This is a genomic window from Duganella sp. SG902, assembly GCF_013376005.1.
GTDB lineage: Bacteria > Pseudomonadota > Gammaproteobacteria > Burkholderiales > Burkholderiaceae_D > Rugamonas.
The window spans coordinates 1-57,519 of the sequence record NZ_JABMJK010000021.1 but is presented as its reverse complement, the minus strand read 5'-3'; the positions used below and the strand labels follow the sequence as shown (position 1 = coordinate 57,519).

The following is a 57,519-nucleotide window of genomic DNA, read 5'->3' as shown; positions in this document are numbered from 1 at the left end:
CGGCGTGCCGCTGACCATCAAGCTGCAGATCGTCAACCCCAACAATAACTGCGCGGCCTTGGCCAATGCCGCCGTCTACCTGTGGCACTGCGACCGTGACGGCAATTACTCGTTGTATTCAAGCGGCGTGACCAACCAGAATTACCTGCGCGGCGTGCAGGAGACCGACAGCGGCGGCAACCTGACTTTCACCACCATCTATCCGGGCTGCTACTCGGGCCGGGTGCCGCATGTGCACTTCGAGGTGTATCCATCGCTGGCCAAGGCGACCAGCGCGTCGAACCGCATCAAAACGTCGCAGTTCACGTTCCCGGTGGCGACCAGCCAGGAAGTCTATGCCACCACCGGCTACAGCGCCAGTGTGAAAAACCTGGCGGCGATCAGCTTCGCCACCGACAACATCTTCAGCGACGGCTACTCGCTGCAGATGGCCACCATCACCGGCAACGCCACCGACGGTTATGTGGCGACGCTGACGGTGGCGGTGTCGGCTTAAGCGAGGTTCATAAAACCCAGGTTGCGGGTGCTGAAGTTGCCGATGTTCGGGAACACATCCGCGATCTGGGTGGCCGACAGCCCGAACCACGTTCCCAACGTGGCTGCGTACTGGTCCACCGAAATGGTCGGCAGCAGGGCGCCGGAACCGACGTCCAGATTGTGGCCCAGGCCGGCTGGGGGCACGGTCCCGTAGATATTCTTGCCCTTGACGGCGCCGCCCATGACGAAGTGGTGGGCTCCCCAGCCGTGGTCGGTGCCATCACCATTGCTGGTGAAGGTGCGGCCGAAATCGGAGGCGGTGAACAGTGTCACCTGTTTTTGCAGGTTGGTGCCGTTCAAGCTGTACAGCATGACGTAGAAGTAATTCAGCGCATGGCTCAGTTGCGCCAGCAGATTGGCCTGGTCCGCCCGCTGGTTGTCGTGGGTGTCGAAGCCGCTGATACCGACATAGAACACCTGGCGCTTCACGCCCAGGGCGTTGCGGCCGCCGATCATGCGCGCCACGGTTTGCAGTTGCACCGCCAGCGGGTTGACGCCGGCCACGCCGGTGGTGGGATTCACGTACCAGCTGGGGTCCGGCACGCCGCCGGTGCCCTTGGGCAGCATGGCCGACGTGGCCGTGCTCTGGGTGCTGATGCCGGCCCGCGCGATGGCCGCATGTTCCTTCTCCAGCAGGTCGCTGCGGTCACTGGAGATGATGTTGCGCAGGGTGCCGGCGGCCGTGGTCGAGCCGAACAGGGTGCCGCTGATGCCGTTGATGGCCGGGATGCTGGTGCCGGCGATCTGGATCTGGCGGATGGTTTTGCCGCCCAACAGGGTGGAGTTGCCGTAGGTGGAGACGGCGGCAAAAGACGAGCTGGAGTTGGCCGAGGCCATCAGCTCCACCATGCGCGCGCCCCAGCCGCTGCCGTTGCTGCCTTCGGGCTTGTTGGTTTGCCACACGGTTTGCTGGTCGTTGTGCGAGAACAACTTCGCCGGCAGCGACACCGAGCGGTTCTGGTATTGCGCCAAGGTGGTCGGCTGGATCAGTGTGCCGACGTTGGCCACTACCGCCAGCACCCCATTGTTGAACAGGTCGCGCATATGCGTCATGCCCGGATTGAGGGCAAAGCTGCGGCCGGCCTGCGCGGTGTTCGGCACGATCGGCAGCAGGGCGGCCGAGGCGCTGCTCTGCGCCAGTGCGATGGACGTGGCGCCGCCCGTGGCGCGCAGGCGCGAATATTCTTTCCACGACTCCGGGTCCGTGGTCAGCAGCGTATTGAAGGAATCGTTACCGCCGGTCAGGTAGACGCACACCAGCGCCTTGTAGTCGCTGGCGTCGGCCGCCGCGGCGGTGCCCATGGCGGCCAGGTTCAGCGAGAAGGGCACGGCGCCGCTGCCAGCCATGGCCAGCAGGTTGCCCAGGAAGCGGCGGCGCGATTGGGTCGGGTTGCTCATCTTCTTTCCTTATTTCTGTACGAGGTATTCAGGCGATGCCATGGTCAGGTAAATTGCCAGGTAAGTGCGGTTCTTCCTTGCAGCGGCGATTTCGGCGCCGTTCCACGGCTTGGGATCGAAGGCGATGGAATTCATGGCGGACAGGATCTGGCTGCGCAAGTCGCTCGACATCGAACCAGCCGTCAGCAGCAGGTCGACGCGGTCCAGCAGTTGTTCCGGCGTGGGCGCCAGTTCCCACTCCTTGCTGTAGTCGGGCTGGATGTCGTCGTCCTTGCCGAAACCGTATTGCATGATGCGCTGCAGATAGTTCAGATAGCCGGCGGTGGATGGGCCGCTGGTGATTTGCAGCTCGGGACCGACCAAGCCGGCGCCGGCCAGCGCCGACCCCGGCGGCGCATAGCCCGGACGGTAGAAGTTGAACACCGACGGCGATTGCAGCACGGTCATGCCCAGGCCATTGTTGATGTCGCTGGTGCCCCAGGCGAAGTACCAGCCGTTTTTCGAGGTGGCGTTAAATGCGCGCAGGAAGTTGGCCATGCGCAGCAGGGGTTCGCGCAGCTTCTTCGGTTTGGCCGCTTCGGTCGCTTCCGGATCGAGCAGGATGGCGCGGATCACCGCCTTCATGTCGCCGCGCACGCCATTGCCATTGTTGTTGAAGGCGGCTGCCACACGGCTGATGTAGGCCGGGCTCGGGTTGCTTGTGACCAGGCGCTGAATCAGCTGGCGCCCCATGAATGGCCCCACGTTCGGGTGGTTGAACAGCGTGTCGAGCGCAATCTTGAGCTCAGTCGCCGCCGGGGTGCCGGCCGGAATGGTCACACCGAGGAAGCTCTTGGACGAGGTCGAGTGATACGCGGTGTAGTTTTGCATCGGCAGCCAGGCGCGGTCCGCGTAGCGGGTGAAGCCCAGGTAGCGCGATTCGCTCTGGTCGGGACCGGCCCAGCTCCAGCCGGTGAATACCTTGGCCAGGCCCATCACGTCCTCGTGCGAGTACGTCAGCGCCGGCTTGCCGTCCACCATCTTGACGGTGCCATCCTGGTTCAGTTGATACAGGCCGATCGACATCAGCTGCATGATTTCGCGGGCGAAGTTTTCGTCCGGCGTGCGGGTGTCGGTTTCCTTGCTGTTGTGCATGTGGCTCAGGTAGATGCCCATCATGGGATCGAGCGCCACGCCTTCCAGCAGATTGCGGAAGTTGCCGAAGCCACGGTTGCCGAGCATATCGTAATAATGCGCCACACCTAGCGGTTCCTCCCACACGTGGTCCTGCTTGGTGGAGATGACGAAGATTTGCGACAGGGCGAACGCCACGCGTTGGCGCAGCTGGTCCTTGCCGGACAGCGCCTGTTGCCAGAACGAGCCCTGGAATTCGTCGGTCGTGGCGGCGCCGTGGCCGGCAAAGCTGCTGTAATAGTTCATGTAGTTGCGATGCATGGACTGCGGCATCCCAAATTGCGCGTCCAGCCAGGCCGAGGTGCCCATGTTCTTCAGCTCGATAATGCTGGCGATGGTCGGACCGAAAGTGGCTTGCGACAGGAAGTGCGCAGCCGCCTGCGAGGTCATGGTAGCGGTAGCAGTGCCCGTCGCGGTGGTGGCTGCCATCACAGTGGCGGTGCGCGCCGGTGCGCTGGTGGCGGTACTCGTGCCGGTGCTGTCGCTTGAGATGGTGTCGGATAAGAGCAGGTTCGGTTGTTGCTTGGCCTGCTGTTGCTCGTCGTTGAAAGAAGAGCCGCCGCACGCGGACAAGATAGACAACGCGGCGATGGCCAGGACCCGTTTGGAGTTGCTCAATGCCATTTGATTTCCTAAAAAAACTAACGGGACCGATTGTAGAAGAGTTTGCCTTCAAATTCTCGCGTGTTTCTTTTTAATAGTGACAACATTACGCTTTTTGGAATACAGTTAACCGAAGTTAGCGTAAAAAGAGCGATCTTGGTCTTATAGTTTTTTGAACACTAACAACAATTTTTTTCTAGAAATGTATATTCCACGCGACGTTTTGTACTGAAAATGTAAATTTTCATGGCGTGCGGGCGAAAAAAAAGGCAGCCAATTGGCTGCCCGATTTTTTTGCTGCGATGCGGTTTACTGTTTGACACAATCCACGAAGTAACCACGCTTGCCATCCACTTCACGCTTGACCAGGCCGTGCACATCGGTCTCGAAGCCCGGGAAGCGCTCGTTGAAGTCGCGCGCGAAGCGCAGGTAGTCAACGATGGTCTTGTTGAAGCGCTCGCCTGGAATCAGCAACGGGATGCCGGGCGGGTAAGGCGTCAGCAGGATGGAGGTGATGCGGCCCTCCAGCTCGTCAATGGCGACGCGCTCGATCTCGCGGTGCGCCATCTTGGCGAACGCGTCCGACGGCTTCATGGCCGGCACCATGTCCGACAGGTACATCTCGGTGGTCAGACGTGCCACATCATATGCCTTGTAGAAATCGTGGATCTGCTGGCACAGATCGCGCAGGCCCATTTTTTCGTAGGTCGGATTGGCGGCCGCGAACTCCGGCAGGATGCGCCACATCGGCTGGTTCTTATCGTAATCGTCCTTGAATTGCTGCAGTGCGGTCAGCAGAGTATTCCAGCGGCCTTTGGTGATGCCGATGGTGAACATGATGAAGAACGAGTACAGGCCGCACTTTTCGATGATCACGCCGTGCTCGGCCAGGTACTTGGTGACGATGGACGCCGGGATGCCGGTCTCGTCAAACTTGCCGTCCAGCGACAGACCTGGGTTGACGATGGTGGCCTTGATCGGGTCCAGCATGTTGAAGCCCGGCGCCAGCTTGCCGAAGCCGTGCCAGTCGTCCTCCGCCTTGATGATCCAGTCTTCGCGCGAGCCGATGCCTTCCTCGGCGAACTCGTCCGGACCCCACACCTTGAACCACCAGTCTTTGCCCCATTCCTGGTCGATCTTCTTCATGGCGCGGCGGAAGTCCAGCGCTTCCAGGATGGATTCCTCCACGAGCGCGGTGCCGCCCGGCGCTTCCATCATGGCCGCGGCCACGTCGCAGGAGGCGATGATCGAGTACTGCGGCGAGGTCGAGGTGTGCATCAGGTAAGCCTCGTTGAAGGCGTCCTGGTCCAGCTTGACGGTTTCCGACTCGCGCACCAGCACCTGCGAGGCCTGCGACAGGCCGGCCAGCAGCTTGTGGGTGGACTGGGTCGAGAAGATCATCGATTCCTTGGCGCGCGGACGGTCCTTGCCGATCGCGTGCATGTTTTTGTAGAAATCGTGGAAGGTGGCGTGCGGCAGCCAGGCTTCGTCGAAGTGCAGGGTGTCGATCTGGCCGTCCAGCAGCTCGCGCAGGGTTTCCACGTTGTATACCACGCCGTCGTAGGTCGACTGGGTGATGGTCAGGATGCGCGGCTTCTTGTTCACGGCGCTGCGTGCGAACGGGTTGGCCTCGATCTTGCGCATGATGCTCTCCATCGAGAACTCTTCCAGCGGGATCGGGCCGATGATGCCAAGGTGGTTGCGGGTCGGCATCAGGAACACCGGGATCGCGCCGCACATGATGATCGAGTGCAGGATGGATTTGTGGCAGTTGCGGTCCACCACCACGATGTCGCCCGGCGCCACGGTCGAGTGCCACACCATCTTGTTGGAGGTCGAGGTGCCGTTGGTGACGAAGTAGCAATGGTCGGCGTTGAAGATGCGCGCGGCGTTACGCTCGGACTTGGCGACCGGGCCGGTGTGGTCCAGCAGCTGGCCCAGCTCCTCCACGGCGTTGCAGACGTCGGCGCGCAGCATGTTCTCGCCGAAGAACTGGTGGAACATCTGGCCGATCGGCGACTTCAGGAAGGCCACGCCGCCCGAGTGGCCCGGGCAGTGCCACGAGTAGGAGCCGTCGTTGGCGTATTCCACCAGCGCGCGGAAGAACGGCGGCGCCAGGCCGTCCAGATAGGACTTGGCTTCGCGGATGATGTGGCGCGCCACGAATTCCGGCGTGTCCTCGAACATGTGGATGAAGCCGTGCAGCTCGCGCAGGATATCGTTCGGGATATGGCGCGAGGTGCGGGTTTCGCCGTACAGGTAGATCGGGATGTCGGCGTTCTTGTAGCGGATTTCCTCGACGAAGGCGCGCAGCGACTTCAGCGCGGTGTCGGTGTCCTCCACCGAGCCGGAGCCGAACTCCTCGTCGTCGATCGACAGCACGAAGGCCGACGCGCGCGATTGCTGCTGCGCGAACTGGGCCAGATCGCCGTAGCTGGTCACGCCCACCACTTCCATGCCTTCTTTTTCCATCGCGTCGGCCAGGGCGCGAATGCCCAGGCCGGACGTGTTCTCGGAACGGAAATCCTCGTCAATGATGACGATGGGGAAACGAAATTTCATGCATGTCTCCAAAAAAGCAAGCCGCCCCTGACCTGTGTGGAGGGGCGGACTAGGGCGCGACCGGTAGGCCGCAAAAAATAAGAACGGGATTCTCGCAGAAATAGCGGCTCTGCGGGAAAAAAATTATCGTACCAGAATGCCTTGTTGACATGACGCCCTGATTACAGCCGCGCCATGCCGTTCATGCAATGTTGTTCAATGACCACCGAACCAGGCCATCGCGCCTAGCACGATGCCGACGCCGGCCACGCCGTAGGCCAGGCCCATCATCCATTTCTTGCGGGTCAGCAGGGTGATGGCGGCCAGCGAGATGGCGATCTGCTCGGCGGTGGTGGCCAGCGCCCATTGGTGGTGCTTGTGCATGGCCTCGTCCGACTTGTGGTTCCACTCCTTGGAGGATTCCTCCCACTTCTCGGCTTCCTTCTTGATGTCTTCCTTCTCTTTCTTGTAGCGGGCCACTTCCGCTTCGTAGCGTTTCGGATCGACGCCAGGCAGGGTCATGGCCAGCTCGGCCAGGTTCTGCTTGGCCGACTTGGCCTGGTAGTAGTTCCAGCTGTTGGCGGCCTGCGTCTTGTCGATGGCGGCGTTGTTCTTGAACAGGGCCGCGTCGTTCTGGGTGGCGCCGCCCAGATAGCCGAACGCCGCGCCCACCGTGGCCAGGATGGCCGTCATCACGGCGATGTTGTTGGAGAAGCCGTCGTTGCCGTGGGCGGCGTGTTCGACTGCGTGATCGTGTGGTCCGTGTACGTGGAAGCCTTGGCCAGACATGGGTATCCTCTAAACTTAAACGCGCGCCTTGCGGCGCAGGGTGACAAAAGCGTATTGCAAGCCGGATGCGGCCGAGACGTGTTCCTCGCGCGCGGTTTCCTGCCACGCGTCGGCGTCGATCTCGGGGAAGAAGGCATCGCAGTCGAAGGTGTGGGCGATTTGCGTAATTATCAACTGGTCGGCCAGTTGCATGGATTGCTTGTAGATCTCGGCGCCGCCGATGACAAAGCCTTCGGCGCCATCCAGCAGGGCGATGGCGGCCTCGATGGAGCCGACGGTGTCCACGCCCTCATGCCGCCAGTCCGCATTGCGCGTGATGACGATGTTGCGGCGGTTCGGCAGCGGCCGGCCGATCGAATCAAACGTCTTGCGGCCCATGATGATGGGGTGGCCGGTGGTCAGGCGCTTGAAATGGGCCAGATCCTCCGGCAGCTTCCACGGCAGCGTGTTGTTAATGCCGATGCCGTTTTTGGCGTCGGTGGCGACGATGATGGTCAGTTTGCTCATGTTCATTTGTGCAATAAAGAGCCGATATTATCGTTGAAATTCATCGGTGCGGGGAGTGGTGTTTGCGCTGCGCGGGAATGACGGCTCATCAGTTTGTGGTCGAAAAAGGCTTAATGACCACGATATTTTCGATTGCGTGTCAGAGCGCTACCGTTATAAATAGAACGCCAACAGGCGCGCCGCCAGTGCTTGCGGGGCTTCCAGTGGGATCATGTGGCCGGTGCCTTCGGTGAGGATATGCAGCTGCGCGGCTGGATTGTAGGTGGTGAATTCACGGACGTCGTCTGCTGGCACCAGTTTATCCTGCTCGGAGGCGACGATCATCACCGGGCAGCGCAGTTCGCCGGTGCGGCTCATCAGGTCCGGACGTTCGATGGTGGTGCGGAATTGGGTCAGCAGCACGTCCTTGCCCAGTTCCACGGCCATGGCTTGAATCACGTCGACGATGGCCGGATCATCCATATGTTCAGGCGCGAGGATTTCGCGTAGGCGCATTTGCGTCATGCCGGTGTAGTGGTTCTTTTCCAGCAGCGGGATGATGCGCAGGCGTGTGGCTTTTTCCTTTTCCTGCAAGCCCTTGGCGGAGCTGGCGATGATCACCAGCGAGTTCACGCGATCCGGATTGGCCAGCGCGAATTCCACCGCCAGGTAGGCGCCCAGCGAGAACGCCACCAGGTTGGCTTTGGGCGCCGCGTGGGCGCCGATCAGTTCCTGCATCTGCGCGCGCGAGCGCGCCTTGTGTAGCGGAACATGGTTGAATTCAAAGCCGTCGCCCAGCAGCGGCAGCAGGCGGCCCCACATGCGCTCATCGCATAGCGTGCCCGGTACAAAATCCAACCGCATCAAACCGCCATTGGTGCGGTGATCGGCGCGTGGTGCTGGTAGCCTTCCAGCGCGAAGTCGGATGGCTCGATTTTTTCCAGCCATTCCGGCTCGTACTTGCCGGTCTGCGCGAACGACGGCACGCGGTCGGAGATGATCAGCTGCGGCAGCGGGAATGGCTCGCGCTTGAGCTGCTCCCGCACCATGTCCATGTGGTTCTCGTAGATGTGCGCATCGCCGATGAAGTAGGTGAACCAGCGCGGCGTGTAGCCGGTCAGGCGGCCGACCAGGTGCATCAGCGCGGCGCCTTCCGCCAGGTTGAACGGCGTGCCGAGGCCAAGGTCGTTCGAGCGCACGTAGAGGCACATCGACAGTTCCCTGGTGGTCGGATTCGGAATGAACTGGTACAGCAGGTGGCAGGCCGGCAGGGCGACGGCGTCCAGCACGGCCGGATTCCAGCCGTGGAACAGGATGCGGCGGCTGCTCGGGTTATTCACGATAGTGTCCAGGCACTCGCGCAGCTGGTCGATGGCTTTGTGCAGCAGGACTTTCCGCACGCCGTTTTCTTCAATCGGCGCGACGATGGTGAAGCCGTTCTTTTGCGCGTTGGCCAGTTGTGCTTCCTGATCGGCCTCGATCACTTTGTAGCCGGGCCACTGGCGCCACTGCACACCGTAGACCGGGCCCAGGTCATCGGTGCCGAGGCGGTAGGGATTGTCCAGCCATTGCTGGTTTTCGTTGGCGTTCTGGTCCCAGACCTTGCAACCGAGCGCGCGGAAGTCGGCCGCGCTGCGCGAGGCGCGCAGGAAGGCGCACAGTTCCCCCACCACGGATTTGAACGCCAGCTTCTTGGTCGTCACGGCGGGGAAACCTTTGGTCAGGTCGAAGCGCATCATGGCGCCCGGCACGCTGAGCGTACGGATGCCGGTGCGGTTGTCCTGCCAGCTGCCGGTGTCGATGACGGTCTGGATCAATTCCTGGTATTGCTGCATTCAGTTCTCCAACATGGGGTGTCGCTCAAAAGAGGGCTATTTTAGCAGGGCGCCGCCTAGCGCGAACCGGGCTTGGATTTGCGCCCGCCCGGTTGCGCCGCTGCGCGGCCGGCGGAGCGAGCCTGCGACTTGGCGCCGCGTCCACCAGCCACCACCACCGCACCTTTTGGCGCCGAGCCGCCGCCCGCACCGAACGGCCGGCCGCCGGATGGCGCGCCACCGAAGGCGCCGCCGCGCGGACCGGAACCTTTGCCGCCTCCCGCCGCGCGATCGCGGCCGGAGGCTTTGGATGTTTTCTCCGGTGCGATGTAGGTGCCCAGCGACTCGCTGCCGCCAGCCGGACGCGCCTCGACTTTGGTCGGCGTCTTGCCCCCCGCCGGCGCGCCGGCAGGTCGCTTGGCGCCGGCGGCCGGCTTGCCCGCCGCCTTGCCAGCGCCGGGCGCGGACAGCTTCTGCACGGCGGCTGCGCTGCCTTTCGGCGCCGTCTCCGGCACGCGGTGGTCGGCTTCGAAGCCAGCTTCCTCGAAGCGTGGCACGATTTGCTTGATGAGCGTCTCAATCGCCTTGAGCATGTCCACTTCATCCGCACACACCAGCGACACAGCCTCGCCCTGCATGCCGGCGCGGCCGGTGCGGCCGATGCGGTGAATGTAATCCTCCGCCACCGTCGGCAGATCGAAATTGACCACCAGCGGCAGCGCCTCGATATCCAGGCCGCGCGCCGCCACGTCGGTGGCGATCAGCAACTGCACCTCCTTGCGCTTGAAGCGGTCCAGCGCGCGCAGGCGCGCAGGCTGCGTCTTGTCGCCGTGGATGGCGTCGGCGGTGAGGCCGCGCTCCTGCAGCTCCTTCACCAGTGCTTCCGCACCTTTGCGCGTCTTGACGAACACCAGCGCCTGGCCCCAACCCAGCTTGTTCAGCAAATGCAGGAACAACTCCGGCTTGCGGCGCTTGTCGGTCGTGACCAGCCACTGCTTGACGGTTTTCACCGCCGTATTTGCCGCCGCCACCTGAATCTGCACTGGATCGCGCAGCATGCCCTTGGCCAGTTTGCGGATCTCATCGGAGAATGTGGCCGAGAACAGCAAGGTCTGGCGCTGCTTGGGCAAAGCCTCCAGCAAAATATCCAGATCCCGCTCAAAGCCCAGATCCAGCATGCGGTCCGCCTCGTCCAGCACCAGTGTTTGCAGCAGCTCGAAGCTGATCGCGCCCTGATCGTGCAAATCGATCAAACGGCCTGGCGTGGCGACCAGCACGTCCAGGCCCTTGCGCAGTTTGGCGATCTGCGGCGCGATATCGACGCCGCCGTACGCCACGGCGCTGCGCAATGGCAGATTGCCGCCATAGCTGCGGAAGCTCTCGAAAACCTGCTCGGCCAACTCGCGCGTCGGCACCAGCACCAGCGCGCGCACGCACTGCGGGCCGGTGACGCCGTCCAGCGTCAAACGCTGCAGGATGGGCAGCGCGAAGCCGGCCGTCTTGCCGGTGCCGGTCTGCGCGGCCGCCATCACATCGCGGCCCTCCAGGACGGCGGGAATGGCTTGCTTCTGGACGGGCGTCGGCTGCTTGTAGCCCAATTCGCCCAGCGTGCGCAATAAAGGGTCGATCAGACCCAGTGCTTGAAAAGTCATGTGAAATCCAAAGAATTAGTTGGCCAGCGCGTCCGACCACAAGGCCAGAATCTCGCGCACGCGCTGGTCCGGCAGATGCAGCAGATTGTCGCCGATGTAAAGTTCGACCGAGCAGCGCTCCGGCAGCGCCGCGTGATTGGCGCCATTGAACAGCCATACGCTGTGCTGCTCGGCTATGCGTGAGCGGATTTCGAGCGCGCGATCGCGGCTCACCGGCAGATGCAGGTGCAGCATGTTCGCCTGCGGCGTCGCTGGATTCGGCACCAGCAGCGGGTATTCGCGCAGCACGTCGTACAGCCACTGCGTGCGCTTGAAGTAATCTGGCATCGCCGCCAGCCGGGCGTCGAACTGCATGGCCGCGGCCACCACGTAGGGCGTGCGCTGATAGACATTGCCGCCTTGGCGGCGGAACCACTCCTGCGCTTTGGCGACAAACGCCGCGCTACCGGCCAGCATGGCGCCGCCCATGCCGCCGACGCCCTTGTACAGCGAAACGTAGACACTGTCGAAGCCCGCTGCGATCTCGTTCACCGGGCGGCCGTATGCGGCGGCGGTCTCCCACAGGCGCGCGCCATCCATGTGCAGGTGGATGCCTTGCTCGCGTCCATACGCCTTGATGGCTTCCAGCTGGTCCCAGCTCGGGCATTGGCCGCCGATCTCGCGCGCCGGCAACTCGAGCGAGACGGCGCCCAGCTTGTCGGGAATGCCCTGCAGCTCGGCCAGCGTCCAGGGACGATGCGGATCGCCGATCTGCAGCGCATGGAAATGGTCGAACAACTGGTGATTGCCGCGTTCATGCTTGAGGATGTGCGAGGTCGGATGCAGCGCCACCAGCTTGCTGCCGCGCTCCGCGCAGGCGATGCGCAGCGCGGTCGCCTGCGTCATGGTGCCGGTGATGCAGAATACCGCCGCCTCAAAGCCCAGCAGGCGCGCGATCTTCTGTTCGAATTCTTGTATCAGCGTGCCGCTGCCGTAAACATCATGCGCGATGTCGCGCGCCTGGCACCAGTCGCCCATGGCCGCGAACAATTCGGCGGGCGAGAGGGCGCGGTGGCCCGGCAGGTGCTGGCGGCAGCTTTGCTTCAATTCTGCGTCGGTCATGGCGTGCTCCTGAAAGATACGCTCAATGCTCCACGTGCACGTTATGGAACTGCAGCGCCGCCAGGTTGGCGTAGATGCCGCCCAGCGCCACCAACGATGCGTGCGTCCCGGTTTCGACGATTTTACCGTCTTCCATCACGATGATGCGGTCCGCGCGCTGCACGGTCGCCAGGCGGTGCGCGATGATGACGGTGGTGCGGCCGACCATGGCCGCCTCCAGCGCTTTCTGCACCAGCCGTTCCGATTCCGCATCCAGCGCGCTGGTGGCTTCGTCCAGCAGCAGCAGCGGCGGATTCTTCAACAGGGCGCGCGCGATGGCGATGCGTTGGCGTTGGCCGCCGGACAGGCGCACGCCGCGCTCGCCCAGGAACGATTGATAGCCCTGCGGCAGGCGCTCGATGAATTCGTGCGCGGCGGCCAGCCTGGCGGCGGCGATGACTTCCTCGTCGGTGGCGTCGGCGCGGCCGTAGCGGATGTTTTCCATGGCGTTGGCCGAGAAGATCACCGTATCCTGCGGCACGATGCCGATGGCGCCGCGCAGCGTGCGGAGGTCCAGTTGGGTGATGTCGACGCCATCGAGCTTGATGCTGCCGCTTTGCGGATCGTAGAAGCGCAGGAATAGCTGGAACAGCGTGGTCTTGCCGGCGCCGGACGGGCCGACCACGGCCACGGTCTCACCCGGCTTGATGTCCAGCGACAGGTGGCTCAGCGCATGCGTCTCCGGCCGCGATGGGTAGGAGAAGGTGACGTCGTTCAGCGTCAGCGCGGCGCCGTTGGCGGCGCGTGGCGGCAGCGGCAGCGGCGTGGCCGGCGATTGGATCTTCGATTTGACCGACATCAGCTCCAGCAGGCGCTCGGTGGCGCCGGCGGCGCGCTGCGCCTCGCCCATCACCTCGGACAGCGCGCCGATCGCGCCGGCCGTGATCGAGGCGTACAGGATGAACTGACCCAGATCACCACCCGTCATTTCGCCGGACAGCACGGCGTGCGCGCCCAGCCACAGCACGAACACGATGGCGCCGAACACCAGCACGATGGCCAGCATGGTGAGGATGGAGCGCGCGCGGATGCGGTTCATGGCGGTCTGGAACGCGCCTTCCACCGAACCGCCGAAGCGCGAGGCTTCCAGATGTTCATGCGTGAAGGCCTGCACGGTCGGCATGGCGTTGAGGATTTCGCCGGCCATGGCGGAGGCATCCGCCACCCGGTCCTGAGAATCGCGCGACAGCTTGCGCACGCGGCGGCCGAACATCACGATCGGCAGCACGGTCAGGATCAGCAGGCCGATGATGATGGCCGACAGTTTGGGACTGGTCACGAACAGCATCACCAGGCCGCCGATGAACAGCAGCATATTCCGTAGCGCCATCGAGATGCTGGTGCCGACCACCGATTGAATCAACGTGGTGTCGGTGGTGATGCGCGACAGGACTTCGCCGGTCTGCGTGGTTTCGAAGAATTCCGGGCTTTGCGTGATGACGTGCTTGTAGACCGCGCTGCGGATATCGGCCGTCACGCGCTCGCCCAGCCACGAGACGCTGTAGAAGCGGGCCGCCGTCGCCAGCGCCAGGATGGTGGCAAGGCCGAACAACGCCAGGAACACCAGGTCCACGTGCTGGATGCTGCGCGCGCCGCCGCCGAAGCCCAGATCGATCATCTGCTTGAACGCGGCCGGTATCGCCAGCGTGGCGCCGGCGGCCACCAGCAGCGCGATGCCGGCGATGACAAAGCGTTTCGTGTACGGCGCGAGGAAGGGCAGCAGCTCGCGCAAGGTGGCCAGGCTGCCTTTCTTGAGTTCCCGGGACGTGGTCGGTGTGGCGGCGGACATCGTGCTGGCGGTGGTGCTGTTGGTCATTGTCTGGCTGCGGTTGCGTAAAGATGCTTAATCTGACGTTTGGTGCTGCTTTATATTGTTCTTACAGTTTCATCGCCCGGACATAGCCGGTCAGTTCCAGGTAGGCGCGGCCGGCCGGCTTGCCGTCCCGGCTCAGCGTCACCGCGCCTTCCCAGTACACGGCGCCGGTCGAACGGCGCGAATCCAGTTCCTGATCGTCCTGCAAGGGCACGATGTCCCACACGGTATTGCCGGTGGTGAGCTGGGTCGCGACGGGATACTCGGCATTGGTGCGGGGCGAACGCCACCGCCTTTGCGGGGTAAATTTGACCTGGTCCGGGGCAAACTGCGTGATCTTACCGGAAGCATCGCGCCATGTCGCGTGCGCCCATAGTTTAGCACCTGTCTTGCCGCGGATCTGGAAAGCCATCATGGCGCCGCCGTCATCGAGGTTGGCGCCGATCCAGTCCCACCCATTGGCGTTGGGATCGACGTATTCGCTGAACCACTCGTGATCGAGCCAGGCGGACCCGCTGACGGCGGTGGGTTTGCCGCCGCGTGTGATATTTCCGCTAACTTTCAGGTGCGGCTCGCTGTAGTAGTAGCTGGCCTGGCCGGGGCGCGGACCCTTGCGCGAGTAGCCGCGATCATCCTCCGGCAGCACTGCCTGCGACGGCGCCAGTTTGAGATCGAATTTGAACTGGGCGGCTTCGACGTGGACGGCGTAGCTGCCGTCGGCGGTACGCACCATGCGCCAGTCTTCCAGCTTGACGTCGGTGTCGCCGGTTTTGGCGTACGACAGGCCGAAACCTTCCCGTGCGCTGCGCTGGTCGTGCAGCAGCTTGCCGTTGGCCGGATCGGAAATGGCGGCGTGGCCGATGATCAGCTGCTTGGGCGCGAACTGGCTGGGGTTGGCGCGGTCATGGCCTGTGGCGCTGCGGAAGAAGGTGACCTGGAAGCCGAGCGGCTTGCCGTCCGGCGTATTGAGCCAGCCGGTGACGTACCACCATTCGGTTTTGTAGTCCGGATGCGCGCCGTAGTCCTTGGGGAAGGACAGGGCGGCGCCGGGCGGCAACGGCGTGACCGCCTTGAAATCCGGCCCCGCCGCGTGCGCGAAGGCAGACAGCGCGAGGGCGGCGAGGGTGAGCAGGCGACGCGGCATTACCAGTCCTCCCGGACAGCGCGTATCGGTCCACCGGACAGCGACTGGCGGCCTGCCAGCAGCGCGGTCAGCGCGGCGGCGGCCAGCAGCAGGCCGGCCACGCTGCCCAGCAGGGGCCAGGGCAGGTGCAGTTGCATGGACCAGTGGAACGATTGCGGATTGACGACGAACACCAGGATCAGGCTAATCACCCATCCCAGTACAAATCCGGTGGCGATGCCCAGCGCAGTCAAGGAGCCGCCTTCGATGGCGAGTATCGCCAGCACTTGCCCGCGCGTGACGCCGACGTGGCGCAGCATGCCGAATTCCTTGGCGCGCGCCAGCGTTTGCGCCGAGAAGGTCGCGGCCACGCCAAACAGGCCGATGACGATGGCGATGGCCTCCAGCAGGTAGGTGATGGCGAAGCTGCGGTCGAATATCTTCATGCTCATGGCGCGGATCTCGGAAGGTTCGCTGGCTTCCAGCGCGGCGGCGAAGGGCATGCGTTTCAGCGCGGCCAGTGTGTCCTCGGCCTTGGCCTCGGGCTTGAGCGACAAGGCCACGCCGCTGGCGTCGGTGTCGCCGGTAATGGCGCGGTAGTCGCTCAGCAGCATCTGGATGGTGCCGGTCGGCCGGGCGTAATCGCGCCACACGCCGGCCACGACGAACGGATGCATCCCGCCGTTGAGCGGCAGTTGCACACGCTGGCCGACCTGCATGCCGTATAAATCCACCATGGCTTCGGATACCCAGACCGGCCGCGTGCCCGGCGCGGGCGTGCGCGCTTCGCCGACGATGGCGAGCGAGCGCGAAGGATTGGCCGGATCGACGTTGCGCGCCATGAGCGTAACCGGCGGCCGGTCGGGCGCCAGCGACACTGAGCGCGTGCGCAGGAAGTCGGCGTGCGCCACTCCGGGGAGGGCGGCCAGCGTGGCCTGTTGTTCCGGGCGCAGGCCGGCGGTGGCGCCGCCGGTGGCCGCGCCGACGTAGATGTCGGCCGGCAGGATGTGCTGCAACCAATCGTCCAGCGACACGCGGAAACTGGCCACCATGATGGCCATCGCCACCATCAGGCTGAAGCTGGACAGCACGCCGCCCAGCGCGATGCCGGCCTGGCCGGACGCATTGGCCAGCCGCGACAAGGTCAGCGTCATGACGGCGGAGGCGCCCGGTTTGCCGGCGGTGGCTGCGCTCCAGCGCTGGTGCGCCAGACGGAATACGATGGCGGCCAAGCGCGGCATCAGGCCGATGGCACCGATCAGCAGCAGGGCGATCGAGAGATAGCCGAACAGCGGCAGCTCGAACACCGGCGGCGCCTGCGACAGCAGCGCGGCCAACGCCATCAGCAGCAGCGACGGCCAGGCGCGCGACAGGCGCGACATGGCGGCTTCCTCGGTGCCGGATTTGAGCGCGACCGCCGGCTTGGCGCGCGCCGCGTCCAGCGCCGGCGCGGCGCAACCCAGCAGCGCGACCGCCACCCCCAGCGTGAAATAGACGGCGGCGGCCACCGGCGTGAAATGCACCTGCGGGCGCACGCCGGCGAAGAAGCCGGCGCCCAGGTCGGCGCCCATGAAGTGCAGGGCGGCGGCGGCCATGCCGTAGCCGGCGGCGATGCCGATGGCGGAACCGGCCACGCCCAGGCACAGGCCTTCGATCAGGATCTGCCGCAGCAGGCGGTGGCGGTCCATGCCCAGCACGCGCAGCAGCGCGAACTGGCTGCGGCGCCGGATCACGGACAGCGCCTGGGTGGAGAACACCAGGAAGGCGCCGGTGAACAGCGCCACCAGCGCCAGCACGGTGAGGTTGACGCGGTAGGCGCGGCTCATGCCTTCGTTGCGGTTGTTCTGTTCCTCGTCGTTGGGCTGGCTGACGCGGAAGCGGCCGGGGTACCGCTGCTGGAGGTCTTGCTGGAGCTGGGCCTTGAAGGCTTCGCGGTTGACGCCATTGCGCAGTTTGAGATCGACGCGCGAGAGCTGGCCGAGTTTTTCGAATCGCCACTGGGCCGCGCCGATGTCCATGGTGGCGATGCGCTGGCCGGCGCGCGCGCCTGGCAGCGGACCGGCCACGCGCAGCTTGAGCTCATTGGTGGCGACTTGCAGCGTCACCACGCCGGCTGCAGGCTGCAGCCATTGCTGCGCCGCTGGCGAAAGAAACAGGGCGTCGTCCGCCAGGGTGTCTTCAAGCCGGTCTTCGGCCGGCGTGCCAAGCAGGTCGGGCGACACGAAGCTGGCGCGGAAGGCGTCGATGCCGATCACCTTCAACGCGGTGCGCTGGCCGGGGACGGAGGCTTCCAGTTCCAGCACCGGCGAGGCGACGGCCACGCCATCGCGCTGGGCCAGGGCGGGAAATATGGCTTCGTGGAAGAATGGCTCGGCGCCACGTACCTGCACGTCGGCCACGCCGGACAGGCTTTTCACGGCGGCCGAGAATTCGTTGAACGCGGCCGCGTTGATCAGGTGGATGGCGAAGCCGAGCGAGATGCCGACCGCGATGGCGGCAATCGCCACCAAAGCACGCACCGGATGCGCGCGCCACTCGCCCAGCAGCAACCAGCGCGACAGGCGGCGCATCGACGCGGCCGGCATCAGCGCGGGCACTCCAGCGACATTGCTTCGCCGGCGCGCTGGGCACGAAGACGGGCCGCTTCCGTGGCCTGGCCAGTGGCGCGGCGCGCGTCTTCGTCGGCCCAGCGTTTCTTGAGCCGCAACTGGTCGCACTTCTTGCGCTGCGTGGCGGCTGCTTTGGCGTCGCGCGCGGCGTCGCGGTCGTCCTGCTCCTCGCGCTTAAGGCGTGCTTTTTGCAGTGTGTCGGCTTGTTTTTGTTGGCGCCGCAGGGCGGCGCCGGCGGCGGGATCGGCCGCAGGCGCCGCCGGCGATTCCAGCACCACGCCCGTTCCGGCGGCGCAAGGCGTATCGCTATACGTGATCTTGCCATCCACCGTGCATTTGTAGACGGCGCCGGCCAGCGCCGCAACGATCAGGACATTCATCTCAACCTCGCTCAAAGGATTTTACCGGGATTCATAATACCCAGCGGATCCAGTGCCGCTTTGATGGCTCGCATCATGTTGAGTTCCACCGGCGATTTATAGTGCGCCAGTTCGTCGCGCTTCAAGGCCCCGATGCCGTGTTCGGCCGAAATCGAACCGCCAAACGCCACCACGCTGTCGTGCACCACGCGATTGACCTTGTCCTGGTTGACGAGGAAATCTTCGTTGGAAATGCCCTCCGGCGGCGCCACGTTGTAGTGCAGGTTGCCGTCGCCCAGATGGCCGAAGCATACCAACTGGCAGCCAGGAAAGGCAGCCTCCAGTTGCGGCCCGGTCGCGGCGATAAAGTCCGCGATGCGCGACACCGGCAGCGAAATATCGTGCTTGATGTTCTTGCCCGCCTTGGCCTGCGCCAGCGGAATGTGCTCGCGCAGCTGCCACAAGCCCGCCGATTGCGCCACCGAGGACGCCACCACGGCATCCTGAATCACGCCGCGCTCCAGCGCCGCGCCGATGGCGTGCTCCAGCAGCCCGACCGCGTGCGCCTCCGACTCGCTGCTCGACAGCTCAAGCAGCACGTATTGCGCATATGGCGCGGCGAACGGCTTGGGCAAATGCGGGAACTGCCGCGCCACCAGATCGAGGCAGAAGCGCGACATCAGCTCGAAGCCGGTCAGGCTGGAGCCGCAGTGATCCTGCATCAGCACTAGCAACTGCTGCGCGTGCGCGGGCGAGGGCAGTGCGGCCAGCGCCGTGATGCTGGCCTTGGGCTGCGGGTACAGCTTGAGCACCGCGCCGGTGATGATGCCCAGCGTGCCCTCGGCGCCGATGAACAGGTCGCGCAAATCGTAGCCGGTATTATCCTTGCGCAGGCCACGCAGGCCGCTCCAGACCTCGCCCTGCGGCGTCACCACTTCAAGGCCCAGGCACAGTTCGCGGGTGTTCCCGTATCGCAGCACCGCCGTGCCGCCCGCGTTGGTGGACAGGTTGCCGCCGATGGTGCAGCTGCCTTCCGCCGCCAGCGACAGCGGGAACAGGCAGCCCTCGGCCGCCGCTGCTTCCTGAATCCGCTGGAGTATGCAGCCGGCATCCACCGTCATGGCGCGGTTGACCGGGTCGATCTGGCGAATGGTGTTCAGCCGCGCCAGCGACAGCACCACCTGCGCGCCGCTGACATCCGGCACGCTGCCCAGCACCAGACCCGTATTGCCGCCTTGCGGCACCAGGGCCACGCGATGCGCTGCGCAAGCACGCACCAGCGCCGCGACCTGCTCCACCGAGCCGGGACGCAGCACCGCCAAAGCCTTGCCGGTAAACCGCCCGCGCCAGTCGGTGAGGAAGGGCGCCATGTCGGCCGGCGCATCCAGCACATAGGCATCGCCAACGACGGCGCGGCATTGCGAGAGAAAATCCATCATTTAACGGTGTTGACCTTTATCTTGTCGAGCAGCTCCTTGGCCATCTTCCTGGCCGCGCGCTTGTACGGACGCAGATACAGCAGGGCGCACACAAAGTACACGCACACCACGATGGCCTCGCCCCAGCCCAGCCACGCCGACAGGTTGCCGGTATCGCTCCAGCCGCGCACCACGCCTTCGGCGAAGTACAGCAGGATCATCATCGAGGCCCATTGCATGGTGTAGATATCGCGTTTGTAGACGCCGTACAGCGGCAGCAGCAGCGGCGCGGCCTTCAGCACCAGCCACGAGCCACCCGGCTTCAGGGGCGCCAGCACCATCTCCCACAACACACACAAGGCAATCAGCGCAACCAGGCTGCCGATCGCGCCCCAGTGAAAATATTTTTGTGCTGTGGTTTCCATGGCGTTTATCCGTTGAGTTTTACAGCTGTTTCCGCGAGGCGCTTGCCCAATGCGATGGCCAGGCGCTTCTCATCTTCGGTGATGACCTTCTTGCCGTCCAGGCCAGACCAGTGGCTGGCGCCGTACGGCGTGCCGCCGCTGGCGGTGGTCATCAGTTCGGGATGGGTGTACGGCAGGCCGAGCACCATCAGGCCGTGATGGAACAGCGGGATCATCATCGACAGCAGCGTCGATTCCTGCCCGCCGTGCAGACTGCCGGTGGAGGTGAACACGCAGGCCGGCTTGCCGGCCAGCGCGCCGGACAGCCACTGGCTGGAGGTGCCGTCCCAAAAATACTTCATGGCCGAGGCCATGTTGCCGAAGCGCGTAGGCGAGCCGACCGCGATGCCCGCGCACTCGGTCAAATCGTCCAGCTCAACGTAGGGCGCGCCGTCGGCCGGCACGTCCGGCTCGGTGGCCTCGGCCACGCTGGACACCGGCGGCACGGTGCGCAGGCGGGCGTCGCAGCCCGGCACGCTCTCGATGCCCTGGGCGATCAATTCCGCCAGCTTGCGCGTGGCGCCATGGCGGGAGTAAAACAGTACAAGAATGGTCAGGGAGTTCATCGCCGTTATTATAGGGCGGTTTGGCGGGTGGTATCATTGCCACTGTTGTAATACGATACGCCCCATGATTGAAAAATACCTCCAGTGGTTCATCCAGTATGTTTTCCGCAGCTGCAAAAGCGGTTGGGAAACCGCGCGTTCCCTGTCCTGGCCGGAAGTGCGGGACCTGTTCCTGTTTGCCCATCGCCGCCTGCGTGAAGAGAGCTTGCCGCAGGTGGCGGGCAGCCTGACGTTCACCACCGTGTTCGCGCTGGTGCCGCTGCTGACCATCGCGCTGGCGATCTTCACCACCTTCCCGCTGTTTAACACCTTCCGCACGTCGCTGGAAGCCTACTTCGTGCAAAGCGTGATGCCGAAGTCCATCTCCAGCAACATCCTCAATTACCTGACCATGTTCGCCTCCAAGGCCACGCGCCTGTCGGCGGTGGGCGCGGTGACGCTGATCGTGACCTCGATCGCGATGATGAACCTGATCGAGCGCGTGTTCAACCGCATCTGGCGCGTGCGCGGCCAGCGCGCCTGGACCAGGCGGATACTGGTCTACTGGGCCCTGATCACGCTGGGGCCTTTGCTGATCGGCGTGTCGCTGACCTTGTCCTCGCAGGTGTTCATGGCCACCAGCGACCTGGTGGGCCACGTGCCGGTGCTGGGCGCGTTGATCTACACCGTGCTGTCGCTGGCGCTGACCACGGCCACCTTCACGCTGCTGTACGTGATCGTCCCCAACCGCGACGTCGACTGGCACGACGCCGCGTGGGGCGGCCTGGTGGCGGGCCTGGCGTTCGAGCTGGCCAAGCGCGGCTTCGCCATCTTCATCACGCAGTTTCCGACCTATTCCAAGATCTATGGCGCGCTGGCGGCGGTGCCCCTGTTCCTGCTGTGGGTCTACCTGTCCTGGCTGATCACCCTGTTCGGCGCCTTGCTGGTGGCCGCGCTGCCGGTGGTGAAGTACGAGCGCTGGTGGCACGAGGCGCAGCCGGGCGGTGAATTCGTCGATGCCATGGCCATCCTCAAGGTGCTGCACGTGGCCTGCAAATGTGGCGACACGGCGCTGGTCAACGCGGTGCGGATCCGCGAGCGCACACGCCTGGGCTTCGATGAGATGGACAACCTGCTGGAGCGCATGATGGCCGAAGGCTGGGTGGGGCGGGTGCCGGTGGCGGCCCAGCCGCGTGTCCAGTGGGGCAAGCGCGTGAGCGAGGGCGCCGACAACTGGGTCATCCTCGCCAACGTCGACAAGCTGACGCTGGCCGACGTCTACCGCCTGTTCGTCTTCGCCGGCATGCCGGTCAACGCCGGCGTGGTGGCGGACGGCGACGATGAGCGCGACCTGCAGGCCGCGCGCGACGCCGCCGCGCTGGCGCGCGAAGTGGAGACGGCCGTGGAGGCAGGGCTGGGCAAGACCCTGGCCCAGCACTTCGGCCCTATCGACTGCCGATGAAGTTCAGCAGGTTGGCGTTCACCGCGTCGGCCTGTTCGGCCATCAGCGCGTGGCCGCTGGCCAGCGTGATGGTGTGGGCGCCGGCGATGCTGGTGCTCAGGTGCGCGGCGGATTTCGGCGGCGTCATGACATCGCTGGCGCCGAAGATGAGCAAGGTCGGGCAGCTTACCGCCGCCGCGGCGGCATCGCCGTTGTCGTAGGCGTTGCAGGCCGCCAGATCGGTGTGCAGCAGCTGCCGGCCGGCCAGGCGCAGCATCATCTGGCGCAGCGTTTCGGTGTCGGCGTACCCTGGACTGTGCGACCACTTGGTGACCATGCCGATGGCGCGCTGCTCGTCGTCGCGCGCCGTTGCCAGCAGCGCCTCGGCCACCGTCATCGGATAGGTGGAGCCCAGCAGGGCCAGATGCGTGACGCGCGCCGGCTCGCGCGCCGCCGCCTCCAGCGCCACCAGGGATCCCATGCTGTGCCCCACCAGCGCGGCTTGCGATACGCCAGCCGTGGCCAGGGCGGCCAGCAGCCAATCGGCCATCGCGCCCACGCTGTCCAGCGCCGGACCGCCTTCGGGGCCATGGCCGGGCAGGTCGGGGGCCATCACGGCGTAGTCATGTTCAGTGAAATGGCTGGTTTGCGCGCTCCACACGGCATGGTCGTTTAACGCGCCATGGATGAATACCACGGTGGGCTTGTGCATGTGAGGCTCCTTTCGACAACAATGTTATGTTTTGCTTATCCGAAGCGCTGGCTTTTTTGCCGGGCATAGGCTACATTCGCTACAAGGTTAGAACAATTAGAACTCCCATTCACAGAGCATATATCAGCGGACAGGACGGCCCCAAATGAAAGTCTCGGAAATTCTTCAAGTTAAAGGTTCCATCCTTTACACCATCTCCCCCGATCAACCGCTGGCGGAAGCCGCCAACACCATGGCCGAGAAGGACATCGGTTCGCTGGTCGTCATGGAATTTGGCGATCTGGTGGGCATGCTGACCTTCCGCGAGGTGCTGCGCGCGCTGCACGAAAACCAGGGCAACGTGGGCGCCGGCACGGTGCGCAAGCACATGGAAGACCATCCGATCACCGTCACCCCGGACACCGACGTCAATGAAGTGCGCCGCATCATGCTGGAAAAGCACGCGCGCTACCTGCCGGTGATGAACGCCAAGACCATCCTCGGCGTGATCTCGTTCTACGACGTGGCGCGCGCGGTGCTGGAGGCGCAGAGCTTCGAGAACCGCATGCTGAAGGCCTACATCCGCGACTGGCCGGCCGAGGCCGAGCAGGCGGCCGACTGAATTTCTTGATGGAAATAACGAGGCGCTACCGGTAATCGGTAGCGCCTTTTTTTTGCCTCAGATGAACTGATAGTCGGCTGCCGCGGTGGTGGCGGTGCCGGTCAGGGTGACCAACTGGGTCAGTTCATTGGCGCCGACCGCGGCATCCGCCCCGTTCGAGGTGAACAGATAGAGCGTGGTGGTGCTGCCACTGTGCAGCGCGAACAGGGCCTTGTCGCCGACGGCGTAGGCGCTGGCCGCGCTGCCGATGGCGGCGGCGGCCGTGTTGAGGTTGAGCGTGGCCACGTTTTGCGTCAGGATCACCAGTTCCGCCTCATTGCTGAATCCGCCGGGAGCGGCTTGCAGCACGGCGTTGTCGATCACCAGGTCGTCGCCGACGCCGAACACGGACTGGGTCAGCGCCAGCTTGTCGGTGCCGCTGACGAAGTCGGTCACGACGTCGACGCCGGTTTTGGCGGCCAGCACGAAGCTGTCGGCGCCGTTGCCGCCGGTGAGGGTGTCGTTGCCGTCGCCGCCGGCCAGCACATCGTTGCCATCGCCGCCGAGCAGCTTGTCGTTGCCGGCGTTGCCGGTCAGCGTGTCGTTGCCGGCCAAGCCGTTCAACGCATCGTTGCCGCCGCCGCCGGTCAGGCTGTTGGCCAGCGCGTTGCCGTTGCCGGTGAAGGCGGTGGCGCCGCTGAATACCATGTCCTCCACCTCGCCAGCCAGCGTGTAGCTGGAGATCAGCTTGACGGTGACGCTGTCCTGGCCGCCACCGGCGAGCTCGGTGATGGCGTCGCCGCTGTTGTCGACCTGATAGCTGTCGTTGCCGCTGCCGCCCACCAGCTTGTCGGCGCCGGCGCCACCGTCGAGCTGGTCGTTGCCGCTGCCGCCGTCCAGCGTGTCGTTGCCGGCGGCGCCAGCGAGCGCGTCGTCGCCGGCGCCGCCGCCGAGGGCGTTGCTGGCGGCGTTGCCGGTCAGGATGTTATCGAGGGCGTTGCCGCTCAGGTCGACGTTGGTGGCCGCCGCCGCGGTGACGGTGGCGTTCTCAATCGCGTCGCCCAGCGCGTACGCGCCGGCCTTGGCGTAGGCCACGTTGACCAGATCGATGCCCTGGCCGCTGGCTTCGACGATCAGGTCGCCGGCCTGGTCGATCACATAGGTGTCGTCACCCAGGCCGCCGGCCAGCGAGTCGGCGCCGGCGCCGCCGTCGAGGGTGTCGTTGCCGTCGGTGCCGCTCAGATTGTCGTTGCCGATGCTGGCGGAGTTGAGCACCACGTCGGCCAGCGACTTGCTGTCGTCGGCAAAGATGAATTGCTCGACGTTGCGCACGCTGATGCTTTCGTTGGTGAGCGTGTTCACCAGCACCAGCTCGGTGGCGGTGGGGCGGCTGCGCGTGTAGTCGGCAAAGTGGCCCAGCAGGGTCAGGGTGTCGATGCCGGCGCCGCCGTCGACCACGTCCTTGCCGGTGCCGGCGTCCAGCTGATCGGCGCCTTCGCCGCCCAGCAGCGAGTCGTTGCCGCCGCCGCCGTGGAGGATGTCGTCGCCCGCCAGGCCGGTCAGGGTGTCGTTGCCGGTAGCGCCGCCGATGCTGTTGGCCAGCGCGTTGCCAGTGCCGGCGAAGGCCGCGCCGCCGGTGTAGAGCAGGTCGTCCACGTTGGCGCCCAGGGTGTATTTGAGCAGCGAGGTTTCGACGCGGTCCAGTCCCTGGCCCGCCAGTTCGGTGACCACGTCGCCGGCGTTGTCGACCTGGTACAGGTCGTCGCCCAGGCCGCCGATCAGCTTGTCCGCGCCGACGCCGCCGTCCAGGGTGTCGTGGCCGGCGCCGCCGGTCAGCGTGTTGGCCGCGGCGTTGCCGGTGAGCCTGTTGTCCAGAACGTTGCCGGTCACGTTGGCGGCGACGCCGGCCGCCGCGGTCACGATCGCGTTCTCGACGTTGTCGCCCATGACAAAGGTCTCGGCCTTGGCGAGGGCCACCAGCACCAGGTCCTCGCCGCTGTCGGCCGTCTCGAACACCTTGTCGCCGGCCTGGTCGACCGTGTAGGTATCGTCGCCCTTGCCGCCGTACATCTGATCGGCGCCGGCCAGGCCGTTGAGACTGTCGGCACCGTCGCCGCCGAACAGGCTGTCGTTGCCGATGCTGGCGGTGTTGTAGACGAGGTCGGCCAGCACCTTGTCGCCGTCGGCGAACCTGAAGTTCTCGATGTTGCGCACGGTGATACTTTCGTGCGTGGTGGCGTTGCTCAGCACCACGTCGGTGGCGTTGGGGCGGCTGCGCGTGTACTCGCCGAAGTTGCCCAGCAGCGTCAGGGTGTCGCCGCCGGCGCCGCCGTCCACCACATCGGCGCCGGTGCCGGCGTCGAGCTGGTCGGCGCCATCGCCGCCGAGCAGCGTGTCGTTGCCGGCGCCGCCTTGCAGGAGGTCGTCCCCGCCCAGGCCGCTCAGGGTGTCATTGCCGCCGCCGCCCTGGATGCGGTTGGCCAGTTCGTTGCCGCTGCCGGCGAAGGCCGGCGCGCCCCGGTACAGCAAGTCGTCGACGTTGGCGCCCAGCGTGTACTTGGCCAGCGTGGTCTCGACGCGGTCAACCCCTTGCGCGGCCAGTTCGGTGACGGCGTCGCCGGTGTTGTCGATCCTGTACACGTCGTTGCCGGTGCCGCCGGCCAACTGGTCGGCGCCGGCGGCGCCGTCGAGCGTGTCGTCGCCGGCGCCGCCGGTCAGGGTGTTGGCGGCGGCGTTGCCGGTCAGCTGGTTGTCGCCATCGTTGCCAATCAGGTTGACGGCCACGCCGGCCGCCGCCGTCACGGTCGCGTTCTCGACGTTGAGCCCCAGCGTGTAGGCCCCGGCCTTGGCCAGCGCCACCTGCGCCTCGTCGTTGCCGCCGTCGGCGGTTTCGACGATGGTGTCGCCGGCGTCGTCGATCTGGTAGGTATCGTTGCCGGCGCCGCCAGCCATGGTGTCGGCGCCGGCCGCGCCGCCGTCCAGCGTGTCGCCGCCGTCGGTGCCGCGGATGTAGTCGTTGCCGGCGCTGCGGATGCCGAGCTGCACGTCGCGGATGGCCCTCAGCGTGCCGTTGAAGATCACGTACTCGACATTGCGCAGGGTAAGCGCTTCGCCGCTGCTGTTGTGGGTCAGCACGGTGTCGATGGCGTTGGGGCGCTTGACGGTGTAGGCGCTGAAGTCGTCCAGCGCCACGGCCGTGTCGGCGCCGGCGCCGCCGTCCAGGATGTTGGCGCCGATGCCGCCTTCGAGCCGGTCGTCGCCATCTCCCCCCTGCAGCGCATCGTCGCCGACGCCGCCGCGCAGGGTGTCGTTGCCGGCCAGGCCGGACAGGGTGTCATTGCCGAGACCGCCGTCGATCTGGTTGTCCAGCGCGTTGCCGGTGCCGTTCAGCACGCCGTTGCCGGGGCCGGCCAGGTTTTCCACATTGGCCGCCAGCGTGTAGCTGGAGAGGGTGGTGCGCACCGTGTCCACGCCCTCGTTCAGGCCCTCGGTGACCACGTCGCCGGCGTTGTCGACGCGGTAGGTGTCGTCGCCGCTGCCCCCGATCAGCTTGTCCACGCCGGCGCCGCCGTCGAGATAGTCGTTGCCGGCGCCGCCGCTCAGGATGTTGGCGGCGGCGTTGCCGGTGATGCTGTTGTCCAGCTCGTTGCCGTTGACGTTGACCGCCAGCGAGGCGGCCGCCTTGATCTCGACGTTCTCGACATTGGCGTCCAGCGTGTAGGTGGCGGCCGCCTTGAAGGTCAGCTCGGCGGTGTCGGCGCCTTCGCCCGCCAGTTCCTTGATGGTGTCCCTGGCGTTGTCGATCACGTAGCGGTCATCGCCGGCGCCGCCGCTCATGGTGTCGGCGCCGGCCAGGCCGTCGATGCTGTCGTCGCCGCCGGTGCCGGCCAGGTAATCGTCGCCGTCGCTGTACTGGTTGAGCAGCAGCTCGCCGATGGTGCGTGCACCGTCCGTGAACACCAGGGTTTCGATGCCCTTGAGGATGATGCTTTCGCCAAGGATGCTGTTGGTCAGCGTCACCACGCCGTTGGAGCGCGCGAGCGTGTAGTGATCGAACTGGTCGCTCAGCAGCAGGGTGTCGTCGCCATCGCCGCCATCGATCGAGTCCTTGCCGCCGCCGCCGGACAGGGTGTCGTTGCCGGCGCCGCCGAGCAGGGTGTCGTTGCCGAGGCCGCTGCTGATGCGGTTGGCCAGCTCGTTGCCGGTGCCGGTGAAGTTGGCGCTGCCGGTGTAGCGCAGCTGCTCCACGTTGGCGGTCAGCGCATACCTGGTCAGCGCGGTTTCCACCGTGTCCTGACCTTCCGCAGCCAGTTCTGCTACCGCGTCGCCAGCGTTGTCGACGAGGTAAAAGTCGTCGCCTTGGCCGCCCGCCAGCTTGTCGGCGCCGGCGCCGCCGTCCAGCGTATCGTTGCCGGAGCCGCCGTTGAGCGTGTTGGCGCTGGCGTTGCCGCTCAGGTAGTTGTTCAGCTCGTTGCCGGTCAGGCCGCCGGCGCCGGCGGCCGTGGTCAATGTCGCGGCTTCGACGTGGGCGCTCAGAGTGTAGGCCGCGCTGGCATAAGCGACCTGGACCATGTCGTAGCCGCCGTCGGCCGCCTCCGCCACGCGGTCGGTGGCGGTGCGCACGACGTAGGTGTCGTCGCCGTCCAGGCCAGTGAGGATGTCGCCGCCGCCGTTGCCATCGAGCGTGTCGTTGCCGGCGCCGCCGGTGATCAGGTTGCCACTGGCGTTGCCGACACCCTGGAAATCGCCGGCGCCGGTATATTGCAGCGCTTCGAGATTGGCCCCCAGCGTGTAGGCGGCTTGCGCGGTCTTGACCGTGTCCATGCCGCCGTTGGCCAGTTCGGTGGTCACGGCGCTACCGCTGTCGACGAGGTAAAGGTCGTCGCCGGCGCCGCCGATCAGGGTATCGTCGCCGCCGCCGCTGGACAGGGTGTCGTCGCCGTTGCCGCCCTCCAGCCGGTTGTTGAGGGCGTCGCCCTCAAGCAGGTCGTTGCCGAGCGTGCCTTGCAGGTTGCCGCCCCAGCCGAGATACTGCGCGCTGCCGGCGAAGTTGGCGCTGCCGAGCTCGCCAAGCTTGACGTTATCGAGCGTCAGCACGGTGCGTGGCGCATAGGCGGCGCCGGCGCCGTCGGCGTCGAGCTGTATCAACACGTTGGCGCCTTGTTGCACCAGCCTCAGGTAGCCGGCCTTGATCGGGTCGAGCCGCGCCGCGGCGTCGGCGCTGAGCTGTGCCAGCGCGCCGTTCAGCGCCAGCCAGTCGCCGCCGGCGCCGGCGGCAAAGTCGGTGACGTGGACATTCGCGCTGGCCGACAGGCTGTCGATGCGGTAGCTGTCGCGGCCGGCGCCGCCGCTGAGGGTGAGCCGAGCATTGCCGAGGTCGGCGCCCTGGATGCCGATGTCATCGTTGCCGGCGCCGCCGTCGAAGCGCACGTTGCCGCTGAGCGCGCCGTTGGCCAGCACCAGCAGCGCGTCATCCCCCGCGCCGCCTTGCATGCTGACATTGCCCGCGCCGGCGACGATGAAGCCATCCTCGCCGTTGCCGCCGTCCGCGCTATCGTTGCCGCTTTCGAAGGTAAAGCTGTCATTGCCGTCGCCGCCGGACAGCTGGTCATCGCCGGCGCCGCCGTCCAGGTAGTCGTCGCCGTCGGCGCCCGCCAGGGTGTCATTGCCGCTGCCGCCGTGCAGCGCGCTGCCGTTGGCGGCGGCGCCGGCCGGGCCCGCCACCAGCAGGTCGTCGCCTTCCTGACCGTACAGGTAATCACGTCCGCCATTGCCGTGTATGGTGTCGTTGAAATAGCTGCCGCTGAGGGACTCGTCACCGTTGCCGGTGCCTTCCAGCGCCAGGCCCGGCACGATAGGACCTTTGGGATTGGCACCGATCATATTCTGCGTCGTCAGCTCGGACAGGGCGACGTTGCGCAGCAGTGCCACGGTTTGCCAGGCGGTGTTGTTGGCGCCAAACAAATTGAAATCGAGCTTGACGTCGGCGCCGCTTTGCACCAGCCGCAGGTAGCCCAGCCCGGGATTGAGCGGGTTGCCGCCATTGTAGCCGTAGCTGGTTGCCGCGGCCATCAGCTCGATGACGTTGAGCACGTCGCCGCCGTCGCCGGCGCGGAAGTCGCCGATCTCGATGTAGGTGCTACCGCTGTACCAGTAGGGGCCGGTGGCGAAGGTATAAGTGTCGCGGCCGGCGCCGCCGCTGAGTACGTCGGCGCCGGTGTTGCCGTCGATGAGGATGTGGAAGCTGTCATTGCCGTCATCGCCCTGTGCCCGGCTCACGTTGCCATCGCTATGCCAGCTTAGCTCGAAATAGTCATCGCCCGCGCCACCCTGGAGCGTTTCGCCGGATGTGCCATTGCCGCTCCATAATGTATCGTTGCCGGCGCCGCCTTGCAGCAGGTTGCGGCCGGGGCCCCCGGCCAGCACGTCGTTGCCGGCGCCGCCGATCAGGGTGTCGTTGCCCCACCCACCGTCGAGCGTGTCGCCGCCGCCGGCGTCGCCCGCGCCGCCCTGCAGCAAGTCGTCGCCGCCGCCGCCGGACAGCTGGTTGGTGCCGGATAGCGCCACCAGCGTGTCGTTGAAATAGCCGCCCTCCATGGTCACACCGGCCTGGTCGGCATATTGCGGGGCGGTGCTGACGGCGCTGCCGTCGGGCGCGATGCCATGCACGAAGTTGTCGGCCGTCAGGCTGTCAGCCAGCACGTTCTTCAGGATCAGCACGGTCTGGAAGGGGATGGCCGCGTTGCCATGGCCGGCGTAGCTGAGCTGCACCAGCGTATCGGCGCCGCTTTGCGTCAGCCGCGCGTGGCCGTTATCGCCGGCGAAGGGATTGCCTCCGCTGTACTCCGTCATCATGCGCAGGGCCGGCAGCAAGTCGATCTGGTCGCCACCGGCGCCGGCGGTGAAGTCGGTGATGGTCAGCGTGTCCTTTTTGCCAGAGGTGCTGTTCAAGATATAGCCTGGTCCGACCGGCTGGTAAATATCGGCGCCGCCACCGCCGGTGGCGAGTGCCGCCCCCGCCACGCCATAGTTGTAGACGAACAGGTCGTCGCCGTCGCCGCCGTCCAGGGTGTCTGCATCGGCGCCGGCATTGGCGTCAACGTAGAACACGTCGTCGCCGCCGCCGCCTTGCAGCAGGTCGCTGCCGGCGTTGCCGTCCAGGGTGTCGTTGCCAACGCCACCGGCCAACTGGTCGTTGCCGGCCCCGCCGCGCAGGCTGTCGTCGGCTCCACCGCCCAGCAAGGTGTCGTTGCCGCTACCGCCGTCGAGCGTGTCGCCATGGCCTTGGTCGTCGCCGCTGCCACCTTGCAGCACGTCATTGCCGCCGTGCCCGGACAGCGCGTTGGCGCCGTTGATGGCGGTCAGCGTGTCGTCGAAGTTGCCGCCCCCGAGCGTGTGCTGGGTGTCGCTGGTGCTCAGACTGACGCCAACGATGCCGGAACCGTCCGGCTTCAGGCCGCCCACGAAGTTGTCGGCGGTCAGGCTGGCCTTGTCGACGTTGGCGAGCGTGAGCACGGTGTAATAGAAAACCCTGCCGCTGGCGATATTGTTGGCGCTGAGCTGCACCACGGTATCGGCGCCCACTTGTTGCAGGCGCGCGTAGCCCAGCTCGGCGCTGAAGGGATTGCCGCCTTGGTAGCTGGTGCCACTGCTCAACATCTGGGTGAGGTCGATTTGGTCGCCGCCGGCGCCGGCCATGAAGTCGGTGACCTTCATGTTCAGCGTGCCCAGGCCGTAGTAATAATTCTCCATGCTCGGCTGGTAGACATCGCGCCCCCCGCCGCCGGTGGCGATGCTGACCGGCGCACCGCTGCCTTTGTAAACAAAGGTGTCGTCGCCGTCGCCGCCATCGAGGGAGTCGAGGCCGGCGTCGGAGGCGCTCAGGGTGTCGTTGCCGGCGCCGCCTTGCAGGGTATCGTTGCCAGCGCCGCCGTTGAGCCGGTCGTTGCCATCGCCGCCGCCGAGGCTGTCGTTGCCGGCGCCGCCGTCCAGAACGTCGGCCGCCGCGCCACCGTTCAGGGTGTCGTTGCCGCTGCCTCCGTAGAGACCGTCGCCCCCACCTTGCGCATCGCCGGCGCCGGCTTGCAGCAGATCGTCGCCGCCATAGCCATACAGATAGTGGGCGCCGGGCCCGGAACTGAGTTGATCGTTGAAACTGGTGCCGAACAGTTCGCGCGTGGTGGCGCTGGCCACCAGGCCGATCACCGGGGTGCCGTCGGGTTTCAGGCCGCCGACAAAATTATCGGCGGTGAGGGTGCTGGCATCGACGTTCTTCAGTGTCAGCACGGTGCTGAAGCCGCCGTTGGTCGCGGTACCGTCGCGGTCCATCTGGATCTTGGTGTCGGCGCCATCCTGGATCACGCGCACATAGCCGTTGGCGGCGCTGAACGGATTGCCGTCCGCGTACATCGTGCTGCGCGACAGTTGCGGCATCAGGTCGATCAAATCGCCGTTCGGGCCGACCGTGAAGTCCAACACGTTCAGGTTGCTCGGCAGGCCGCTGTCGCCGCTATCGGGGCGATACGTGTCGCGGCCGCTGCCGCCGGTGGCTTGCGCCTCGTATGTGCTGACCACGCTGTACACGAACAAGTCGTCGCCGGCGTCGCCGAACATGGTGTCGGCCTCGTAGGCGCTGTGGTACAGGCGGTCGTTGCCATCGCCGCCATGGAATACATTGGCGCCGCCCTGGTCGCTTAGCACGTCATCGCCATCTCCGCCGTCGATCAGGTCCGCGCCTGAGCCCCCGTCGAGGGTGTCATTGCCAGCCAGCCCCTTCAGGGTGTCGTTGTTGCCACTGCCCACCAGACCATCATTGCCGGTTGTTCCCTGAAAGATACCCACGTTGTATTTCCCTTAACCTTTATGAAACCAGACGGAGGATACCATGCAACAAGCGTGATGATTCTATTAATTTCTCACTTTCTGTTACAAATGTGAGGAAAGACTCTACAAAAGCAAGGCCGCGACGTGCGCGGCCTTTACATTCGGGATGGGTGGGGGCGGTTATGCGGCGCCTTCCAGCGCGTCGTCGCTGAGCCAGCCGTTGAGGGCGCTGGCGGTCATCGGGCGGGCGAACAGGAAACCCTGGGCCAGCGGGCAGCCCAGCGATTGCAGGATTTGCGCCTGGCGCTCGTCCTCCACACCCTCGGCGATCACCGCCAGGCCGAGGTTGCGGCCCAGCTGGATCACCATCTCGGCGATGCTGCTGCCGCGCGCCGAGCCGGTGATTTCGGTGACGAAGGCGCGGTCGATCTTCAGCCGGTCGATCTGCAGGCGCTGCAGGTAGGACAGCGAGGAGAAGCCGGTGCCGAAGTCGTCGATGGCGATGCTGACGCCGGTCTGCTTGATCTGGCCCAGCATCTTGATCAGCAGGTCCGGCTCTTCCATGGCCATCGATTCGGTGATTTCCAGCTCGATGTTCTGCGGCGGCGCGCCGGTGTCCTCCAGCGCCTTGCGCAGCATGTCGAGGAAGTGCGGGTGGCGGAACTGCACCTGCGAAACGTTGATCGACATCATGAAATCATGGTGGCCGGCCGCGCGCAGGTCGACCAGCTCGCGGCAGGCGGTGCGCATCACCCACTCGCCCAGCTCGATGATCAGGCCGGAATACTCGGCGATCGGGATGAAGCGGTCCGGCGAGATGAACTTGCCGTCCGGCGTCTGCCAGCGCAGCAGCGCCTCGGCGCCGACCGGGCGGCGGGTGTTGAGGTCGATCTGCGGCTGGTACACCACGAACAGCTGATTCTGGCCGAACGCGGTGCGCAGCGCGTGCATCATGCGCACCCGTTCGCGGATTTCCACCCCCATCGAGCGCGAGAAGTAGAAGTGGCCGGCGCGCTGCTGCGACTTGGCGCGTTTCAGCGCGATGTCGGCGTCCTTCAGCGCGTCGGCGCCGCTGCCCTCGTGCTCGTTCAGGCGCACCAGGCCCAGCGTGGCGGACAGCTGCACGTCCTGGCCGTCGATGCTGAACGGGCGCTGGAACAGCGCCAGGATGTTGCCCGGGTTGACCTGCGCCGAATCGCCCAGCACGCAGAAAATGTCGCCGCCGATGCGCGCCACGGTCAGTTGCCCGCCCAGCTCGGTTTGCAGGCGGCCGGCCACCGCCACCAGCAGCATGTCGCCGAACTGGTGGCCGAGCGCGTCGTTGGTCTCGGCGAAGTGGTCGAGGTCGACCAGCGACAGGGTGGCGTCCTCGCGCGCCGGACCGGCGAGGGCGGCGTCGAGGATTTCCACCAGCCGCGTGCGGTTGGGTAGCTTGGACAGCTGGTCGTAGAAGGCCGCGTTGTGCAGGTGGGTCACCAGCTCGACGTTGTCCAGCCCGACCGCGACGTTGCTGCAGAACACTTCCAGCAGGCGCTCGTCGATCTCGGTCGGCGCGCGCTTCACCTCCAGGAAGGCGACGAAGTCGCGGCTGGCCTTGCCGGCGAAGTAGAGCGTGACGAAGTCCGGGCCGTAGAGGTTGCGGCGCTGCGCCAGCGCCGCCTCCAGCGCGTCGTGGATGCGCTGGTCCTCGCGCACGGTCAGGGTGATGTTGTCGAGGTGGCGGTAGCTGCCGGCGGTGGCCATCACCATCAGCTCGTGGCAGCCGCTGTCCGGGCATTCCTGCACGCACAGCACGCCGTTGGCGTCCTGGCCCAGCAGGTGGCCGATCTGCGCCAGCACGCCGGCCGCGAAGTTTTGCACGCCGTGCAGGGTCATCAGCTCGGTGCTGGCGTGGACGATCTGGTTCAGGCCGCGGCGGCTGTCGTTGATCTTGCGGATCTGCTCGTAGGAGCGGATCGCCGCCGTCACCGTGGTGAACAGCTTGATGCGGGTCAGCTCGGACTTGGTCTTGTAGTCGTTGATGTCGAAATCGCGGATGGCGTCGATCTCGGGCGCGTAGCCGGGCTGGCCGGTGCGCAGGATGATGCGCACGTCGTGCAGCTTGAGCGTCTCGCGGATGTAGCGCACCAGGTGCAGGCCGGCGTCGTCCTGCTCCATCACCACGTCCAGCAGGATGACGGCGATCTCGCTTTCGTGCTTGAGCAACTCGCGCGCCTGTCCGGCCGAATACGCGTGCACGAATTCGAGCGGGCGATGTTGCATGTCCAGGTTGCCGAGCGCAAAGGTGGTGGTCGAGTGGACGTCCTCGTCGTCGTCGATGATCATGACCCGCCACACATTGCGGGCGCCCGTCGATGCGGGCGCAGCCGGATGCTCTTCTAAGAATACCAAATCGTCTTGATCATCCTTGGACTGCTCAAGGGGTGTGACCGGTGGGGGCATGTGTAGCTTCTCCAGAGTACTCGGTGTTCTTGCGTTCAAGTATATAGCGGATTGTCAAAAAGAATGCAGTTTTCCACGGCTTTGCGCCCAACTTGTGTCCAGTGTGCAAGTCGATGGATAAGTTGCAGCATACTTGTATCAAAAGAATGATATTTTACCAAGCTGAACTTGCTGTGTGGAAATTATTTTGCGGGCGGGACGGCGGGGGGCGCCGGCTGGTAGAATAAGGAACTTTCCACTTTTTCCCGAAGATTCTTTTCCTATGTCCGGTAATACTTTTGGCAAATTGTTTTCTGTAACCACCTTTGGTGAGTCGCACGGTCCCGCGATTGGTTGTGTGATCGATGGCTGCCCACCGGGATTGCCGTTGTCGGAAGCGGACATCCAGCCGGAGCTGGACCGCCGCAAGCCGGGCACGTCGCGCCACGTGACCCAGCGCCAGGAATCGGATACGGTGGAAATCCTGTCGGGCGTGTATCAGGGCGTGACCACCGGCACGCCGATCGCGCTGCTGATCCGCAACGAGGACCAGCGCAGCAAGGACTACGGCAACATCGCTGAAACCTTCCGTCCCGGTCATGCAGACTACACCTATTGGCATAAATACGGCGTCCGCGATCCGCGCGGCGGCGGCCGCTCCTCGGCGCGCCTGACGGCGCCCGTGGTGGGCGCGGCGGCCATCGCCAAGAAGTGGTTGCACCAGCAGTACGGCACCGTGTTCAAGGGCTGCATGAGCCAGCTGGGCGACATCGTGGTGCCGTTCCAGGACTGGAAGCACGTGCCGGACAACCCGTTCTTCGCCGCCACCGGCGACGCCGCCGTGATCGCCGGCATGGAAAGCTATATGGACGAGCTGCGCAAGGCCGGCGACTCGATCGGCGCCCGCATCGACGTGGTGGCGCAGAACATCCCGGTCGGCCTCGGCCAGCCAATCTACGACAAGCTGGACGCCGACATCGCCTACGCCATGATGGGCATCAACGCCGTCAAGGGCGTCGAAATCGGCGCCGGCTTCAAGTCGGTGGCGCAGAAGGGCACCGAGCACGGCGATCCGCTGACCCCGCAGGGCTTCGTCGGCAACAACGCCGGCGGCGTGCTGGGCGGCCTGTCGACCGGCCAGGACATCACGGTGTCGATCGCCATCAAGCCGACCTCCTCGATCCGCACGCCGCGCCAGTCGATCGACAAGGACGGCAACCCGGTGATGGTGGAAACCTTCGGCCGCCACGACCCGTGCGTCGGCATCCGCGCCACGCCGATCGCGGAAGCGATGCTGGCCCTGGTGCTGATCGATCACGCGCTGATGCACCGCGCGCAGTGCGGCGACGTGCGCGTGGCGACGCCGAACATCGCGCCCCCGGCCGGCGCCGGCGGCGTTTAAGCGCGGTGCCCGCGCAAGCCTTCAGCTTCGCCTTATTCCTCTTCTGCTACTACGCACACGCCGGCACCTGGTCGACCTACGCCACGCTGTTCTTTGCCGACAAGGGCATGACGGTGGCGCAGATCGGCGTGCTGATGTCGATGATCCAGGTGCTGCGCATCGTCGGCCCCAACGTCTGGGGCTACGTCGCCGATCATTACGACCGCCGCGTGCTGGTGCTGCGCCTGGCCGGCTTCGCCGCGCTGGTGGGGTTCTCGGGCTTCTTCTTCGGCAGCACCTTCGGCCACTTCATGCTGGCGATGGTGATCCTCAACCTGTTCACCAGCGGGCAGGCGCCGATCTGCGAAGCGCTGATGCTGTCCGAGATGAAGGGCGACCTGACCCATTACGGCCGCATCCGCATGTGGGGCTCGATCGGCTTTATCGTCTCGGTGACGCTGGCCTCGGTGGCGCTCGAGCGCCACGGCATCGTCACGCTGCCGTGGGTGGCGGCCGGGCTGCTGGTGGCCACCATCGCGGCGGCGTTCCGCCTGCGCGACGTGCCGCGCCGCGCGCATAAAAATCCGCCGCCGCCGCTGTTGTCGCTGCTGCGCAGGCGCGAGGTGATCGCCTTCTTCGCCTCCACCGCGCTGATGGTGTCGGCGCATACCTCGCTGTACACCTTCTATTCGCTGTACCTGGAGCGCAATGGCTACAGCAAGACCGTGATCGGCGCCATGTGGTCGCTGGGTGTGCTGGCCGAGGTGGCGCTGTTCTATTTCCAGGCGCCCTTGTTCAGGCGCTGGGGCGCGATGCGCATGATGTACCTGGCGCTGGGGATCGCGGTGCTGCGTTTCCTGATGATCGGCTTCGGCTCGCACATCCTGTGGCTGCTGGTGGCGGCGCAGCTGATGCACGCCGCCACCTTCGCGCTGCATCACTCGTCGTCGGTGATGTCGCTGCAGCGCTGGTTCTCCGGGCCGCTGCAGGCGCGCGGGCAGGCGCTGTACATGAGCATCTCGTACGGCATAGGCGGTTCGCTGGGCGGCTTGTTCCTGGCGCAGTGGTGGGAGAGGGCGGGCGCCGAGTCGGTGTACTACGTGGCGTCGGTGCTGGTGCTGCTATCGGCGCTGGCCGCCGCGCTGTCGTTCCGCTGGCAGCGGCGCGACGGGCATTAACGCGTCACGGCTTCCGGCGCGATGCCGTGGCGGCGCTCCACCGCGCGCACCACCATCGCCCGCATGTCGTTCAGCAGCGCGAACTCGGTGGCGCTGAGCGAGATCGGCGGGAAGGAGTCGTCCCAGTCGCCGTACAGGAAGCCGGCCGGCTGGCCGTTGGCGGACAGCGGCAGGATCACGAAGCTGCGGGCCTCGGACAGTGACGACTTCCACCACAACGGCAGCTTGGCGGCGAACTTGGCGTCGCGCGAGTTTTCGATGAAGATCACGCGGTCGCTGTTGAGCGCGGCGTGGAACACGTTCGGTTCGTAGGCGTCGTCGAAGGTCATGCCCGGCAGCAGCTCGCGCGTGCCTTCGCCGAAGCTGATCTTGGCCGAGTAGGTGTTTTCCTTGCGGTTGCGGACGAAGGCCACGGCGCGCGAGAAGTCCAGGCCCTTGTACACCGTCTCCAGCGCGATCTGCACCATTTGCCCGGGGCTGGCGGTGTCGAGCACGTCGCGCATGTCGGCCAGGCCGCTGAGCAGGATCTTGTTGCCGGCGGCGCGCTGGCGCGTCTTGGCCAGCGCCTTGGCGCGGCGCTCGGCGGGACGCGACAGCGGGGCGATGGTCAGGTCGTTGGCCGCCACCACCTTGGCTTGTTCGATGGCGTGCATCAGGTTGGCCGGCTCCACGCCCAGCATGCCGGCGTAGCTTTCGGTCAGCTGTTTCACTTTTTCGGCGCCGGCGGCGTCGTCGTGCCACAGCGATTCGGCGCAGCTGGCGGCCATGGTGGACAGGCCGGCGATCCAGTCCGAGGCCGACACCTCGGCGCCCGCCTCGGCCGGCGCCAGCGCGCGCATGCCGTTCAGCAGCGACGATGGCAAGCCCCAGTGCAGGGCGGCAGCGTGGCCGATTTCCTCCAGGCTCAGGCCCAGCAGTTCCGGCGCGACGTCCTCCACCGTGCAGGCCTTCTGGTCGGCCAGGCGCTGCAGCTCGTGCCAGCGCTCCGGCATGTAGAAGGTCAGCATCATGCGGCCCAGCGTGTGCAGCATCGAGCACACCACGGCCTCCTCGCCATGGCGGCTTTCGGCGGTGTAGGCGATCTGCTGCGCCACGATCCCGGCCAGCACCGCCTTTTCCATCTCGATGTGGGCGATGGTGGTGTCGGTCGAGGTGGCGGCCAGCTCCTCGATCAGTTTCAGGCCCAGCGCCAGGTGGCCGATGGCTTCCGTGCCCAGCACCAGCACCGCTTTCGACACCGTGTTCACGTGCTGGCCGAAGGCCGAGTACATGCCGCTGTTGGCCAGCCGCAGCACCTTCTGCGTCAGCACCGGGTCGGACAGCACGGTGCGCGTCATGTTGAATTCCTGCTCGTCCTCGCCGCGCATGGCGCCGAGGATGGCGGTGATGGCCTTGGCGAAGCCGGGCATGTCGCCGCGGCGGCGGGTGCAGTCGCCGAGCTCGCTCAGGGTCTTGTTGCCGAGCGCGGTGGCGGCCTTGTAGCTGGCGATCATTGCGCCACCTGCCGGAATTCCGCCGGCACCAGCTTGGCATGGATGCTTTCCTTGAGCGCCGCCAGCGCCACGTTGGCCGCCATCGGCTTGCCGGTCAGGTAGCCCTGGATGTACTGGCAGCCGCGCACCTGCAGGTATTGCAGCTGCTCCTCGGTCTCCACGCCTTCCGCCACCACCGACAGGTCGAGGTGCTTGGCCAGGTCCAGCACGGCGTTGCAGATGGCGCCGTCCTTCTGCGAGCCGGGCAGGTCGCGGATGAAGGTGCGGTCGATTTTCAGCACCGAGATCGGGAAGCGCTTGAGGTAGGCCAGCGAGGAATAACCGGTGCCGAAATCGTCAATCGCGATGCGGGCGTTGCGCTCGGCCATTTTGGACAGGATGGACTCGGCATGCACCGGGTCGATCATCAGCGTGCCTTCTGTGATTTCTAAAACCAATTGCTCACCAAGCAGGCCGGAGAACGCGATCGCGTCGTCCAGCACATCCAAGAATTTATCATTGCGGAATTGTCGCGGGCTGATATTAACAGAGATGTACAGGCTGCGCTTGGCAACTTCTTCAAATTGTTTCAGTTGCACGCAGGCGGCCTTGAGCGCCCACGCGCCCAGCAGGTTGATCAGGCCATTGGTCTCGGCGATCGGGATGAAGCGCGCCGGCGGCACCATGCCCAGCGTCGGATGCTTCCAGCGCATCAGCGTCTCGAAGCCCTGGATCTCGCGCGTCTGGGCGTCGACGATGGGCTGGTAGTAGAGCTGGAACTCGCCCTCGCGCACGGCCTGGAACATGGCCGCCTCGAGCGAGATGTCGTGCTGCGGCGGGCCGGCCAGCGCCGGGCTGTAGACCAGCGCGCGCGCCTTGCCGGTTTCCTTGGCGCGCGACATGGCGGCGTCGGCCAGCGCCAGCAGGCGGATCTCGTCCTCCGCGTGCTGCGGGTAGACCGACACCCCGACCGAGGCGCCGACGTAGATCGTGTGGCTGTCGATCTCGAACGGCGACTGCAGGGTGGCGATCAGGCGGCCGGTGACCAGCTTGATCTGCGCCTCGGTCGCGGTGCCCGGCAGGATGGCGACGAACTCGTCGCCGCCGACCCGGGCCAGGGTGTCGCTGTCGCGCAGGGTCTTGCGCAGGCGCTGGGCGGCCATGCGCAGCAGGGCGTCGCCGACCGGGTGGCCGAGGCCGTCGTTGACCTTCTTGAAGCCGTCCAGGCCGATATTCGCCACCGAGAAGCCCTGGCCCGAGCGGCGCGCGTTGGCGATCACCATGCGCATGCGGTCGGACAGCAGCAGCCGGTTGGGCAGCTCGGTCAGCGCGTCGTGGGTGGCCATGTGGCGCAGCCGCTCCTCGGTGGCGTGCTGCACGGTCATGTCGCGGCCCACCACCAGCAGCTCCGGCACGCCCTCGGCGTTGTCGAAGGCCGAGATGCGCAGCTCGTGCCAGATTTCGATGTCGGGGGTCTTGATGCGCACTTCCAGCAGCTTGGGGTTGCGCGATTCGATCACCTCGGCCAGCGCGGCGGCCAGCGGCGCCTGGTCGCCGTCGCTGACCAGCTTGACCAGCGCGCCGCCGGCCAGCGGCGCGCTGGCGGCGATGCGCGCGGCGGCGCGGCGGCTGGCGAACAGCAGCTGGCCAAGTTGATTGAGCCGGAATACGACATCGCCAGCCTCTTCCATGAGGTTATCCAATTCATGACGTGGCTGGGATGAAACGCTGGTTGACATCGCGAAAAGCTATTCTTTCAAGTTGTGGGTGTAACAATCAGGCGCGGGAATCTTGCAAAACCATAACGGAATGTATCACTGATGAGAAGCGAATAGCATGAAAAAAGACAACTTTACAGCGACTTTTTGAGAAATCTCTTGAGATCGATAAAAAAACCTCCCTTCAGAATGAAAAACCGCCTTTTAGCCGCGCCTGACTGATAGCGGTTTGACAAAAATACCGGCTCTCGATGGTGAGCGCGGTGTCAAAATCGACTTGCAGTCCCTCGACCATGGCGCACAGCACGGCCGCCGCCGCCGGCGACTTCAGCCGGGCGGGCGCCGTCTGCAACAGCGCGCGCACCGGGGCGCTGTCCAGCGCGCCGCCGGGCGGGCGGTAGCCGCGCGCTTGCCAAGGCCGGGCAAACGTTGCTTTGTTCAGGACAACATGATCCAGTTGCACCTCATCGTCGGCGATGGCGTGCAGCAGGCCCGCCCGCAGGGCTTGGGCGGCGCTGAGCGCGGCGCCCTCCAGCAGCAGCGGCATGGCCGCCCGCAGACCCGCCAGCCGCACGCTGCGGACGATTTCGCCGCCGGCCGGGGCCAGGCCGTGCAGCACTTGCGGCAGGCTGACGCGCGCCTCCCGCGAGGCGACGCGGCGGTGGCAGGCCAGCGCCAGGCCGAACGCGTGGCCGCTGATTTCGCCGCCGAGGGTGGCGGTCACCGGCAGCGCCAGGTTTTCCAGCCGCCGCAGCAGGGCGTTGTAGGCGTCCAGCATGTGCATGCAGTCGGCGGCTTGCGCCGGCGTGAGCGCCAGCAGGTGTTCGCGTTCGTGGCCGCGGTCCGCCGGGCCGGCGTCGAAGCCGATCAGCACGGCGGCCGGCTGCGGGCGTTGCGCTTCCAGCTTGTCCAGCAGCGCGGCCAGCTCGCGCTGGAACAGGCGGCTCAATGGATTGATGCCACGCGCGGCCAGCAGCACGCTGATGTGGCGGCCGTTGCGGTGGCTGGTGATCATGCTCACAGCCGTTCGATGATGGTGGCGATGCCCATGCCGCCGCCCACGCACAGGGTCACCATGCCGCGCCGCAGGCGGCGCGCCTCCAGTTCATCCAGCAGGGTGCCGAGCAGCATGCAGCCGGTGGCGCCGAGCGGATGGCCGAGCGCGATGCCGCCGCCGTTGACGTTGACCTTGTCGTCCGGCACCTCCAGTTCGCGCAGGAAGCGCAGCACCACGGAGGCGAAGGCTTCGTTCACTTCAAACAGGTCGATGTCGTTGACGGACAGGCCGGCTTTTTGCAGCGCCTTGCGCGCGGCCGGCGCCGGGCCGGTCAGCATGATGGTGGGTTCGCTGCCGGTGACGGCGGCCGCGAGGATGCGCGCGCGCGGCGCCAGGCCGAGGCGCGCGCCGGCGGCCTTGCTGCCGATCAGCGCCAGCGCCGCGCCATCGACGATGCCGGAGGAATTGCCGGCCGTATGCAGGTGCTCGATGCGCCGCAGCGGCGCATATTTGCGCAGGGCGATGGCGTCGAAACCCTGCTCGCCCATGGCGGCAAAGGCCGGCTTCAGGCTGGCCAGCGCCTCCATGGTGGTGGCGGGCTTGATGAACTCGTCCTCCGCCAGGATCAGCACGCCGTTCTGGTCGCGCACCGGCACGATGGAGCGGAAGCGGCCGGCCGCGCGCGCGGCGGCCGCCCTCTGTTGCGAGCGCAGCGCGTAGGCGTCCAGCTGCTCGCGCTGATAGCCGTCCAGCGTGGCGATCAGGTCGGCGCCGATGCCCTGCGGGACGTAGCCGGTTTTCAAGCTGGTTTCCGGGTCCTGGGTCCAGGCGCCGCCGTCGGACCCCATCGGCACGCGCGACATCGATTCGACGCCGCCGGCCACCACCAGCTCCTCCCAGCCCGAGCGCACCTTCTGCGCGGCCAGGTTGACCGCCTCCAGCCCGGAGGCGCAAAAGCGGTTGAGCTGTGCGCCGGCCACGCGCCAGTCCCAGCCGGCCGACAGGGCGGCGATCTTGGCGATGTCGGCGCCTTGCTCGCCGATCGGCGTGACGCAGCCGATCAGCACGTCGTCGATCAGCGCGGTGTCGAGTTGATGGCGTTGTTGCAGCTCGTTCATCAGCCCCGTGAGCAGCGAGATCGGCTTGACGCTGTGCAGGCTGCCGTCCTGCCTGCCCTTGCCGCGCGGGGTGCGGATGGCCTCGTAAATATAGGCGTCGCTCATACTGTCTCCAGGTTGTTATGCGCTTATCATAGGATATTGTTCAAGAAAACAAATCACAGCGGTTTGAACGGAGACAATATGCAAGCTTTCGATACCCACGAAGTGCGCAATACTGTTGCGCCGTTTGCGAATATCAACCTGTTCGCGGCCGATCCGGCCCTGCAGGAAGCCTTGCAACGCGAAGGCGCGGGCGCCGCCGCCGCCTCGCTGCACGCGCTGGGCGCCGAGCTGGGCAGGGCGGAAACGCTGGACCTGGCGCGGCTGGCCAATCTCCACCCGCCCAGGTTGCACAACTACGACCGCGAGGGCCATCGCATCGACGAGGTGGAGTTCCATCCGGCCTGGCACAGCCTGATGTCGCTGCTGATCGGCCACGGCACGCACTCGTCGCCATGGCAGGGCGGGCAGGGCGCGCAAGTGGCGCGGGCCGCGCGCTATTTGCTGTTCGGCCAGGTGGAGAACGGTTCGCAGTGCCCGGTCACCATGACCTACGCCTCGGTGCCGGCGCTCCGGCAGGCGCCGCGCATCGCCGCCAAGTGGCTGCCCAAGATCCTGTCCAACGATTACGATCCGCGCTCGCTGCCTGTCGAGCGAAAGAGAAGCGCAATCATCGGCATGGGCATGACCGAGAAGCAGGGCGGTTCCGACGTGCGCGCCAACACCACGCGCGCCGAGCCGGTGCCGGCGGCGGAAGCGCGCGCGATGTTTGGCGAGGAGGGCGAGGAGGTGTTCCGCATCGTCGGCCACAAGTGGTTCTTCTCGGCGCCGCAAAGCGACGCGCACCTGATCCTGGCGCAGACGGACGAGGCGGGCAGCGCCGGCCTGTCGTGCTTTTTCCTGCCGCGCTACCTGCCGAATGGCGAGCGCAACGCGATCCGCGTGCAGCGGCTCAAGGACAAGGTCGGCAACCGCTCGAACGCCTCGTCGGAGGTGGAGTTCGCCGGCGCCTACGGCTGGCTGATCGGCAAACAGGGGCGCGGCATTCCGACCATTCTTGAGATGGGCGGCTACACCCGGCTCGATTGCGTGCTCGGCAGCGCGGGGGCGATGCGCGCCGCGCTGACGCAGGCGCTGCATCACGCGCGCCGCCGGGTGGCGTTCGGCCGTCCGCTGGCAGGGCATCCGCTGATGCAGAACGTGCTGGCCGACCTGGCGCTGGAATCGGAGGCCGCCACCGCGCTGGCGATGCGCCTGGCGCGCTGCTTCGACCAGATCGATGATCCGGCGCAGGCGATGCTGGCGCGCGTGCTGACACCGGCCGCCAAATACTGGGTCTGCAAGCGCGGCCCCGGCTTTGGCGCCGAGGCGATGGAAGTCATCGGCGGCAGCGGCTACGTGGAGGACAGCCCGCTGGCGCGGCTGTACCGCGAGCTGCCGGTCAACTCGATCTGGGAGGGCTCGGGCAATGTGATGTGCCTAGACCTGTTGCGCGCGCTGTCCAAGTCGCCGGAGGCGCGCGAGGCGTTGGCGGCCGAACTGGCGCTGGCCGGCAACGCCGACACCTTCTTCGTGGCCTACAAGACCACCTTGCTGGCCGACCTGGCGCAACAGCAGCAGCCGGACGAGTTCGGCGCCCGCGTGCGCGCCGAGCGGGTGGTGCTGGCGGTGCAGGCGGCGCTGCTGCTGCGCCACGCGCCGGAGTATGTGTCGTCGGCGTTCGTGGCCTCGCGCCTCAAGCGTGAGCCGGGCGGGGCCTACGGCCGCCTGCCGTCGGGCGTGGATTGCGACGCCATCCTGGCGCGGGCGCTGGTCGAGTCAGTATAATGCGGGCTACCGCCGCCTAAAAAAGAGCACACATCCAATGAAACAAGATCCGCGTTTTCCTAACCTGTTCATCACCAACCACCCGCTGATCCAGCACAAGCTGAGCCACATGCGCGCCAAGGACACGTCGACCCGTACCTTCCGCGACTTGCTCAAGGAAATCACGCTGCTGATGGGTTACGAGATCACGCGCGACCTGCCGCTGACGACCCGCACCGTGGAAACGCCGCTGATGACCATCGACGCGCCGGTGATCGCCGGCCGCAAGCTGGCCATCGTGCCGATCCTGCGTGCCGGCATCGGCATGAGCGACGGTCTGCTGGACCTGGTGCCGTCGGCGCGCGTGGGCCACATCGGCGTGTTCCGCGACCCGCAAACCCACCAGCCGGTGGAGTACATGGTGCGCCTGCCGGACACCGCCGAACGCACCTTCATCCTGTGCGACCCGATGGTGGCCACCGGCAATTCGGCGGTGCACGCGGTGGACGTGCTGAAGAAGCGCGGCGTCACCGACGAGCAAATCATCTTCCTGGCGCTGGTGGCCGCGCCTGAGGGCATCGAAGTGTTCCAGAAGTCGCACCCGAACGTGAAGATTTACTGCGCGTCGCTCGATTCGCACCTGAACGATCACGCCTACATCATGCCGGGCCTGGGCGACGCGGGCGACCGCATTTTCGGCACCAAATAAGATGGCGACGCCGGTCGATCCCGATTTCCGCGCCCGCCTGGCGGCCCTGAACGACAAGTTCGCCGCCACCGTGCCGGGCACGCTCGACAAGATCCGCGCGGCGCTGGCGCGCTGCGCGGCGGACGGCGCGCAGCCGTCGCAGGACGCGCTGCACCAGCTGCACGAAGTGCTGCACGGCGTGGCCGGATCGGCCGGCACCTTCGGTTTCACGGTGTTCGGCCAGGAATCGCGCCGCATCGAGCAGATGGTGCGGGGTGTGATGGCGGGCCAGGCCGAGTGGGCGCCAGTGGTGCCCGAAGTGGAAAAACTGCTGGCCTGGGCCGCCCGTGACGCCAAGGCCAGCCATTACGATTGATCCGTGATCAAACGCGCGCTTGATCTAGCTCAAAGCATGTACGATTTCGTTGTCTATCATGACACTTACGCCCGGCTCCGAGGGGTTTCTACCAAAAAAAGCGCGGCTTTGCATTTATTTTCGTGAAAACGTGCTTTTCTCTCGTAAATGGGTATAATGCGGGATCGTTTAGATTCAAGAGTAGTACAGTTTGTCTTTCTTGCCTCAAAAACGATATCACGGGCGCAAGCCCAAATTAACTGAAATAGGAATTGTAATGGCAACTGGTATCGTAAAATGGTTCAATGATTCGAAGGGTTTCGGCTTTATCACCCCTGACGAAGGCGGCGAAGATCTGTTCGCTCACTTCTCGGCGATTCAGACCGCAGGCTTCAAATCGCTGCAAGAGAACCAACGCGTTTCTTTCGAAGTAACCGCCGGCCCTAAAGGCAAGCAAGCTTCGAACATTCAGCCTCTGTAATACGCTGGATCTAACGATCAAGAAATCCTCGGTAACCGAGGATTTTTTTTTGCCTGTCGCTTTTCACTTTCCCGACTTGCGCCAGTAATCCGGCTGGGCGTAGGTGTGGCGCAGGAAGTCCACGAACGCGCGGATGCGCAGCGGCAGGTGGCGGCGCTGCGCGAACACCGCGTAGATGTCGTTGCCCGGCGCCGCGTAGCTATCGAGCACGGTTTGCAGCCGGCCTTCCGCAAGCGCGCTGCCCACTTCCCACATCGAACGCCACGCCAGCCCCTTGCCGGCCAGCGCCCACTCGTGCAGCACCTGGCCGTCGTTGCAGGCCATGTTGCCGTTGACCTTCAAGACCACGTTTTTTCCATCCTCGCGGAAAGTCCAGCCGCGCTGGCTGCCTTCGCTGCTGATCGCCAGGCAGTTGTGCTTGCCCAGATCGGCCAGCGTTTCCGGCACGCCATGGCGCTTGAGGTAGGCCGGCGAGCCCACCACCACGCGTTCGTTGTCGGCCAGCTTGACGCTGACCAGGCTGGAATCCGACAGGCTGGCGATGCGGATCGCCACGTCGATGCCCTCGCCAACGATGTCGACCACGCGGTCGCTCATGTTCAGCGTGGCGGTAACGTCGCGGTGCTCGGCCAGGAAGGAGGGCAGCAGCGGCGCCACGTGCTGGCGGCCGAAACCGGCCGGCGCCGAGATCATCAGGTGACCTGTGGCGTGCGCGCTACGTTCCGACACCGCCGATTCGGCTTCCTCCAGCTCGGCCAGGATGCGCTGGCAATCCTCCAGGAAGGCCGCGCCCTCGTCGGTCAGCGCCAGTTTGCGGGTGGTGCGCTGCAGCAGCTTGACGCCCAGACGGGCCTCCAGCGCATCGAGCCGGCGTCCTATCATCGCCGGGGCGATGCCCTCGGCACGGGCGGCGGCCGACAGGCTGCCCCGCGCGACGACCTCTACAAAAGTGGATATCTGTCTGAATTGCCCCATGAAAACCGGTCCCCGTCACTTTTTACAAAAACGCATAGATGAAGTGATATTTAGTCTTGTTTGCATAACTTACGAGTGAATATACTGTAAAACAATTCAGCTTGTAACTGAGTCCACACACTAAAAACGCCGCACTGCAACAAGCATATAATTAAGCCGATTCGTTACTATTTTTTTACGGAGACCTCTCATGACGCAATCCACCCTGACCCTGCCAGCAGGCATGCAAATCACCGGCGAGATCAAGCCCGGCTACGAAACCATCCTGACGCCGGAGGCGCTGTCGCTGGTGGCCAAGCTGAGCCGCGAATTCGAAGCGCGCCGTCAACAGCTGCTGGCCGTGCGCGTGGAGCGCGCCAAGCGCCTGGACGCCGGCGAGCGCCCGGATTTCCTGCCCGAGACCGCCCACATCCGCAACGGCGACTGGAAAATCGCGCCGATCCCGAAGGCGCTGGAATGCCGCCGCGTGGAAATCACCGGTCCGGTCGAGCGCAAGATGGTCATCAACGCCCTGAACTCGGGCGCGGACAGCTACATGACCGACTTCGAAGACTCCAACTCGCCCAACTGGGACAACCAGATCAGCGGCCAGATCAACATGAAGGACGCGGTGCGCGGCACCATCGCGCTGGAACAGAATGGCAAGTCGTACAAGCTGAACGACAAGGTCGCCACGCTGGTGGTGCGGCCGCGCGGCTGGCACCTGGATGAGAAGCACGTGCTGGTCGATGGCAAGCGCGTCTCGGGCGGCATCTTCGACTTCGCGCTGTTCATGTTCCACAACGCCAAGGAGCAACTGGCGCGCGGCGCCGGCCCGTACTTCTACCTGCCGAAAATGGAATCGCACCTGGAAGCGCGCCTGTGGAACGACATCTTCGTGATGACGCAAAACGAGCTGGGTCTGCCGCAGGGCACCATCAAGGCCACCGTGCTGATCGAAACCATCCTGGCCGCGTTCGAGATGGACGAGATCCTGTACGAACTGCGCGAGCACAGCTCGGGCCTGAACGCCGGCCGCTGGGACTACATCTTCTCGTGCATCAAGAAATTCAAGCTGGACAAGGATTTCTGCCTGGCCGACCGCGCTAAGGTCACCATGACCGCGCCCTTCATGCGCGCCTACGCCTTGCTGCTGCTGAAAACCTGCCACAAGCGCAACGCCCCGGCCATCGGCGGCATGGCCGCGCTGATCCCGATCAAGAACGATCCGGAAAAGAACGAGATCGCCATGGGCGGCGTGCGCAACGACAAGGCGCGCGACGCCACCGACGGCTACGATGGCGGCTGGGTGGCCCACCCGGGCCTGGTCGACCTGGCCATGGCCGAGTTCAAGAAAGTGCTGGGCGATAAGCCGAACCAGATCGACAAGCAACGGCTGGACGTGGAAGTGCACGCCGAGCAGCTGTTGGACTTCAAGCCTGAAACCCCGATCACCGAGGCCGGCCTGCGCTACAACATCAACGTTGGCATCCACTACCTGGGCAGCTGGCTGAACGGCAACGGCTGCGTGCCGATCCACAACCTGATGGAAGACGCCGCCACCGCCGAGATCAGCCGTTCGCAAGTGTGGCAGTGGATCCGCTCGACCAAGGGCGTGCTGGAAGACGGCCGCAAGGTCACGGCCGACATGGTGCGCGCGATGATTCCGGAGGAGCTGGCCAAGGTGCAGGCCACCGCGCCGGACGGCAACACCCCGGCCTATCCGCGCGCGGCGCAGATCTTCGAACAGATGTCGACCTCGGAAGCGTTCGAGGAATTCCTGACGCTGCCGCTGTACGAGGAAATCTAAGCCTTAGAAGTCATTCTTCCATAACCGCAGCGCGGTGAAGGTCGCCAGCGGCGTGTCGATGCGATCGAGACGCCCGGCCTTCACCAGCTGCGCCGCAATGGCCGGCTCGCGATAACGCAGGAAGGGATTGGTCGCCTTCTCGATCGCGATGGTGCTCGGCACCGTGGGCACGTCGTGCTCGCGCTTATCGGTTTCCACCTTCACGCGCTCCTGCAGCGCCACATTGTCCGGATCCACCACGCGCGCGAAGCGCAGGTTGGACAGCGTGTACTCGTGCGCGCAAAATACCTTGGTGTCGTCGGCCAGCGCGGTCAGCTTGCCGAGCGAACTGATCATCTGCGCCGGCGTGCCTTCGAACAGGCGTCCGCAACCGCCGGCGAACAGCGTGTCGCCGCAGAACAGCCAGGCCGGTTCCTCGCCGTCGGCCTCGCGCACATAGGCGATGTGGCCCATGGTGTGGCCGGGCACGTCCAGCACCGACAGCTTCAGCGCCAGGCCGGGCACGTCGATCAGCTTGCCTTCGCCGACCGGCAGGGTCACGGCGGCGATGGTTTCATTGCGCGGGCCAAAAACAGGAACCTGATAATGCTGTAATAATTCAGGGACGCCGCCGATATGGTCAGCATGGTGGTGGGTGAGTAGAATGGCGGTGAGCTTGAGTCCATTGGCTTTGAGGGCCGCCAGTATCGGTTTGGCATCGCCGGGGTCGACCACCGCGGCATGTGTGCCATCATGTATCAACCAGAGATAATTGTCGCGGAACGCCGGTACCGTTAAAACACTAAGAGCTTGATTAGAAGATATGGTCATTGGATCGCAAAAGGCTAAGCATGGATAAGGCGGGGTCGGAGAAATCCATTATAGCGCTGGAAGGCTGGCTGCAAACGCCCGCCGGTGTGTACATGCGTGCGTGGGAACAAAGCTGTCTCGATAATTTAACAGCCGACATCTTCGGCTACAACGCGGTGCAGATCGGCATGCCTGAAATCGACGCGCTGGCCGCCAGCCGCATGCCGTACAAACTGCTGGCCGACCGCAAGACCCGGGCCGCGCGCGAGGACCGGCGCAGCGTCGACCTCACGCTCGATTACACCGAACTGCCGTTCGCTTCGCAAAGCATCGACCTGGTGGTGTTGCCGCACGTGCTGGAATTTTCCACCGACCCGCACCAGGTGCTGCGCGAGGTCGAGCGTGTGCTGATCCCGGAGGGGCAGGTCGTCATCTGCGGCTTCAACCCGGCCAGCCTGTGGGGGGCGCGCCACGTGCTGCGGCGCGTCGGCGGCACCTCCTTCCTGCCGCGCACCGAGGAGCTGATTTCTATGCCGCGCATGAAGGATTGGTTAAAATTGCTGAATATGAGCGCCAGCCAGAGCCACTTCGGCTGCTACGCGCCGGCCTGCCGCACAGAAAAGTGGCTGCAGCGCTACGCCTTCATGGATAATGCCGGCTCGCGCTGGTGGCCATACTTCGGCGGCGTCTACATCATACAAGCGGTCAAGCGCGTGAAAGGCATGCGCTTGATCGGTCCGGCATGGACCAGGAAAACGGCAGCGGCCCCGGTGGGCGTGCCGGTAACGAACAAAAGAAGAGAGCGGCAGGATGGATAAGGTTGAAATTTTTACCGACGGCGCATGCAAGGGCAATCCCGGCCTGGGCGGTTGGGGCGCGTTGCTGGTGGCGGGCGAGGCCGAGAAGGAGATCTTCGGCGGCGCGCGCGACACCACCAACAACCGCATGGAGCTGCAGGCGGTGATCGAGGCGCTGAGCGCGCTGAAGCGGCCGTGCACGGTGGTGCTGCACACCGACAGCCAGTACGTCCAGAAAGGCATCAGCGAGTGGATCCACGGCTGGAAGGCGCGCGGCTGGAAGACCTCGACCAAGGAGCCGGTCAAGAACGAGGACCTGTGGAAGGCGCTCGACGCGGTGCAGCAAATGCACACTGTGGAATGGCGCTGGGTGCGCGGCCACAATGGTCATCCTGGCAACGAACGGGCTGACATGCTGGCCAACCGCGGCGTGGAAGTGGCGCGCGGGCGCTGATATACTGCGCTCTGCAATTAATTTCGGAATACTATGCGCCAAATCGTCCTCGATACCGAAACCACCGGTATCAACCCCAAGCTGGGCAACCGCATCCTGGAGATCGGCTGCGTCGAGCTGAACAACCGCATGCTGACGGGGAACAATCTCCACTTCTACATCAATCCGGAACGCGACTCGGAAGAGGGCGCGCTGAACGTCCACGGCCTGACCACCGAGTTCCTGAGCGACAAGCCGAAGTTCCATGAGATCGTCGACCAGCTGCGCGAGTATGTCCGGGGCGCCGAAGTCATCATCCACAACGCGCCGTTCGACCTGGGCTTCCTGAACCACGAATTCAAGCTGCTCAACCTGCCGGACTTCACCGAGCACATCGGCGGCGTGATCGACACCCTGGTGCAGGCCAAGGAACTGCATCCAGGCAAGCGCAACTCGCTGGACGCGCTGTGCGACCGCTACGGCATCTCCAACTCGCACCGCAAGCTGCACGGCGCGCTGCTGGACGCGGAACTGCTGGCCGACGTCTACCTCGCCATGACCCGTGGCCAGAACACCCTGGGCATGGACGTGGAGGAGGAAGTGGTCAACATCGGCGAGCTGCTGGAGCCGGTGGCCATGGCCGACATCATCTTCGTGCCGGCCTCCGAGGAGGAACTGGCCGCCCACGCCGAGACGCTGGCGGGGCTGGACAAGGCGGTCAAGGGCCAGTGCATCTGGACCGCCTCGCTGAATCCACCGGCCCCGCCGGCGGCTTAGTCCTTGCCCGGCATGGCCGACGAGTGGTGGCTGGTGATCAGCCACTGCTTGCCATCCCACTTATAGGTGTAGGTGAAGCGCGCCTTCACTTCCTTGCCATCCGCGAACTTGAAGGTGTACAGGCCGGCGTCGACGGCGGTGTTGCAGTCCAGTTCGATGGTGCGGCTGTCGATGCTGCCGACCGGCTTGCCGGCCAGGAAGTGCACGAAGTAGTCGCGCTTTTCCTCCGGCGTCAGGCGCGGCTTGTTCGACACGGTGGCCAGCAGCACCGACTTGGTGGCGTAGTTGGCCACCACCTTGTCGGGATTCCCGGTTTGCAGCGACGCGTTCCAGCGGTCGAACAGGCCGGCGATCTCTTTCTCCGACGATGGGTGGCAGGTCTCGGTGTTGGCCGCGTGGACATTGGCGGCCAGCAGGGCGCAGGCGACAGGCAACAGGCTCAGGTAACGCATATTTTTCCTTTGGTATAGTTGAAGTTGAAAGAACAAGGGTCGGGCTTAGCCGCCGTGATACAGCGGGTTGGGCGACACGTAGACGCGGACGCGATGGGTGTCGATGTCGGCCGGCGCGATCTTCGACAGCGGGAAGCTGTCGCTCGCGCGCAGCGTGTCGAAGTGCCAGCTGAACGATTTATCGCCGACCACAAACTTCACCGTCTCGCCCTGGTTGACGTTGACGTGCTTGGTCTTGGGCAGGACGTTGATCACGCGCGCGGCGGCGCTGGCCGTGGCGGCGCTGCCGTTGACGTGGGTCTTGTTGGCCGCCGAGGCGCTGAATGGCAGGACGATGGCGATGGCTGCGATGGTCAGGAATTGCTTCATTAAATTACGATCTCCACAAAAAATTAAGGGTTTCAGGTCGCACATGGATCGGTGGTCGATGGCGATGAGTGAAGTATGGAGATGTCGCGATGAGCCGGAATCGGCTGGACGGCGGATTTTTTCTATGCTGATTGGCATATAATCCGCTCAACAGGAAAATCCCATGACCGACACCACGACCCCGACATCCCCCCACGGCAACGCCCGCAGCGCCCGCGTTCGCTATCGCCACAACGAGGGCAGCGCCGCCCGCCTGCGCCTGCTGACCGCCGCCGCCGAGGTGCTGGCCGAGGAAGGCCACGGCGAGGCCGCCATGCAATCCATCCTGGGAAAGGCGCTGTCCTTCCTGTCGCTGGAGGAGGGCCTGCTGCTTCACGTCCATACCGACGGACTGCACGTGGTCGCATCGCAAGGACCGGTGGCGCCTGTCGGCGCGCGCCTGCCGGCCACCGGCGCGCTGCATGAGGCCCTGCAGGAGAACGCGCTGCCGCTGATACAGCAAGACATCCACAGCCGGCTGCGGGTGGGGCGCGACAAGACGGTCGGGCTGGAGGTGCTGGTGCCCTTGCGCTTCCACGGCCGGAGCGCCGGGCTGCTGGCCATGATGAGCGCGCGCCCGGCGGCGCCGCCTAACGCCGACGACCTGAGCGTGCTGCAGGTGCTGGGCACCATCCTGGCGACGGCGCACCAGGCCGCCAGCAAGCCGACCGTGCGCGCGGCCGCCACCGCCTCTGCCGCCAAGTTGAAGCAACTGACCTCGCGCGAGCTGCAAGTGTTCGCCATGATGCCGCGCGGGCTGACCAACGCGGCGATGGCGGAGGAACTGGGCATCGCCGCCGGCACCGTCAAGGTGCATATCGAACGCATCCTGCACAAGCTCGACCTGCGTGACCGCACGCAGGCGGCGGTGTACGCGGTCGACTACGGGTTCGGCGGATGAGGCGGGCCGCCCTGTACTGGCGGAACTGGTCGCTGACGGTCAAGGTCACCGTGATCGTCATGGCGGCCCTGGCCACGTTCGTCGGCTCGGTGGCGACCAGCTACAAGCTCGAGCGGCAGACCGCCGACGCCATGACCGAAATGCAGCGCACGCTGCAGGTGCAGCGCGACATCCAGCTGCTGCACGCGCTGATCGCCGAATCCGCCACCGGCGTGCGCGGCTATCTGCTGACGGGCGTGGACGACTTCCTCAATCCCTACCGCGCGGCGCAGGTCAAGCTGCCGGCGGCGATGGACGACCTGCAACAGAACGTGCGCGATCCGGAACAGCTGGCGCGGCTGAACGTGTTGCTGCCGCTGGTGCGGCAAAAGCTGGCCGGGCTGGAAGCGCTGCGCCAGCAATATCACGGCGATCCCGAGGCGTTGCGCGCCAGCCTGCTGGCCGGGCGGCAGATCCTCAATCAACTGCGCGACGGGATCGGCGCCATGAACGCGCGCGAGTCGATGCTGGTCGTGCAGCGCACCGCCGCCGTCCAGGAGGCGCTGCGCCGCAACGTCTTCATGAACCTGGCCACCATCGTGATCGGACTGGCCGGCGTGCTGGCCATGCTGTTGTTCACGCTGCGCGTGGTGCGGCGGGTGCGCGTGTCGGCCGAGAACGCCGAACGGTTGGTGAACGACCAGCCGCTGCTGGCGACCGGCGTGGCCAGCGACGAGCTGGGATTGCTGGCCGACCGTCTGCATCACGCCAGCGTGCTGCTGGCCAGGCGCGCCACCGCCGCGCAGGCGGCCAGCGTGGCCAAATCCGAATTCCTGTCGCGCACCAGTCATGAGCTGCGCACGCCGCTGAACGCGATCCTGGGTTTCGCGCAATTGCTCGAGGATGACCTTGCCGCCGGCCAGAACCGCCAGCATGCGCAGCACATCGCGCGCGCCGGCAAACATTTGCTGTCGCTGATCGACGACGTGCTGGACCTGGCCCGCGTCGAGGCCGGGCAACTGACGATCACGGCGGCGCCGGTGCGGGTGGCGCCCGTGCTGCGCGAGGCGCTGGCCTTGCTGCAGCCGCTGGCGGTCCAGCATCAGATCAAGCTGCCGGCGCTGGTTGACGACGGCGGGCTGGCGGTGGTCGCCGACCGCCAGCGCCTGACGCAAATCATGCTGAACCTGCTCTCCAATGCCATCAAATACAACCGCGCCGGCGGCGAAGTGCGCATTGCCGTCAGCGGGCGGGACGAACAGGTCGCCATCGCCATCGCGGACGAGGGCGATGGCATCGAGGCCGGACTGCTGGAACGCCTGTTCACCCCGTTCGACCGCTTGGGAGCCGAGCGCGGCAAGACCGAGGGCGTGGGCCTGGGGTTGGCCGTATCCCGTTCGCTGGCCGAGGCCATGGGCGGCAGCCTGGCGGCCGACAGCACGGCGGGCAAGGGCAGCGTGTTCACCGTCCAACTGCCGCGTGCGACGCTGGCGGCGCAGGAACTGGCGCCAGCTCAGGATGCACAAGCGGTCGCATCCACCGCGCCAGCCGCCGACATGCCGACCATACTGTGCATCGACAGCGACGCGTCCAGCCTGGCGCTGATGGAAACGCTGATGGCCCGCCGCCCCGGTTGGCGCTTTGTGGCCGCGCGCAGCGTGGCCGACGGCTGGGCGCAGGCCGCGTCGCGCGTGCCGGATGTGCTGCTGCTGGACGCGCAATTGGCGGATCCCGCCACGCTGGCGCGACTGCGCGCTGACGCCGCGTTGTCGGCCGTGCCGCTGGTGTTGCTGGGCGGTGATGGTGCTCCAGCGGCGGCCGGCATGCACTTGAAAAAGCCGCTCGACCTGCGGGAGTTTTTCGCTTTACTCGATAGGATAAACAAATGAACGAAGATGATTTGCTTTCGTCGCGCGTGCTGATCATCGACGACCAGCCGGCCAACCTGCGCTTGCTGGAAGACCTGCTGACGCGCGAAGGGCTGACCCACGTGGTCGGCACCACCGACGCGCAAAAAGCCCTCGACCTGTACGCGGCGTTCGACCCCGACCTGATCATCCTGGACCTGATGATGCCGGAACTCGACGGCTATGCGGTGCTAGAGCACCTGAAGCGGCGCGGCGACCCGTTCGACTACCGGCCGGTGCTGGTGGTGACCGCCGACGCCACCAGCGAGTCGAAGCGGCGCGCGCTCTCACTGGGCGCGCGCGACTTCCTCACCAAACCGTTCGACACGATCGAAGCCATGCTGCGCGTGTGGAACCTGCTGGAAACGCGGGCGCTGTACAAGCGCTTGCAAGCGCTGTCGCCGAGCGCGCCGCTGATGGTGCTGCCCTACAGCACCGGCAAGTCGCGAGCGGAAGAGGGGGATTAGCAGATTTACCCTTGCGTTTGTCTGGGAGGCGGTCTATAATGCTCGCACTCAACGGGAGGTTAGCTCAGGGGTAGAGCACTGCATTCACACTGCAGGGGTCGCAAGTTCGAAACTTGCACTTCCCACCAGAATTCGCAAGAAAATCAATGGCCTACACAGATGTGTAGGCTTTTTGCGTTTTGGGAGGATGACAAAAGTATGACAAAGTGTGGCGGACCTACGCGGACGTCAGCGGACGAAACGTTGCGTTCCAGCGCATCAAAATGGATTACTTTTGTTTGTAAATCCCTGTAGCGAGCTGGCTAATACTGCAATGCTGAAGCGTTCGCGATAGTCCGATTTATTTGTCACGCGACAATTTGATCTGATGAGAAAGCCACGATTGAATCTCTTGATGGATCCAGCGTGGTGCGCGAGTAAGCAGCGGAACGGGCGGAGGAAATTCGCCACGCTGAACCGCGTCGTAGACACTGGTTCGTCCCAGTCCGCAGATCTTCATGACTTCCTTCAAATGCAGCATGCGAATTTCAGTAGCGTCGGTTGCTCGACGTATTGTGTGGCGACGTTCATTAGTCGTGGAAGGGGAACTGTTGGCGTTCATGGCTGTCTTTGCGAATTGCGATCTGTGAGGCGACCTTAATGGGCACGTTTTGCGGCGCCGCACGGAAATGCAAAATGTTGCTGATGACGGTTCTACATGATCCCCAGTTTGACTTAAGCTTTTGCCACGCGCATTGCATTAGATCAGTTCACATTCAATAACGTCGCGGTGCGACCACTGCGATTTTGCGAACAAGCCTTTGCCGTTTGGGGTTCCGCGCGCAGGTAGTGCCCGACAGACCGTGGCAACTGGCGGCCAGCAAGAAGGCGCGTATCGAGGTTGAATACTCGGCGCGCGGCGCCTTCACCGGCAACCGCATCCAGCTTGGCTGGCAGCCTGTATCATTGATTCCCGAAGCCGTGGCGCTGGCGCGCAAGTCGGGGGTGGCCGTGGTGTTTGTGAACCAGGTCACGGGTGAAGAAATGGACCGCGACAACTACGCGCTGCCGGGCGACCAGGATGCGCTGGTGGAAGCCGTCGCCGCCGCCAATCCGAATACGGTAGTGGTGCTGAATACGGGCGGTGCGGTGAGAATGCCGTGGCTGTCCCGAGTGAAAGGCGTGGTGCAGATGTGGTATCCCGGCTCCGCAGCCGGTACCGGCATCGCCAGCGTACTGTTTGGCGATGCTGAACCGGGCGGCCGCCTGCCAGTATCGTTCCTGGCCGACGAAAGCCAGGGCGTCCGTCCATATCGCGGCGGTGGCACGGTGCGCTACGACGAAGGTGTGATGGTCGGCTACCGTTACCTGCAGCAGCAGGGCCAGAAGCCGCTGTTCCCGTTCGGTTACGGCTTGTCCTACACCACTTACAGCTACAGCGATATCGCGGTGCGCACCGCAGCGCGCGGCGACGAGGCGGCGCAGGTGTCGGTCCGCGTGAAGAATACCGGCGCGCGCGCCGACTCTACCGTGGTGCAGGTCTACAGCGCGCAGGCACCGGCGGTCAAACTGGTGGGCTATGTCCGCGTCCAGTTGGCGCAGGGCGAAGAGCGCGTCGTGACGGTGCCGGTAGAACGCCGCTTGCTATCGACCTGGGACGAGAAGACCTCGCAGTGGCTCGCGCCGAAAGGCAACGTCACCTTGAAGGTAGGCCCGAACAGCGCCGACCTGCCGCTGGCGAAAGAGGTGCAGTTCTAGGACTGGAAGTTCTTGGGTGCTGCGCCAACGCGACACATAGCGCAAAGCGGCTGTAGTGAGTTGGATGAAACGAAGCAGGTCAGCCAGTCATGGCTGACCTTTTTGTTATTGAGGAGACGGCGCGTTTACCAGAGTCCATTTCCGCCCCCAAGCGGACGAAGCAGTGGAGCGGCTTCCTCAGCAGCCGCCTCATCAATTTTCGTCCTTGAACAGCTGAAGATTAGGTCCCCTGCATTCTTCGCTCCTAGGTTCTTTTATGACGTCTTTGTTTCTGGGATCGTTGGTTAGAGCAGCGAAAGTTGAAGGTCAGACGTGATCCAAGTTGCACACGCAGGAATTGTAATGACCCAGTGAATTCCTGCTCAGGTGATAATACTGAAAGGACATCACGTGAGCATGGTTATGGAAGAGGAAGTTAAACGTTGGACTGC

45 protein-coding genes and 1 tRNA gene (1 of these 46 only partly in view) are annotated in these 57,519 nt (G+C 65.2%); 18 read left to right on the top strand and 28 right to left on the bottom strand.

Annotated features, from left to right (window positions below; genetic code table 11):
* A protein-coding gene (locus FHW83_RS27880; RefSeq protein WP_176649616.1) for an intradiol ring-cleavage dioxygenase crosses the window boundary here: on the top strand, positions 1–496 show its 3' portion. 413 nt of this gene lie to the left of the window's left edge; only the last 496 of its 909 coding nucleotides appear in the window; its start codon lies off the left edge, out of view; it ends in the stop codon at positions 494–496.
* Here FHW83_RS27880 and FHW83_RS27875 read toward each other — a convergent pair.
* The 16 genes from FHW83_RS27875 to wrbA form a co-directional block, all read right to left on the bottom strand.
* Positions 493–1,935, bottom strand: coding sequence for a DUF1501 domain-containing protein (locus FHW83_RS27875; RefSeq protein ID WP_176649615.1), 1,443 nt, complete (start codon positions 1,933–1,935; stop codon positions 493–495). The two genes, FHW83_RS27880 and FHW83_RS27875, sit on opposite strands and share 4 nt — an antisense overlap.
* Positions 1,936–1,944: 9 nt before the next feature.
* Positions 1,945–3,732, bottom strand: coding sequence for a DUF1800 family protein (locus tag FHW83_RS27870; protein WP_176649614.1), 1,788 nt, complete (start codon positions 3,730–3,732; stop codon positions 1,945–1,947).
* 288 nt (positions 3,733–4,020) lie between these two features.
* Positions 4,021–6,273: an arginine/lysine/ornithine decarboxylase gene (locus FHW83_RS27865; RefSeq protein ID WP_176649613.1), complete on the bottom strand. Its 2,253-nt coding sequence runs from the start codon at positions 6,271–6,273 to the stop codon at positions 4,021–4,023.
* Between the two features lie 195 nt (positions 6,274–6,468).
* Positions 6,469–7,041, bottom strand: a complete 573-nt coding sequence (locus FHW83_RS27860; RefSeq protein WP_176649612.1) for a DUF4337 domain-containing protein — start codon at positions 7,039–7,041, stop codon at positions 6,469–6,471.
* A gap of 15 nt (positions 7,042–7,056) precedes the next feature.
* Positions 7,057–7,548 (bottom strand): dihydrofolate reductase, encoded by a 492-nt coding sequence (locus tag FHW83_RS27855; RefSeq protein WP_176649611.1) that lies wholly within the window; start codon positions 7,546–7,548, stop codon positions 7,057–7,059.
* 153 nt (positions 7,549–7,701) lie between these two features.
* The gene (locus FHW83_RS27850) at positions 7,702–8,391 is read right to left on the bottom strand and encodes an alpha/beta fold hydrolase (protein ID WP_176649610.1); all 690 of its coding nucleotides are present in this window, start codon (positions 8,389–8,391) and stop codon (positions 7,702–7,704) included.
* Positions 8,391–9,362, bottom strand: a complete 972-nt coding sequence (locus FHW83_RS27845; RefSeq protein ID WP_176649609.1) for a thymidylate synthase — start codon at positions 9,360–9,362, stop codon at positions 8,391–8,393. Before FHW83_RS27845 ends, FHW83_RS27850 begins: the two co-directional genes overlap by 1 nt.
* A 56-nt stretch (positions 9,363–9,418) precedes the next feature.
* Positions 9,419–10,993, bottom strand: a complete 1,575-nt coding sequence (locus tag FHW83_RS27840; RefSeq protein ID WP_176649608.1) for a DEAD/DEAH box helicase — start codon at positions 10,991–10,993, stop codon at positions 9,419–9,421.
* A gap of 15 nt (positions 10,994–11,008) precedes the next feature.
* Positions 11,009–12,094, bottom strand: coding sequence for a low specificity L-threonine aldolase (locus FHW83_RS27835; protein WP_176649607.1), 1,086 nt, complete (start codon positions 12,092–12,094; stop codon positions 11,009–11,011).
* 22 nt (positions 12,095–12,116) lie between these two features.
* On the bottom strand, positions 12,117–13,949 hold the full coding sequence (locus FHW83_RS27830; protein ID WP_176649606.1) for an ABC transporter transmembrane domain-containing protein: 1,833 nt from the start codon (positions 13,947–13,949) through the stop codon (positions 12,117–12,119).
* Between the two features lie 61 nt (positions 13,950–14,010).
* On the bottom strand, positions 14,011–15,090 hold the full coding sequence (locus FHW83_RS27825; RefSeq protein WP_176649605.1) for a lipocalin-like domain-containing protein: 1,080 nt from the start codon (positions 15,088–15,090) through the stop codon (positions 14,011–14,013).
* Positions 15,090–17,654 (bottom strand): FtsX-like permease family protein, encoded by a 2,565-nt coding sequence (locus tag FHW83_RS27820; RefSeq protein ID WP_229224388.1) that lies wholly within the window; start codon positions 17,652–17,654, stop codon positions 15,090–15,092. The genes FHW83_RS27825 and FHW83_RS27820 overlap by 1 nt, the downstream gene beginning before the upstream one ends.
* A complete protein-coding gene (locus FHW83_RS27815; RefSeq protein WP_176649604.1) occupies positions 17,654–18,058 on the bottom strand; it encodes a DUF4124 domain-containing protein in 405 nt (134 codons plus the stop codon). Before FHW83_RS27815 ends, FHW83_RS27820 begins: the two co-directional genes overlap by 1 nt.
* Positions 18,059–18,069: 11 nt before the next feature.
* Positions 18,070–19,476 carry an FAD-binding oxidoreductase gene (locus FHW83_RS27810; RefSeq protein WP_176649603.1) on the bottom strand — a complete coding sequence of 469 codons (1,407 nt, stop codon included), beginning with the start codon at positions 19,474–19,476 and terminating at the stop codon, positions 18,070–18,072.
* Positions 19,473–19,880 carry a DUF2069 domain-containing protein gene (locus tag FHW83_RS27805; RefSeq protein WP_176649602.1) on the bottom strand — a complete coding sequence of 136 codons (408 nt, stop codon included), beginning with the start codon at positions 19,878–19,880 and terminating at the stop codon, positions 19,473–19,475. Before FHW83_RS27805 ends, FHW83_RS27810 begins: the two co-directional genes overlap by 4 nt.
* Positions 19,881–19,885: 5 nt before the next feature.
* Positions 19,886–20,485 (bottom strand): NAD(P)H:quinone oxidoreductase, encoded by a 600-nt coding sequence (wrbA, locus tag FHW83_RS27800; protein ID WP_176649601.1) that lies wholly within the window; start codon positions 20,483–20,485, stop codon positions 19,886–19,888.
* 64 nt (positions 20,486–20,549) lie between these two features.
* Here wrbA and FHW83_RS27795 point away from each other — a divergent pair, with 64 nt between their 5' ends.
* Positions 20,550–21,926 carry a YihY family inner membrane protein gene (locus FHW83_RS27795; RefSeq protein ID WP_176649600.1) on the top strand — a complete coding sequence of 459 codons (1,377 nt, stop codon included), beginning with the start codon at positions 20,550–20,552 and terminating at the stop codon, positions 21,924–21,926.
* Here the strand turns inward: FHW83_RS27795 and FHW83_RS27790 are convergent.
* Complete coding sequence (locus tag FHW83_RS27790; RefSeq protein WP_176649599.1) at positions 21,910–22,617, bottom strand: alpha/beta fold hydrolase; 708 nt, start codon at positions 22,615–22,617, stop codon at positions 21,910–21,912. The two genes, FHW83_RS27795 and FHW83_RS27790, sit on opposite strands and share 17 nt — an antisense overlap.
* 145 nt (positions 22,618–22,762) lie before the next feature.
* Here FHW83_RS27790 and FHW83_RS27785 point away from each other — a divergent pair, with 145 nt between their 5' ends.
* Positions 22,763–23,218 carry a CBS domain-containing protein gene (locus FHW83_RS27785; RefSeq protein ID WP_176649598.1) on the top strand — a complete coding sequence of 152 codons (456 nt, stop codon included), beginning with the start codon at positions 22,763–22,765 and terminating at the stop codon, positions 23,216–23,218.
* Between the two features lie 57 nt (positions 23,219–23,275).
* Here the strand turns inward: FHW83_RS27785 and FHW83_RS30535 are convergent, their stop codons facing one another.
* Both FHW83_RS30535 and FHW83_RS27695 read right to left on the bottom strand, forming a co-directional pair.
* Positions 23,276–32,038 carry a calcium-binding protein gene (locus FHW83_RS30535; RefSeq protein WP_218106472.1) on the bottom strand — a complete coding sequence of 2,921 codons (8,763 nt, stop codon included), beginning with the start codon at positions 32,036–32,038 and terminating at the stop codon, positions 23,276–23,278.
* A 162-nt stretch (positions 32,039–32,200) separates the two neighbouring features.
* Positions 32,201–34,462 carry a bifunctional diguanylate cyclase/phosphodiesterase gene (locus tag FHW83_RS27695; RefSeq protein WP_176649597.1) on the bottom strand — a complete coding sequence of 754 codons (2,262 nt, stop codon included), beginning with the start codon at positions 34,460–34,462 and terminating at the stop codon, positions 32,201–32,203.
* Positions 34,463–34,724: 262 nt separating this feature from the next.
* Here FHW83_RS27695 and aroC point away from each other — a divergent pair, with 262 nt between their 5' ends.
* Together aroC and FHW83_RS27685 are read left to right on the top strand one after the other, a co-directional pair.
* The gene (gene aroC / locus FHW83_RS27690; RefSeq protein ID WP_176649596.1) at positions 34,725–35,843 is read left to right on the top strand and encodes a chorismate synthase; all 1,119 of its coding nucleotides are present in this window, start codon (positions 34,725–34,727) and stop codon (positions 35,841–35,843) included.
* A gap of 5 nt (positions 35,844–35,848) precedes the next feature.
* Positions 35,849–37,000: an MFS transporter gene (locus tag FHW83_RS27685; protein ID WP_176649595.1), complete on the top strand. Its 1,152-nt coding sequence runs from the start codon at positions 35,849–35,851 to the stop codon at positions 36,998–37,000.
* Here FHW83_RS27685 and FHW83_RS27680 read toward each other — a convergent pair.
* The 4 genes from FHW83_RS27680 to FHW83_RS27665 form a co-directional block, all read right to left on the bottom strand.
* Positions 36,997–38,493 (bottom strand): HDOD domain-containing protein, encoded by a 1,497-nt coding sequence (locus FHW83_RS27680; RefSeq protein WP_176649594.1) that lies wholly within the window; start codon positions 38,491–38,493, stop codon positions 36,997–36,999. The two genes, FHW83_RS27685 and FHW83_RS27680, sit on opposite strands and share 4 nt — an antisense overlap.
* Entirely contained in the window at positions 38,490–40,163 is a 1,674-nt protein-coding gene (locus FHW83_RS27675; protein WP_176649593.1) for a bifunctional diguanylate cyclase/phosphodiesterase, read from the bottom strand. Before FHW83_RS27675 ends, FHW83_RS27680 begins: the two co-directional genes overlap by 4 nt.
* A gap of 211 nt (positions 40,164–40,374) precedes the next feature.
* Positions 40,375–41,205, bottom strand: coding sequence for an enoyl-CoA hydratase/isomerase family protein (locus tag FHW83_RS27670; protein ID WP_176649592.1), 831 nt, complete (start codon positions 41,203–41,205; stop codon positions 40,375–40,377).
* 2 nt (positions 41,206–41,207) lie between these two features.
* A complete protein-coding gene (locus tag FHW83_RS27665; protein ID WP_176649591.1) occupies positions 41,208–42,410 on the bottom strand; it encodes an acetyl-CoA C-acetyltransferase in 1,203 nt (400 codons plus the stop codon).
* A gap of 78 nt (positions 42,411–42,488) precedes the next feature.
* Here FHW83_RS27665 and FHW83_RS27660 point away from each other — a divergent pair, with 78 nt between their 5' ends.
* From FHW83_RS27660 to FHW83_RS27645, 4 genes are all read left to right on the top strand, one after another.
* On the top strand, positions 42,489–44,174 hold the full coding sequence (locus tag FHW83_RS27660) for an isovaleryl-CoA dehydrogenase (protein ID WP_176649590.1): 1,686 nt from the start codon (positions 42,489–42,491) through the stop codon (positions 44,172–44,174).
* 37 nt (positions 44,175–44,211) lie between these two features.
* Complete coding sequence (upp, locus tag FHW83_RS27655; RefSeq protein ID WP_176649589.1) at positions 44,212–44,862, top strand: uracil phosphoribosyltransferase; 651 nt, start codon at positions 44,212–44,214, stop codon at positions 44,860–44,862.
* A gap of 1 nt (position 44,863) precedes the next feature.
* Positions 44,864–45,217: an Hpt domain-containing protein gene (locus FHW83_RS27650; RefSeq protein ID WP_176649588.1), complete on the top strand. Its 354-nt coding sequence runs from the start codon at positions 44,864–44,866 to the stop codon at positions 45,215–45,217.
* Between the two features lie 256 nt (positions 45,218–45,473).
* Positions 45,474–45,677: a cold-shock protein gene (locus FHW83_RS27645; protein ID WP_093555047.1), complete on the top strand. Its 204-nt coding sequence runs from the start codon at positions 45,474–45,476 to the stop codon at positions 45,675–45,677.
* A 63-nt stretch (positions 45,678–45,740) separates the two neighbouring features.
* On the opposite strand, the gene FHW83_RS27640 is transcribed toward FHW83_RS27645, so the two are convergent.
* Positions 45,741–46,652, bottom strand: a complete 912-nt coding sequence (locus FHW83_RS27640; RefSeq protein ID WP_176649587.1) for a LysR family transcriptional regulator — start codon at positions 46,650–46,652, stop codon at positions 45,741–45,743.
* A gap of 190 nt (positions 46,653–46,842) precedes the next feature.
* Here FHW83_RS27640 and aceB point away from each other — a divergent pair, with 190 nt between their 5' ends.
* On the top strand, positions 46,843–48,441 hold the full coding sequence (aceB, locus tag FHW83_RS27635; protein ID WP_176649586.1) for a malate synthase A: 1,599 nt from the start codon (positions 46,843–46,845) through the stop codon (positions 48,439–48,441).
* A gap of 3 nt (positions 48,442–48,444) precedes the next feature.
* On the opposite strand, the gene gloB is transcribed toward aceB, so the two are convergent.
* Positions 48,445–49,251 carry a hydroxyacylglutathione hydrolase gene (gene gloB / locus FHW83_RS27630; protein WP_176649585.1) on the bottom strand — a complete coding sequence of 269 codons (807 nt, stop codon included), beginning with the start codon at positions 49,249–49,251 and terminating at the stop codon, positions 48,445–48,447.
* Positions 49,252–49,271: 20 nt separating this feature from the next.
* Between gloB and FHW83_RS27625 the strand changes: the two genes are divergently transcribed.
* Genes FHW83_RS27625 through dnaQ form a run of 3 tightly spaced genes read left to right on the top strand, consistent with a single transcriptional unit; the run spans position 49,272 to position 51,237 of the window.
* Positions 49,272–50,048 carry a class I SAM-dependent methyltransferase gene (locus FHW83_RS27625; protein ID WP_176649584.1) on the top strand — a complete coding sequence of 259 codons (777 nt, stop codon included), beginning with the start codon at positions 49,272–49,274 and terminating at the stop codon, positions 50,046–50,048.
* Positions 50,041–50,481 (top strand): ribonuclease HI, encoded by a 441-nt coding sequence (gene rnhA, locus FHW83_RS27620; protein ID WP_176649583.1) that lies wholly within the window; start codon positions 50,041–50,043, stop codon positions 50,479–50,481. The genes FHW83_RS27625 and rnhA overlap by 8 nt, the downstream gene beginning before the upstream one ends.
* 33 nt (positions 50,482–50,514) lie before the next feature.
* A complete protein-coding gene (gene dnaQ / locus FHW83_RS27615) occupies positions 50,515–51,237 on the top strand; it encodes a DNA polymerase III subunit epsilon (RefSeq protein ID WP_176649582.1) in 723 nt (240 codons plus the stop codon).
* Here dnaQ and FHW83_RS27610 read toward each other — a convergent pair.
* Entirely contained in the window at positions 51,234–51,689 is a 456-nt protein-coding gene (locus tag FHW83_RS27610) for a nuclear transport factor 2 family protein (RefSeq protein WP_176649581.1), read from the bottom strand. The two genes, dnaQ and FHW83_RS27610, sit on opposite strands and share 4 nt — an antisense overlap.
* A gap of 45 nt (positions 51,690–51,734) precedes the next feature.
* A complete protein-coding gene (locus FHW83_RS27605) occupies positions 51,735–52,058 on the bottom strand; it encodes a CzcE family metal-binding protein (RefSeq protein ID WP_176649580.1) in 324 nt (107 codons plus the stop codon).
* Between the two features lie 163 nt (positions 52,059–52,221).
* Here FHW83_RS27605 and FHW83_RS27600 point away from each other — a divergent pair, with 163 nt between their 5' ends.
* The 4 genes from FHW83_RS27600 to FHW83_RS27585 all read left to right on the top strand — a co-directional run bounded on the left by FHW83_RS27600 (position 52,222) and on the right by FHW83_RS27585 (position 55,479).
* Complete coding sequence (locus FHW83_RS27600; RefSeq protein ID WP_176649579.1) at positions 52,222–52,998, top strand: LuxR C-terminal-related transcriptional regulator; 777 nt, start codon at positions 52,222–52,224, stop codon at positions 52,996–52,998.
* A complete protein-coding gene (locus tag FHW83_RS27595) occupies positions 52,995–54,866 on the top strand; it encodes an ATP-binding protein (protein ID WP_176649578.1) in 1,872 nt (623 codons plus the stop codon). Before FHW83_RS27600 ends, FHW83_RS27595 begins: the two co-directional genes overlap by 4 nt.
* Positions 54,863–55,351 carry a response regulator gene (locus FHW83_RS27590; protein WP_176649577.1) on the top strand — a complete coding sequence of 163 codons (489 nt, stop codon included), beginning with the start codon at positions 54,863–54,865 and terminating at the stop codon, positions 55,349–55,351. Before FHW83_RS27595 ends, FHW83_RS27590 begins: the two co-directional genes overlap by 4 nt.
* 53 nt (positions 55,352–55,404) lie before the next feature.
* Positions 55,405–55,479, top strand: a tRNA-Val gene (locus tag FHW83_RS27585).
* A gap of 212 nt (positions 55,480–55,691) precedes the next feature.
* Here FHW83_RS27585 and FHW83_RS30985 read toward each other — a convergent pair.
* Positions 55,692–55,871 carry an AlpA family transcriptional regulator gene (locus tag FHW83_RS30985; protein ID WP_255490548.1) on the bottom strand — a complete coding sequence of 60 codons (180 nt, stop codon included), beginning with the start codon at positions 55,869–55,871 and terminating at the stop codon, positions 55,692–55,694.
* Positions 55,872–56,179: 308 nt separating this feature from the next.
* Between FHW83_RS30985 and FHW83_RS27575 the strand changes: the two genes are divergently transcribed.
* Positions 56,180–57,088, top strand: coding sequence for a glycoside hydrolase family 3 C-terminal domain-containing protein (locus FHW83_RS27575; protein ID WP_176649575.1), 909 nt, complete (start codon positions 56,180–56,182; stop codon positions 57,086–57,088).
* Positions 57,089–57,519: the final 431 nt, after the last annotated feature.

Bases quoted from the DNA above. Each gene is read 5' to 3' on its own strand.
- FHW83_RS27875 (WP_176649615.1), bottom strand. From the start codon at position 1,935: ATGAGCAACCCGACCCAATCGCGCCGCCGCTTCCTGGGCAACCTGCTG.
- FHW83_RS27870 (WP_176649614.1), bottom strand. From the start codon at position 3,732: ATGGCATTGAGCAACTCCAAACGGGTCCTGGCCATCGCCGCGTTGTCT.
- FHW83_RS27865 (WP_176649613.1), bottom strand. From the start codon at position 6,273: ATGAAATTTCGTTTCCCCATCGTCATCATTGACGAGGATTTCCGTTCC.
- FHW83_RS27860 (WP_176649612.1), bottom strand. From the start codon at position 7,041: ATGTCTGGCCAAGGCTTCCACGTACACGGACCACACGATCACGCAGTC.
- FHW83_RS27855 (WP_176649611.1), bottom strand. From the start codon at position 7,548: ATGAGCAAACTGACCATCATCGTCGCCACCGACGCCAAAAACGGCATC.
- FHW83_RS27850 (WP_176649610.1), bottom strand. From the start codon at position 8,391: ATGCGGTTGGATTTTGTACCGGGCACGCTATGCGATGAGCGCATGTGG.
- FHW83_RS27845 (WP_176649609.1), bottom strand. From the start codon at position 9,362: ATGCAGCAATACCAGGAATTGATCCAGACCGTCATCGACACCGGCAGC.
- FHW83_RS27840 (WP_176649608.1), bottom strand. From the start codon at position 10,993: ATGACTTTTCAAGCACTGGGTCTGATCGACCCTTTATTGCGCACGCTG.
- FHW83_RS27835 (WP_176649607.1), bottom strand. From the start codon at position 12,094: ATGACCGACGCAGAATTGAAGCAAAGCTGCCGCCAGCACCTGCCGGGC.
- FHW83_RS27830 (WP_176649606.1), bottom strand. From the start codon at position 13,949: ATGACCAACAGCACCACCGCCAGCACGATGTCCGCCGCCACACCGACC.
- FHW83_RS27825 (WP_176649605.1), bottom strand. From the start codon at position 15,090: ATGCCGCGTCGCCTGCTCACCCTCGCCGCCCTCGCGCTGTCTGCCTTC.
- FHW83_RS27820 (WP_229224388.1), bottom strand. From the start codon at position 17,654: ATGCCGGCCGCGTCGATGCGCCGCCTGTCGCGCTGGTTGCTGCTGGGC.
- FHW83_RS27815 (WP_176649604.1), bottom strand. From the start codon at position 18,058: ATGAATGTCCTGATCGTTGCGGCGCTGGCCGGCGCCGTCTACAAATGC.
- FHW83_RS27810 (WP_176649603.1), bottom strand. From the start codon at position 19,476: ATGATGGATTTTCTCTCGCAATGCCGCGCCGTCGTTGGCGATGCCTAT.
- FHW83_RS27805 (WP_176649602.1), bottom strand. From the start codon at position 19,880: ATGGAAACCACAGCACAAAAATATTTTCACTGGGGCGCGATCGGCAGC.
- wrbA (WP_176649601.1), bottom strand. From the start codon at position 20,485: ATGAACTCCCTGACCATTCTTGTACTGTTTTACTCCCGCCATGGCGCC.
- FHW83_RS27795 (WP_176649600.1), top strand. From the start codon at position 20,550: ATGATTGAAAAATACCTCCAGTGGTTCATCCAGTATGTTTTCCGCAGC.
- FHW83_RS27790 (WP_176649599.1), bottom strand. From the start codon at position 22,617: ATGCACAAGCCCACCGTGGTATTCATCCATGGCGCGTTAAACGACCAT.
- FHW83_RS27785 (WP_176649598.1), top strand. From the start codon at position 22,763: ATGAAAGTCTCGGAAATTCTTCAAGTTAAAGGTTCCATCCTTTACACC.
- FHW83_RS27695 (WP_176649597.1), bottom strand. From the start codon at position 34,462: ATGCCCCCACCGGTCACACCCCTTGAGCAGTCCAAGGATGATCAAGAC.
- aroC (WP_176649596.1), top strand. From the start codon at position 34,725: ATGTCCGGTAATACTTTTGGCAAATTGTTTTCTGTAACCACCTTTGGT.
- FHW83_RS27680 (WP_176649594.1), bottom strand. From the start codon at position 38,493: ATGATCGCCAGCTACAAGGCCGCCACCGCGCTCGGCAACAAGACCCTG.
- FHW83_RS27675 (WP_176649593.1), bottom strand. From the start codon at position 40,163: ATGGAAGAGGCTGGCGATGTCGTATTCCGGCTCAATCAACTTGGCCAG.
- FHW83_RS27670 (WP_176649592.1), bottom strand. From the start codon at position 41,205: ATGATCACCAGCCACCGCAACGGCCGCCACATCAGCGTGCTGCTGGCC.
- FHW83_RS27665 (WP_176649591.1), bottom strand. From the start codon at position 42,410: ATGAGCGACGCCTATATTTACGAGGCCATCCGCACCCCGCGCGGCAAG.
- FHW83_RS27660 (WP_176649590.1), top strand. From the start codon at position 42,489: ATGCAAGCTTTCGATACCCACGAAGTGCGCAATACTGTTGCGCCGTTT.
- upp (WP_176649589.1), top strand. From the start codon at position 44,212: ATGAAACAAGATCCGCGTTTTCCTAACCTGTTCATCACCAACCACCCG.
- FHW83_RS27650 (WP_176649588.1), top strand. From the start codon at position 44,864: ATGGCGACGCCGGTCGATCCCGATTTCCGCGCCCGCCTGGCGGCCCTG.
- FHW83_RS27645 (WP_093555047.1), top strand. From the start codon at position 45,474: ATGGCAACTGGTATCGTAAAATGGTTCAATGATTCGAAGGGTTTCGGC.
- FHW83_RS27640 (WP_176649587.1), bottom strand. From the start codon at position 46,652: ATGGGGCAATTCAGACAGATATCCACTTTTGTAGAGGTCGTCGCGCGG.
- aceB (WP_176649586.1), top strand. From the start codon at position 46,843: ATGACGCAATCCACCCTGACCCTGCCAGCAGGCATGCAAATCACCGGC.
- gloB (WP_176649585.1), bottom strand. From the start codon at position 49,251: ATGACCATATCTTCTAATCAAGCTCTTAGTGTTTTAACGGTACCGGCG.
- FHW83_RS27625 (WP_176649584.1), top strand. From the start codon at position 49,272: ATGGATAAGGCGGGGTCGGAGAAATCCATTATAGCGCTGGAAGGCTGG.
- rnhA (WP_176649583.1), top strand. From the start codon at position 50,041: ATGGATAAGGTTGAAATTTTTACCGACGGCGCATGCAAGGGCAATCCC.
- dnaQ (WP_176649582.1), top strand. From the start codon at position 50,515: ATGCGCCAAATCGTCCTCGATACCGAAACCACCGGTATCAACCCCAAG.
- FHW83_RS27610 (WP_176649581.1), bottom strand. From the start codon at position 51,689: ATGCGTTACCTGAGCCTGTTGCCTGTCGCCTGCGCCCTGCTGGCCGCC.
- FHW83_RS27605 (WP_176649580.1), bottom strand. From the start codon at position 52,058: ATGAAGCAATTCCTGACCATCGCAGCCATCGCCATCGTCCTGCCATTC.
- FHW83_RS27600 (WP_176649579.1), top strand. From the start codon at position 52,222: ATGACCGACACCACGACCCCGACATCCCCCCACGGCAACGCCCGCAGC.
- FHW83_RS27595 (WP_176649578.1), top strand. From the start codon at position 52,995: ATGAGGCGGGCCGCCCTGTACTGGCGGAACTGGTCGCTGACGGTCAAG.
- FHW83_RS27590 (WP_176649577.1), top strand. From the start codon at position 54,863: ATGAACGAAGATGATTTGCTTTCGTCGCGCGTGCTGATCATCGACGAC.
- FHW83_RS30985 (WP_255490548.1), bottom strand. From the start codon at position 55,871: ATGCTGCATTTGAAGGAAGTCATGAAGATCTGCGGACTGGGACGAACC.